Source organism: Actinomadura meyerae, from assembly GCF_900188445.1.
GTDB lineage: Bacteria > Actinomycetota > Actinomycetes > Streptosporangiales > Streptosporangiaceae > Spirillospora > Spirillospora meyerae.
Map to the genome: position 1 here is coordinate 1 of NZ_FZOR01000019.1, position 55283 is coordinate 55283.

Annotated in this window: 59 protein-coding genes and 1 tRNA gene (1 of these 60 running past the window's edge); 33 read left to right on the forward strand and 27 right to left on the reverse strand. The window is 71.6% G+C overall.

Annotated features, from left to right (window positions below):
* Positions 1–826: 826 nt before the first annotated feature.
* Positions 827–2074, reverse strand: coding sequence for an FG-GAP repeat domain-containing protein (locus tag CHF16_RS19930; RefSeq protein ID WP_179271607.1), 1248 nt, complete (start codon positions 2072–2074; stop codon positions 827–829).
* Positions 2075–2472: 398 nt separating this feature from the next.
* On the reverse strand, positions 2473–2607 hold the full coding sequence (locus CHF16_RS41890; protein ID WP_281259377.1) for a hypothetical protein: 135 nt from the start codon (positions 2605–2607) through the stop codon (positions 2473–2475).
* A gap of 358 nt (positions 2608–2965) precedes the next feature.
* On the opposite strand from CHF16_RS41890, the gene CHF16_RS19935 reads away from it, so the two are divergent.
* Both CHF16_RS19935 and CHF16_RS19940 read left to right on the forward strand, forming a co-directional pair.
* A complete protein-coding gene (locus tag CHF16_RS19935) occupies positions 2966–3283 on the forward strand; it encodes a hypothetical protein (RefSeq protein ID WP_218826744.1) in 318 nt (105 codons plus the stop codon).
* A 22-nt stretch (positions 3284–3305) separates the two neighbouring features.
* Complete coding sequence (locus tag CHF16_RS19940) at positions 3306–3785, forward strand: hypothetical protein (RefSeq protein WP_089327594.1); 480 nt, start codon at positions 3306–3308, stop codon at positions 3783–3785.
* Between the two features lie 43 nt (positions 3786–3828).
* Here CHF16_RS19940 and CHF16_RS19945 read toward each other — a convergent pair whose 3' ends face one another.
* From CHF16_RS19945 to CHF16_RS19955, 3 genes are read right to left on the reverse strand one after another with little or no spacing between them, the layout of a single operon-like run.
* A complete protein-coding gene (locus CHF16_RS19945) occupies positions 3829–4041 on the reverse strand; it encodes a DUF397 domain-containing protein (RefSeq protein WP_089327595.1) in 213 nt (70 codons plus the stop codon).
* 11 nt (positions 4042–4052) lie between these two features.
* Positions 4053–4289, reverse strand: coding sequence for a DUF397 domain-containing protein (locus tag CHF16_RS19950; RefSeq protein ID WP_089327596.1), 237 nt, complete (start codon positions 4287–4289; stop codon positions 4053–4055).
* Positions 4267–5142 carry a helix-turn-helix domain-containing protein gene (locus tag CHF16_RS19955; RefSeq protein ID WP_179271608.1) on the reverse strand — a complete coding sequence of 292 codons (876 nt, stop codon included), beginning with the start codon at positions 5140–5142 and terminating at the stop codon, positions 4267–4269. Before CHF16_RS19955 ends, CHF16_RS19950 begins: the two co-directional genes overlap by 23 nt.
* A 203-nt stretch (positions 5143–5345) precedes the next feature.
* Between CHF16_RS19955 and CHF16_RS19960 the strand changes: the two genes are divergently transcribed.
* Positions 5346–5756, forward strand: coding sequence for an ATP-binding protein (locus CHF16_RS19960; RefSeq protein WP_179271609.1), 411 nt, complete (start codon positions 5346–5348; stop codon positions 5754–5756).
* Here CHF16_RS19960 and CHF16_RS19965 read toward each other — a convergent pair.
* Positions 5743–6084: a winged helix-turn-helix transcriptional regulator gene (locus tag CHF16_RS19965; protein ID WP_089327599.1), complete on the reverse strand. Its 342-nt coding sequence runs from the start codon at positions 6082–6084 to the stop codon at positions 5743–5745. The genes CHF16_RS19960 and CHF16_RS19965 overlap by 14 nt on opposite strands.
* A 97-nt stretch (positions 6085–6181) precedes the next feature.
* Here CHF16_RS19965 and CHF16_RS19970 point away from each other — a divergent pair, with 97 nt between their 5' ends.
* Positions 6182–7051, forward strand: coding sequence for an NAD(P)-dependent oxidoreductase (locus tag CHF16_RS19970; RefSeq protein WP_089327600.1), 870 nt, complete (start codon positions 6182–6184; stop codon positions 7049–7051).
* Between the two features lie 42 nt (positions 7052–7093).
* On the opposite strand, the gene CHF16_RS19975 is transcribed toward CHF16_RS19970, so the two are convergent.
* Positions 7094–7672 (reverse strand): hemerythrin domain-containing protein, encoded by a 579-nt coding sequence (locus CHF16_RS19975; protein ID WP_089327601.1) that lies wholly within the window; start codon positions 7670–7672, stop codon positions 7094–7096.
* Positions 7673–7936: 264 nt separating this feature from the next.
* Here CHF16_RS19975 and CHF16_RS19980 point away from each other — a divergent pair, with 264 nt between their 5' ends.
* The 4 genes from CHF16_RS19980 to CHF16_RS19995 all read left to right on the forward strand — a co-directional run bounded on the left by CHF16_RS19980 (position 7937) and on the right by CHF16_RS19995 (position 10854).
* Complete coding sequence (locus CHF16_RS19980; RefSeq protein WP_089327602.1) at positions 7937–8509, forward strand: hemerythrin domain-containing protein; 573 nt, start codon at positions 7937–7939, stop codon at positions 8507–8509.
* Between the two features lie 11 nt (positions 8510–8520).
* A complete protein-coding gene (locus tag CHF16_RS19985) occupies positions 8521–8976 on the forward strand; it encodes a hypothetical protein (RefSeq protein ID WP_089327603.1) in 456 nt (151 codons plus the stop codon).
* Positions 8973–10157, forward strand: a complete 1185-nt coding sequence (locus CHF16_RS19990) for a zinc-dependent alcohol dehydrogenase (protein ID WP_089327604.1) — start codon at positions 8973–8975, stop codon at positions 10155–10157. The genes CHF16_RS19985 and CHF16_RS19990 overlap by 4 nt, the downstream gene beginning before the upstream one ends.
* Before the next feature lie 145 nt (positions 10158–10302).
* Entirely contained in the window at positions 10303–10854 is a 552-nt protein-coding gene (locus CHF16_RS19995; RefSeq protein ID WP_089327605.1) for a hypothetical protein, read from the forward strand.
* A 12-nt stretch (positions 10855–10866) separates the two neighbouring features.
* Here CHF16_RS19995 and CHF16_RS20000 read toward each other — a convergent pair whose 3' ends face one another.
* The 3 genes from CHF16_RS20000 to CHF16_RS20010 form a co-directional block, all read right to left on the reverse strand.
* Positions 10867–12252 carry an FAD-binding oxidoreductase gene (locus CHF16_RS20000; RefSeq protein WP_218826745.1) on the reverse strand — a complete coding sequence of 462 codons (1386 nt, stop codon included), beginning with the start codon at positions 12250–12252 and terminating at the stop codon, positions 10867–10869.
* A 106-nt stretch (positions 12253–12358) separates the two neighbouring features.
* Positions 12359–13165, reverse strand: a complete 807-nt coding sequence (locus CHF16_RS20005) for an SDR family NAD(P)-dependent oxidoreductase (protein ID WP_089327607.1) — start codon at positions 13163–13165, stop codon at positions 12359–12361.
* Between the two features lie 251 nt (positions 13166–13416).
* Positions 13417–13866, reverse strand: coding sequence for a hypothetical protein (locus CHF16_RS20010; protein ID WP_089327608.1), 450 nt, complete (start codon positions 13864–13866; stop codon positions 13417–13419).
* A 159-nt stretch (positions 13867–14025) separates the two neighbouring features.
* Between CHF16_RS20010 and CHF16_RS20015 the strand changes: the two genes are divergently transcribed.
* On the forward strand, positions 14026–15222 hold the full coding sequence (locus tag CHF16_RS20015; RefSeq protein WP_089327609.1) for a site-2 protease family protein: 1197 nt from the start codon (positions 14026–14028) through the stop codon (positions 15220–15222).
* A gap of 133 nt (positions 15223–15355) precedes the next feature.
* Here CHF16_RS20015 and CHF16_RS20020 read toward each other — a convergent pair whose 3' ends face one another.
* Positions 15356–16819, reverse strand: a complete 1464-nt coding sequence (locus tag CHF16_RS20020) for an MFS transporter (protein ID WP_089327610.1) — start codon at positions 16817–16819, stop codon at positions 15356–15358.
* A gap of 195 nt (positions 16820–17014) precedes the next feature.
* Here CHF16_RS20020 and CHF16_RS20025 point away from each other — a divergent pair, with 195 nt between their 5' ends.
* Positions 17015–17542 carry a MarR family winged helix-turn-helix transcriptional regulator gene (locus CHF16_RS20025; RefSeq protein WP_089327611.1) on the forward strand — a complete coding sequence of 176 codons (528 nt, stop codon included), beginning with the start codon at positions 17015–17017 and terminating at the stop codon, positions 17540–17542.
* A gap of 27 nt (positions 17543–17569) precedes the next feature.
* On the opposite strand, the gene CHF16_RS20030 is transcribed toward CHF16_RS20025, so the two are convergent.
* Positions 17570–17941, reverse strand: coding sequence for a MerR family transcriptional regulator (locus CHF16_RS20030; protein ID WP_218826746.1), 372 nt, complete (start codon positions 17939–17941; stop codon positions 17570–17572).
* Positions 17942–17988: 47 nt separating this feature from the next.
* On the opposite strand from CHF16_RS20030, the gene CHF16_RS20035 reads away from it, so the two are divergent.
* Positions 17989–18906 (forward strand): NAD(P)H-binding protein, encoded by a 918-nt coding sequence (locus CHF16_RS20035; protein WP_089327613.1) that lies wholly within the window; start codon positions 17989–17991, stop codon positions 18904–18906.
* A 16-nt stretch (positions 18907–18922) separates the two neighbouring features.
* Here the strand turns inward: CHF16_RS20035 and CHF16_RS20040 are convergent, their stop codons facing one another.
* Positions 18923–19672 carry a helix-turn-helix domain-containing protein gene (locus CHF16_RS20040; RefSeq protein ID WP_089327709.1) on the reverse strand — a complete coding sequence of 250 codons (750 nt, stop codon included), beginning with the start codon at positions 19670–19672 and terminating at the stop codon, positions 18923–18925.
* Positions 19673–19897: 225 nt separating this feature from the next.
* Between CHF16_RS20040 and CHF16_RS20045 the strand changes: the two genes are divergently transcribed.
* Genes CHF16_RS20045 through CHF16_RS20055 form a run of 3 tightly spaced genes read left to right on the forward strand, consistent with a single transcriptional unit; the run spans position 19898 to position 22378 of the window.
* A complete protein-coding gene (locus CHF16_RS20045; RefSeq protein WP_089327614.1) occupies positions 19898–20566 on the forward strand; it encodes a DUF4097 family beta strand repeat-containing protein in 669 nt (222 codons plus the stop codon).
* Positions 20567–20579: 13 nt separating this feature from the next.
* A complete protein-coding gene (locus tag CHF16_RS20050; protein ID WP_089327615.1) occupies positions 20580–21596 on the forward strand; it encodes an ATP-binding cassette domain-containing protein in 1017 nt (338 codons plus the stop codon).
* On the forward strand, positions 21593–22378 hold the full coding sequence (locus CHF16_RS20055; protein ID WP_089327616.1) for an ABC transporter permease: 786 nt from the start codon (positions 21593–21595) through the stop codon (positions 22376–22378). The genes CHF16_RS20050 and CHF16_RS20055 overlap by 4 nt, the downstream gene beginning before the upstream one ends.
* Before the next feature lie 93 nt (positions 22379–22471).
* On the opposite strand, the gene CHF16_RS20060 is transcribed toward CHF16_RS20055, so the two are convergent.
* Positions 22472–23212: an SDR family NAD(P)-dependent oxidoreductase gene (locus CHF16_RS20060; RefSeq protein ID WP_245868864.1), complete on the reverse strand. Its 741-nt coding sequence runs from the start codon at positions 23210–23212 to the stop codon at positions 22472–22474.
* Positions 23213–23404: 192 nt separating this feature from the next.
* On the reverse strand, positions 23405–26149 hold the full coding sequence (locus tag CHF16_RS20065; RefSeq protein ID WP_089327710.1) for an ATP-binding protein: 2745 nt from the start codon (positions 26147–26149) through the stop codon (positions 23405–23407).
* A gap of 172 nt (positions 26150–26321) precedes the next feature.
* Between CHF16_RS20065 and CHF16_RS20070 the strand changes: the two genes are divergently transcribed.
* Positions 26322–26804 carry a TIGR03618 family F420-dependent PPOX class oxidoreductase gene (locus tag CHF16_RS20070; RefSeq protein ID WP_089327618.1) on the forward strand — a complete coding sequence of 161 codons (483 nt, stop codon included), beginning with the start codon at positions 26322–26324 and terminating at the stop codon, positions 26802–26804.
* A 36-nt stretch (positions 26805–26840) separates the two neighbouring features.
* Positions 26841–27032: a hypothetical protein gene (locus tag CHF16_RS40355; RefSeq protein ID WP_089327619.1), complete on the forward strand. Its 192-nt coding sequence runs from the start codon at positions 26841–26843 to the stop codon at positions 27030–27032.
* A gap of 41 nt (positions 27033–27073) precedes the next feature.
* On the opposite strand, the gene CHF16_RS20080 is transcribed toward CHF16_RS40355, so the two are convergent.
* Positions 27074–27835, reverse strand: coding sequence for an SDR family oxidoreductase (locus CHF16_RS20080; protein WP_089327620.1), 762 nt, complete (start codon positions 27833–27835; stop codon positions 27074–27076).
* A 133-nt stretch (positions 27836–27968) separates the two neighbouring features.
* Between CHF16_RS20080 and CHF16_RS20085 the strand changes: the two genes are divergently transcribed.
* A complete protein-coding gene (locus CHF16_RS20085; protein WP_089327621.1) occupies positions 27969–28844 on the forward strand; it encodes a helix-turn-helix transcriptional regulator in 876 nt (291 codons plus the stop codon).
* Between the two features lies 1 nt (position 28845).
* Here CHF16_RS20085 and CHF16_RS20090 read toward each other — a convergent pair whose 3' ends face one another.
* From CHF16_RS20090 to CHF16_RS20100, 3 genes are all read right to left on the reverse strand, one after another.
* Positions 28846–30156 carry an FAD-binding oxidoreductase gene (locus tag CHF16_RS20090; protein ID WP_089327622.1) on the reverse strand — a complete coding sequence of 437 codons (1311 nt, stop codon included), beginning with the start codon at positions 30154–30156 and terminating at the stop codon, positions 28846–28848.
* A 21-nt stretch (positions 30157–30177) separates the two neighbouring features.
* Positions 30178–30417, reverse strand: coding sequence for a hypothetical protein (locus CHF16_RS40360; RefSeq protein ID WP_179271611.1), 240 nt, complete (start codon positions 30415–30417; stop codon positions 30178–30180).
* A 298-nt stretch (positions 30418–30715) separates the two neighbouring features.
* A tRNA-Leu gene (locus tag CHF16_RS20100) sits at positions 30716–30798 on the reverse strand.
* A gap of 128 nt (positions 30799–30926) precedes the next feature.
* On the opposite strand from CHF16_RS20100, the gene CHF16_RS20105 reads away from it, so the two are divergent.
* The 7 genes from CHF16_RS20105 to pknB are packed head-to-tail and all read left to right on the forward strand — an operon-like array spanning position 30927 to position 40168.
* On the forward strand, positions 30927–31682 hold the full coding sequence (locus CHF16_RS20105) for an FHA domain-containing protein (RefSeq protein ID WP_067627928.1): 756 nt from the start codon (positions 30927–30929) through the stop codon (positions 31680–31682).
* An 11-nt stretch (positions 31683–31693) separates the two neighbouring features.
* Positions 31694–32185 carry an FHA domain-containing protein FhaB/FipA gene (locus CHF16_RS20110; RefSeq protein WP_089327623.1) on the forward strand — a complete coding sequence of 164 codons (492 nt, stop codon included), beginning with the start codon at positions 31694–31696 and terminating at the stop codon, positions 32183–32185.
* The gene (locus CHF16_RS41895; RefSeq protein WP_089327624.1) at positions 32182–33762 is read left to right on the forward strand and encodes a Stp1/IreP family PP2C-type Ser/Thr phosphatase; all 1581 of its coding nucleotides are present in this window, start codon (positions 32182–32184) and stop codon (positions 33760–33762) included. Before CHF16_RS20110 ends, CHF16_RS41895 begins: the two co-directional genes overlap by 4 nt.
* Positions 33763–35349 carry an FtsW/RodA/SpoVE family cell cycle protein gene (locus CHF16_RS20120; RefSeq protein ID WP_089327625.1) on the forward strand — a complete coding sequence of 529 codons (1587 nt, stop codon included), beginning with the start codon at positions 33763–33765 and terminating at the stop codon, positions 35347–35349. It begins immediately after the preceding gene.
* Between the two features lie 16 nt (positions 35350–35365).
* Positions 35366–36841, forward strand: coding sequence for a peptidoglycan D,D-transpeptidase FtsI family protein (locus CHF16_RS20125; RefSeq protein WP_245868866.1), 1476 nt, complete (start codon positions 35366–35368; stop codon positions 36839–36841).
* Positions 36838–38319, forward strand: coding sequence for a serine/threonine-protein kinase (locus CHF16_RS20130; protein ID WP_089327627.1), 1482 nt, complete (start codon positions 36838–36840; stop codon positions 38317–38319). Before CHF16_RS20125 ends, CHF16_RS20130 begins: the two co-directional genes overlap by 4 nt.
* Before the next feature lie 22 nt (positions 38320–38341).
* A complete protein-coding gene (gene pknB, locus CHF16_RS20135) occupies positions 38342–40168 on the forward strand; it encodes a Stk1 family PASTA domain-containing Ser/Thr kinase (protein ID WP_089327628.1) in 1827 nt (608 codons plus the stop codon).
* Between the two features lie 326 nt (positions 40169–40494).
* On the opposite strand, the gene CHF16_RS20140 is transcribed toward pknB, so the two are convergent.
* Genes CHF16_RS20140 through CHF16_RS20150 form a run of 3 tightly spaced genes read right to left on the reverse strand, consistent with a single transcriptional unit; the run spans position 40495 to position 42167 of the window.
* Positions 40495–40704, reverse strand: coding sequence for a hypothetical protein (locus CHF16_RS20140; protein ID WP_089327629.1), 210 nt, complete (start codon positions 40702–40704; stop codon positions 40495–40497).
* An 8-nt stretch (positions 40705–40712) separates the two neighbouring features.
* A complete protein-coding gene (locus CHF16_RS20145; RefSeq protein ID WP_245868868.1) occupies positions 40713–41393 on the reverse strand; it encodes a class E sortase in 681 nt (226 codons plus the stop codon).
* A 24-nt stretch (positions 41394–41417) separates the two neighbouring features.
* Positions 41418–42167 (reverse strand): DUF881 domain-containing protein, encoded by a 750-nt coding sequence (locus CHF16_RS20150; protein ID WP_089327630.1) that lies wholly within the window; start codon positions 42165–42167, stop codon positions 41418–41420.
* 95 nt (positions 42168–42262) lie between these two features.
* On the opposite strand from CHF16_RS20150, the gene CHF16_RS20155 reads away from it, so the two are divergent.
* Positions 42263–42520: a cell division protein CrgA gene (locus tag CHF16_RS20155; RefSeq protein ID WP_089327631.1), complete on the forward strand. Its 258-nt coding sequence runs from the start codon at positions 42263–42265 to the stop codon at positions 42518–42520.
* 196 nt (positions 42521–42716) lie between these two features.
* Here CHF16_RS20155 and CHF16_RS20160 read toward each other — a convergent pair whose 3' ends face one another.
* Both CHF16_RS20160 and CHF16_RS20165 read right to left on the reverse strand, forming a co-directional pair.
* Entirely contained in the window at positions 42717–43613 is an 897-nt protein-coding gene (locus CHF16_RS20160; RefSeq protein WP_089327632.1) for a rhomboid family intramembrane serine protease, read from the reverse strand.
* Between the two features lie 58 nt (positions 43614–43671).
* The gene (locus CHF16_RS20165) at positions 43672–44196 is read right to left on the reverse strand and encodes a peptidylprolyl isomerase (protein WP_089327633.1); all 525 of its coding nucleotides are present in this window, start codon (positions 44194–44196) and stop codon (positions 43672–43674) included.
* 173 nt (positions 44197–44369) lie between these two features.
* Between CHF16_RS20165 and CHF16_RS20170 the strand changes: the two genes are divergently transcribed.
* Both CHF16_RS20170 and CHF16_RS20175 read left to right on the forward strand, forming a co-directional pair.
* Complete coding sequence (locus tag CHF16_RS20170; RefSeq protein WP_089327634.1) at positions 44370–44843, forward strand: hypothetical protein; 474 nt, start codon at positions 44370–44372, stop codon at positions 44841–44843.
* A gap of 89 nt (positions 44844–44932) precedes the next feature.
* Positions 44933–45739 carry an acyltransferase gene (locus tag CHF16_RS20175; RefSeq protein WP_089327635.1) on the forward strand — a complete coding sequence of 269 codons (807 nt, stop codon included), beginning with the start codon at positions 44933–44935 and terminating at the stop codon, positions 45737–45739.
* Between the two features lie 165 nt (positions 45740–45904).
* On the opposite strand, the gene CHF16_RS20180 is transcribed toward CHF16_RS20175, so the two are convergent.
* From CHF16_RS20180 to CHF16_RS20190, 3 genes are all read right to left on the reverse strand, one after another.
* Complete coding sequence (locus tag CHF16_RS20180) at positions 45905–47386, reverse strand: DEAD/DEAH box helicase (RefSeq protein ID WP_245868870.1); 1482 nt, start codon at positions 47384–47386, stop codon at positions 45905–45907.
* A 389-nt stretch (positions 47387–47775) separates the two neighbouring features.
* The gene (locus CHF16_RS20185; protein ID WP_089327637.1) at positions 47776–48300 is read right to left on the reverse strand and encodes a protein-tyrosine phosphatase family protein; all 525 of its coding nucleotides are present in this window, start codon (positions 48298–48300) and stop codon (positions 47776–47778) included.
* Between the two features lie 144 nt (positions 48301–48444).
* A complete protein-coding gene (locus CHF16_RS20190; protein WP_089327638.1) occupies positions 48445–48714 on the reverse strand; it encodes a hypothetical protein in 270 nt (89 codons plus the stop codon).
* Positions 48715–49020: 306 nt separating this feature from the next.
* Between CHF16_RS20190 and CHF16_RS20195 the strand changes: the two genes are divergently transcribed.
* The 6 genes from CHF16_RS20195 to CHF16_RS20220 form a co-directional block, all read left to right on the forward strand.
* The gene (locus CHF16_RS20195; RefSeq protein WP_089327639.1) at positions 49021–49872 is read left to right on the forward strand and encodes a S1 family peptidase; all 852 of its coding nucleotides are present in this window, start codon (positions 49021–49023) and stop codon (positions 49870–49872) included.
* A 663-nt stretch (positions 49873–50535) separates the two neighbouring features.
* The gene (locus tag CHF16_RS20200; RefSeq protein ID WP_089327640.1) at positions 50536–51870 is read left to right on the forward strand and encodes an iron-containing redox enzyme family protein; all 1335 of its coding nucleotides are present in this window, start codon (positions 50536–50538) and stop codon (positions 51868–51870) included.
* 182 nt (positions 51871–52052) lie between these two features.
* Entirely contained in the window at positions 52053–52487 is a 435-nt protein-coding gene (locus CHF16_RS20205; protein ID WP_179271612.1) for a Rieske 2Fe-2S domain-containing protein, read from the forward strand.
* A gap of 31 nt (positions 52488–52518) precedes the next feature.
* The gene (locus CHF16_RS20210; RefSeq protein WP_089327641.1) at positions 52519–53670 is read left to right on the forward strand and encodes a 50S ribosomal protein L11 methyltransferase; all 1152 of its coding nucleotides are present in this window, start codon (positions 52519–52521) and stop codon (positions 53668–53670) included.
* Entirely contained in the window at positions 53667–55079 is a 1413-nt protein-coding gene (locus CHF16_RS20215; protein WP_089327642.1) for an iron-containing redox enzyme family protein, read from the forward strand. Before CHF16_RS20210 ends, CHF16_RS20215 begins: the two co-directional genes overlap by 4 nt.
* Positions 55072–55283 carry the 5' portion of an amidinotransferase gene (locus CHF16_RS20220; protein ID WP_089327643.1) on the forward strand. 901 nt of this gene lie beyond the right edge of the window, so only the first 212 of its 1113 coding nucleotides appear in the window; it begins with the start codon at positions 55072–55074; the stop codon falls past the right edge of the window. Before CHF16_RS20215 ends, CHF16_RS20220 begins: the two co-directional genes overlap by 8 nt.

The window sequence follows — 55283 nt, forward strand, 5'->3', positions numbered from 1 at the left end:
ATACCGAGTTAAACGTGAGACGGACGAGAACATCACCCACGACTCGCCGGCCACGATCCGATTGATCTGCCCAGCAGCTTAATTTAACGGCATTGTTCCATGGTGGACGCGGCATCAGGATCACCCGCAATCAAACTCATGCATCCATGATATCCGGCCGGACGCTCCCTTGCGCTCTCGGACTGGAATTCGACCATGATTCTTTCGGAAAATTCTCGATCATCGTCGGACGTTTCACAAAAGCCTCATCTCGGGCATTCGAATTGTTGTGTCGTTCCTTTTTGGGGTGGGGGCGGCGCGTCGGGCAGAGGGCAGGCGGAGCCTGCCCGACGAAAGCTGCACTCAGGGGCCGCAGAGGCTCCAAAGTCAAGGGTGGGACGGAGTCCCATCGCGAAGCGACGCCGAAGGCGCCCTTGACTTTGGAGGGGCGGCCCCGTACGCAGCGCCGCCCCCACCACGATTCCACCAACACACCTGGGACGAACCACGTCCGCAGGCACCCGACAGACCCCTCAGGCAACCGCTGAGAACAGCATCCGGGTACCCCACCCCAAGACAGTGGCCCCCGCATCGAGAGTGGGCGGACAGGTCTGCTCACCATTCAGCGGTGGCGCCCCCGACTGCGCGGCATCAGCCGTCCGGGGATGACGTACGACTCGCGCTGTGCGGTCCGCATGGTTTGCCGCGGGTCGGAGCCAGTCCGGCGAGTAGGCCGATCACGCCGGTGACGTAGCGGTGAGCAGTCGCGGCACCAACGCAGAAAAGGCACCAACGCAGAAAAGCCAGAGCACGCTCCTGCCCCGGCGAGGACAAGGGACGGCGGGCCTCAGGGAAGGAGGACCGCGCCGAAGCCGCCGTTGGGTCGCTGGGTGAGACCCAACTGGGCGCCGCTAATGGTCGTGGCGTCCCGGACACGGCCGCCGGGGAGGGTGTAGAGGCGTCCCCCGGCTCGGCTCCACCACTCGGGGATCCCGATGACGAGGTCGGGTGTGCCGTCCCCGGTCACGTCGGCGACGGACAGGCCGCCGATGTCGCGCAGGTCGCTGCCGGCGGGCTTCGGCAAGCCGTCCTTGTCCAGGATCTGGAACCGGGCGGGCCGCACACCGCCGGGGGCGCCGGGCAGGAGGCCGACCTGGCCGTTCTCGGTGACGGCGACGTCCGCGATGCCGTCGCCGGTCAGGTCGCCCAGGGTGAGCCGGGCCATCTCGGCCGGGGTCAGGGGCGGTGCCGCGGGGCCGGGGTCGCGGGGCTCGGGGATGGGCGGAAGGGAGAAGCTGTGCGGGGCTCCCAGACCGGTGGAGGTCCCCGGTACCACCGACATCGCCTTGCCGCCGTCCCGCATGACCAGGTCGGGTCGGCCGTCGCCGGTGACGTCGCCGGCCATCGAGTCCAGCCCGATCCGGTTCCGGGCGAAAACGGTGGCCCGTTCGCTCAGGCCCCGCGGGCCGCCGAGTCGCAGTTCGCCCCAGCCGAGGGTCGGCTCGCCTTCGGTGATCCATTTGATCATCACGGCGAGGTCGGAGCGGCCGTCGGCGTTGAAGTCGGCGACCTGGAGGGAGTCGAGAGAATCCTCGGCGCCTCCATCATTCGGCGGTCTCCTGATCAGCCTGCTCCGCTCGACGGCGACGGGCCGGTCCACCACGTTGCGGAACAGATAGAGATCGCCAAATGCTCCCGGCACGGCGGCGATGTCGAGCTCGCCGTTGCCATCGAAGTCCCCGATCGCCACCTCATCGAAGAGCCGGCGCGTTCCTGATGCAATCAGTTCCACCGCGCGGCTGGTGAGCCCGTTCGCGCTGCCGTAGATAATCGTCACGGCGGCGTCTCCGGGCCCGTGGTAGCCCCCGTCCTGCCCGCCCACCACCAGGTCGTCGTAACCGTCGCGGTCGAAGTCGGCCGAGGCCAGCGATGTGCCGAACGTGTAGTTCGGCTTGCCGCAAGTCGGCAGGTCCAGGCAGTCATGGGTGATGATCTGCCGTCTGGCCGGATCCGGGCCGTGCGGGCCGCTGGGAACGATGGCGAGATAGGCGCCCGACATCTTTCCGGGAGGGGTCCTGTCGGTCGAGATCGTCACGCCGGGAGGAGCCGAGGCCGGGACGTCGGGCGGGCTCGTCAAGCGGAAAGGGACCGAGGCGGCGATGTCGCGATGACCGTCGCCGTTGAAGTCGCCGCCACGGTCGGTGGCTCCCCTGCCGGGGCGGCTCGCCTCACGCGACGCCACCGCATCGGGTGTGGGCGCTGCGGAGGCTCTACCGCTGGGCAGCGCAAAGGTGCAACCCGGCCGAGGTTCAGCGGTCCGCGTGGCGGTCACATCGGGGACGAGGTCACCGGCGGCAGCGAACAAGGCCACGACAGCGACGGCGGCCGTCGGCAGAGTGCTCCGCATCCACGGACTCGTGCTCTGAAAACACTTCACCCGAGAGCCCCCAGAAGCGATGTGTCGTGCGCATGATCATCCATCATCGGTCTGGATCAAGCAATGTGGTCGAACGCTGCGACGTCCCCAGCGGCATTCCGGCGACCGCGGCGTTCGAGGGTGCCGGACATCAGATCGCGGTCGGCCTGCTGAAGGCCGAGCACTTCGAATTTTTCATCGCCCCAGGTCACCGAACAGCGGTCCGGCTATGCCATCAACAGGTAACAGAACTTTTGCGCGGCCTTCCCGCTATCTACTGCGACCGGTTGGTGCATCGCACACTGCGGCGCATCACCGTCTCGGCAGCACACGGACGCTCCTACACGCCCCGGCATGCTGACCTGCCGCATCGACACACTGCCCGCACGGGCGCATGCCTACGGCGATCGGCCGTAGTTCCATCCGGTCGGAGCGTTCCGGGAGCCGCCGCGCCCGCTATCCGCCTGTGAGCCGGCCCGCGCGGACCGACCATCGGCCGCCTCCCGCTCGGTGGCGGCGCTCGCCGTGCCGTTGCAGGATCGGGCCGCTCGCCGGAACTAGGGTCGTGGTGTGCGCCAGATGCCGTCGTCGGACATGGTCAGCCTGATCTCTTTTCTCGCCGTTCTGCTGATCTTCTTCAGCATCGATGTGCGTTCGAGGACCTATGCGTCCCCGAAGCCGTGGCACGCCCACATGTTCGAATGGGCTTCTCGGATCGGCGGGATCGCGACCGCTCTGGCGCTGGCCCTGGGATGGGTTGACCTGTTCATCCCGGACCAGCGCGGTGTGATCCATGTGGCGTTCGTGGCCGTCCCGGGCTCGGTGGGCGTACTGTGCGCCATCGCGTTGGGCCTGGAAATGCTCTGGCAGCGGTGGGAATCGACGTAGCGACCGGTTCAGGAGCGGACACGTGAGCAGCCCCACCGATGGCCCGGCCGAGCCGGACGAGCACCGCCGCTACTTCCGCTACCTACGCGCCCTGGCCGCCGTGAGCGACGACGACGAGACCACGTTGGTGACCGGAATCCTGCAGGACCCCGACCAGGCGATGGCCGAGTCCGCGGTGGCTCGCCACATCGACGACCGCGCACGCCAACTGATGACCTACGAACGTTTCCCCGGCTGGGTCCACACCATGACCGGCGTCATCGGCGAGCGGGACTTCCTCATCCGTCGCCTGACCGAATGGACGCTGCTGGCCGCTATCGCCCAGGACAAACCATGGGCGGCCGCCCAACTGACCGCGGCGTCGGACTGGTTCCAGCGAAAGGCCGTCGAAGTCCTGACATCACCCGAAGTCCTCGGCCTCCTCGCCGGCCAAGGAAGGACACGACGGGTCCGCGCGGCAGCCAACCAACAGCTCCGTCAGCAAGGTCACCAACACGGCTGATGTGATCCACACATCCCGACCATTCCTCTCCTCCCACCCGGCCTCAGCCGTGCCGGACAGGACGTTCCAACGCCTCCGACTTGAGCTGGACGAGCAACGCGCTCCAACCCGCCCGGCTCAGGACGAGCCGCGGCCCGTTCGGATCCGTCGAATCACGCACGCCCACCAGGCCGCCTCTCCCGGACGGCAGACGCGCGCACTCCACGCAGTTCTGCGACTGGCTGCCGCTGTAACTGCTCTTCCGCCACCGAGACATCTATCGCCTCCTCAGCCGCCTCGGACAGGACGTTCCGACTCTTCCAACTTGAGCCGGACGAGCAACGCGCTCCAAGCCTGGTGCGTCATCGCGAGGTGAGGCCCGTGCGGGTTCGTCGAATCCCGAACGGCGACGACGTTTGCACCGACGGGGAGCAAGCCCAGCTCCACGCATTGACTTCCGCCCTGGCTTCCGCTGTGGCTGCTCTTACGCCAGACAACCTGTTCAAGCTTCTTCGGGGGGAGCATGAATCTCCTCTGCAGCTCGCTCGATGAGCCGATGGGATTCGGACGGAGAGAGCGCGAGGGCCTGCAGGCCTTGGAAGGCCAGTGCGTACGGCTCAACCTCGTCCTCGTCTTCTACGCAGATGCTACGCGTGAGGCTATCGATCACCACAGCGGTGAAGTCACCCGTCTCAACGTCCAACATGGTGAATCCACCGTCGAGGCCTGGGTTCTTGACGGCGCACAGCGGGAGAACCTGCAGGTTGACGTTCGGTTTCGCCAGGCATTCCAGCACATGGAGCAACTGGGCACGCAGGATCGCACGCCCTCCGAGCGTCTGTCGGATGGCTGCCTCCCCAATAACGACGTCCAGTTGAACGGGATCGCTCCGTGTCAGCGCGTCCTTCCGTGCCATCCTGAACGCAAGCGACTCATCGACGTTCGTCCCCGGACGGCGGGGGACGGACTCCATCGCGGCACGGGCATAGTCCGGCGTTTGAAGCAGCCCGGGAATGAGATGGGGCTCGTAAGACCGGATCGCACGCGAATCCTGCTCAAGCCGCACGAAGTCTTTGACGATCGGCTCAAGGTCCATCGTCGCGTGGCGCTTCATCCAATCGCGCGAACGGCCTGCCTTCGCGAGGCCGACGAGCGCGGATCTCCGATCGTCGTCCTGCTCGATGCCGTACGCCATCAGGATGTAGTCGACCTCGTGTGCGCGGGCGACCACCTGGGCGTTCTCCATCCGGCTGAGAGCACTCTTGGACATCATCACGAGCGCGGCGGCCTCGTCGAGGGTGAGGCCGCGGTCTTCGCGGATCTTGCGTAGCTGGACGCCGAGTCGCCTGCGGCGAACGGTCGGGGGTCGTGTCGCCATAGCACTGATTGTCATCGGCTCGCCACAGACTGTCACGCGCTTTCCAAGAAGAGGGAAATCCCGCTTTGCGTGTCTCCCGCACGACCGCCCTCCCTCTCTCGATGAAGACGGTTGTGGGCCCCCACCTGGGCATTCATAGTTGCGGGCGTCGATTACCGGAGGGGAGTGAGGCAATGACGCCTTGCGAGGCTGAGCCTGGAGACATGCGGTTCCTCGGGACGATCACGATGCCCGGCGAGCCGAGGTCCGCGCGGGTCGCGCGGGACTTCGTGAGCGGGGTCGCGACCCATGTGGACGGCGAGGCGCTGGCCGACGTCGCCCTCTGCGTGGACGAGCTGGTCGCCAACGCGTGCGAGCACACCGCGTCCGGCGCGGGCGGGCACGTCACCGTCGTGGTGAGCGCCCGTGAGGACCTGCTGCGCGTCACCGTCCTCGACCAAGGAGGTGGTCAGAAGCAACCGCGCGTCCGCAGCGACCCCTATGCGGAGGACGGCCGTGGGCTGTTCCTCGTCGAGGCGCTGTCCAAAAGCTGGGGGTCGCATCCGTCGTTGAACGGCACGGCCGTGTGGGCGGAGTTCCGCGCGGTGCCGGCCGAGGACGTCAGCGGTGGGTGATGTGCCCGATGACGTTCTCCCGGCCCCAAGCGCCGAGCGGGGCCAGGGCCTCGTTGAGCGAGACGCCGAGCGCTGTCAGCGAGTACTCAACGCGGGGCGGCACCTCGTCGTACGCCTCGCGGTGGACGATGCCGTCCTGCTCCAGCTCGCGCAACTGCGCGGCGAGCACCTTCTCGGTCACGCCCGGCAGCTCCCTGCGCAGCTCCCCGAAGCGGTGGGGCCGCTCGTTCAGCGCCCAGAGGATCAGCACCTTCCACTTGCCGCCGATCACGTCCATCGCCGCGTCGATCCCGCAGATGTACGACCCCGGTCGCTGTGCCGTCCGCATCGTCCCGCCCCCTGACCTCGTCACTGAGGTCAGGGTAACCACGCACCTGAAAGTGCGTACTTGATCATGTGTGCGGCCGGGGCCGAGCCTGGACGGCATGGGACATGACTTCACGCAGATCAGCGTGCTGGGCCTCGGCGCGATGGGCGGCGCGATCGCCCGCGCCTGGCTGGCCGCCGGATACGAGACGACCGTGTGGAACCGCACGTCGAGCCGCGCCGAGCCGCTCGTCGCCGAGGGCGCGAGGGCGGCGGCGACGGCCGCCGAGGCCGTCGCCGCAAGCGGCCTCGTGGTCGTCTGCCTGCTCGATGACGCGTCCGTCGGCGAGGCCCTCGCGGACGCCGACCTGGCGGGCAAGGACCTGGTCAACATCACCACCGGCACCCCGGGCGAGGCCTGCGACCGCGCCGCATGGGCGACCGGACGGGGAGCCCGGTACCTGGACGGCGGGATCATGGCCGTGCCGCCGATGATCGGCGTCCCCGGCTCGGGCGCCTACGTCTTCTACAGCGGGTCCGAGGAGTTGTTCACCGAGCGCCGCGCAGCACTCGGCGTCCCGGCGGCCGCCAGGTACGTCGGCGACGACGCCGGTTCGGCCGCGCTGCACGATGTGGCGCTGCTCAGCGCGATGACCGGTATGTTCGCCGGGATGGCGCACGCGTTCGCCCTGATGCGCGACGCGGCCTCGCCGGGCGAGTTCGCCCCGCTGCTCATCGAATGGCTGACCGCCATGGTCGCGTCGGCGGACGGCATGGCTGCGCATCTGGAGAGCGGCGACTACACCTCGGGCGTGACGTCCAACCTGGCGATGATGGTGCAGGGCAACAGGACCTTGCTGCGCACGGCCGAGGAGCAGGGTGTCAGCCCCGAACTCCTCACCCCGTTCATGTCGCTGATGGAGCGCCGCCTCGCCGACGGGCACCCCGACGAGGGCACCACCGGCGTGGTCGACCTGCTCACCAAGTAGAGACCGTTCGTCCGGTAGGGACCGTTCGTCAGGCAGAGATCGTCAGCCCTTCTGCCTGCCGACCGCCTTCTTGATGGCGTCCCGCGTCCGGTCCACGATGGACGCGAACGGTCCGGCGAGCATGTTGGCGGGAGCCGTTTCGAACCCGACGTGCGGATGGGTGGGGGCCACGGCCTCGGCCGCCTTGACCGCGGTGGCCATCCGGCGCCGTTCCTGGTCACTGGCCAGCTCGCGGATGCGCGGGAACTCCTCTTCCTCCTCCCGCCGGGCATGGGCCATGACCGCGAGACGGAGATCGCTGAGCCCCTGCTGGAACCCGACGTTTCCGGGACCGAGGTATTCGAGGTCCGAAAGAAGCTGCTTGGCCTGGTTCTCCTCGCTCAGGCGGGCATCGACCACCTCCTGGCCCCCGTCGAGGTGCCGGCGGGCATAGGGGTGGACGATCTCCTCCTCCGCGGTCTCGTGCACGGCCAGCAGCCGGCGCAGCCGATCGAACGCGGCGGTCCGCTCGTCACCGGTGGCGGCCTCGACCTGGTCGAACAGGAGCCGGATCTCGGTGTGCTGCCGGAGCAGGAGATCGACGACGTCCTCATCGGGCTTGTCCCCCGGCCGCTCACTCACTTGGACCCCCCGGAGCGTCGGTTGTGGTGGCACATGAGTTCCCCCCGCTGCGGTCCTCCCCCCGCTACGGAACCGAAACATCCCGGCGCACCTCGGGGGCGAAGGCCAGCGGGAGCGCCGGAAGGTGCTCGCTTAACCCGTCCGGCCTCGGGTACGGGCCGCTTCGTCCACTGTCGGGCACTGTCCGGCACTGTTCAGCACTGTTCAGCACTGTCCGGCACCAAGGAAGGGGCCCGGCGGACCAGGGCCCGAGCGAGGGAGCTCATGCAGACCACGCCCGCCAACACCGGGAAGACCGAGGACGTCATCGACCTCCTGCGCGCCCAGCACGGCCGCATCCGCGACCTGTTCGACCAGGTCATGCACTCCTCGGGCGACGAGCGCAAGCACGCCTTCCACGACCTGATGAAGCTGCTCGCGATCCACGAGACCGCCGAGGAGGAGATCATCCACCCCGTGGCGCGGCGCCTGCCCGGCGGGGACGGGATCGTCGACGACCGGCTCGCCGAGGAGCGCGCGGCGAAGGAACTGCTGTCCGAGCTGGACGGCATGGACACCGACGACCCGCGCTTCCTCAAGACGGTCGACAGGCTCCGAATGGACGTCCTCACCCACGCCCGCGCCGAGGAGCGCTACGAGTTCGACCGGCTCAAGGACCAGTTCAGCCCCACCCAGCTCAAGGGCTTCGCCGCCGCCGTCCGCGCCGCCGAGGCCATCGCCCCGACCCGCCCGCACCCCGGCGTCGAGAGCGCGAAGAAGAACATGGTGATGGGCCCGATGGCCTCGGTGATCGACCATGTCCGCGACATGATCCGCGACGCCCGCGGCAAGTCCTGATCGGAGGCACCATGAAACGCGCTGTGGCCGTGGCCGCCGCGGCGGCCGGTGCCGGTGCGGGCGCCGGTGTCGCCGTCCGGCGGCTGAAGGCCCGGTCCACCCGGCTGGACGAGCAGGACCGGTGGCTCACGGTCACCGTCAACTGCCTGCCCGAACGGCTCCGCGAGCTCCCCGCCCCGCTGGCCGGGCTCGCCGACCACATCGAGGTCAGGACCGCGCCCGCGCCCGGAGGCAAGGGCACCGAGCTGGCCGCCCGGCCGCGGTTCGACTCCGCCGCCGGGCCGCTGAAGCGGATGACCGGCGACGACCCCCGGCAGCGGGTCCGGCGGGCGCTGCGGGAGGCCAAGTCGCTGGTCGAGACCGGCGAGATCCTGCGGGCGGACGCGCCGCCCACCACCCGTTCCACCCCGGGCGGGAAGCTGGTGGAGATCGCGACCCGCCGCGCGGGCGGAGAGGGGCGGCTGTGAAGGCACTGTGCTGGGAGGGCGTCAACAAGCTGCGGGTCGAGGACGTCCCCGATCCGGAGATCCGCAACGACCAGGACGTCATCGTCAAGGTCACCGCGGGCACCACCTGCGGCTCGGACCTGCACCTGATCGGCGGCTACATCCCCGCCATGCGCGCCGGCGACGTCATCGGCCACGAGTTCCTCGGCGAGGTCGTCGAGACGGGCCCGGCCGTCCAGCGCCACCGGGTCGGCGACAGGGTCGTGGTGTGCTCGTTCGTCGGCTGCGGACGCTGCTGGTACTGCGAGAACGACCTGTGGTCGCTGTGCGACAACACCAACACCAACCCCGGCATCACCCAGGCGCTTTGGGGTTACGACCCCGCAGGCATCTTCGGCTACTCCCACGCCATGGGCGGCCTGCGCGGCAGCCACGCCGAGTACGTGCGCGTGCCGTTCGCGGACTACGGCGCGTTCACCGTCCCCGAAGGCGTGGACGACGTCAGCGCGCTCTTCGCCTCCGACTCTGCGCCCACCGGCTGGATGGGCGCCGACCTGGGCGGGGTGGAGCCCGGTGACGTGGTGGCGGTGTGGGGTTGCGGCGCCGTGGGGCAGATGGCGGCGCGCGCCGCGATGCTGCTCGGCGCCGAACGCGTCATCTCCATCGACCGGTTCCCCGAGCGGCTCGCGATGACCCGCGAGCACATCGGCTCCGAGACCATCGACTACACCGCCACCGACGTCGGCGCCGAACTGCGCGAGCGGACCGGCGGGCGCGGCCCGGACGTGTGCATCGAAGCGGTCGGCATGGAGGCCCACAGCACCGGCCCCGACTACGCCTACGACCAGGTCAAGCAGCAGCTCCGGCTGCACACCGACCGGCCCACCGCCGTCCGCGAGGCCATCTACGCCTGCCGCAAGGGCGGGTCGGTGTTCGTCCTCGGCGTGTTCGGCGGCGTCGTCGACAAGTTCCCGCTCGGCGCGGTGATGAACAAGGGCCTCACCCTGCGCGGCGCCCAGATGCACGGCCAGCGCTACATCCCGATGCTCCTGGACCGCATCGCCGCCGGCGAGCTGAGCACCCGCCACCTCGCCACGCACGAGGTGCCGCTGGACGACGCGCCGCACGCCTACGACATGTTCAAGCACAAGAAGGACAACTGCGTCCGCGCCGTCATCCGCCCCGACGGCAGTCCGTCGTGACGCCCCGACGGCAGTCCGTCGTGACGCCCCGACGGCAGTCCGTCGTGACGCCCCGGCGACAGGCCGTCGTGACGTCCCGGCGGCAGTCCGTCATGACGTTCCGGCGGCCTGCTTGCGGCACGGCACTCCGGGTAGGAGGCGAGCCATGATGAGGCGTGCCCTATGGGAGGGTCTGATCGCCGGGACGGCCGGGACCGTGATGATGACGCTGGGCGAAAAGGCCGAGCAGCTCCTGACCGGACGGCCCGGCTCCTACGTCCCGGCCCGCGTCCTCAAGCGCCTGACCGGAAGGGCCGAACGGGACGAACGGCACGGACGGCACGGACGGGAATCGGACCCGGCGAACTGGGCCATGCACTACGGCCAGGGCGCACTGCTGGGCGTCCTGCGTTCGGTCATGGCGCATGCCGGGCTTCGCGGGCCATGGGCGTCGGCGAAGTTCACCGTCGTCCGGATCACCAGCGACCAGATCCTGGAGAACGCGACGGGCGTCGGGGCACCGCCCCAGACGTGGCCGCGCCTGGAACTGGGCGTGGACGTCCTCCACAAGGGTGTCTATGCCTTCGCCACCGGCGTCGTCGCCGACGCCCTGGCCTCCCGATCCGGGCCCGGGCCCGGACAGCGCCACGCGGCGATGCGTCCAGGGCGGCACACCGACGTGGGGCCGCTGCCCCGCGTGCGAGCCCACGGGAACTGAGCGGCCCATCCCTCAGGGACGCCGATGCACCCTCGCTTCGTTCACGCGGCGGGTGGACTCGCCTCGTTCACGATCGGCGGGTGGAATGTTGTGGTTCAGGCTGAAGAGGTTGGACGGGTCGTAGGTCGCCTTCAGCTCGGCCAGTCGCCGGTAGGTCTCCGGCGCGTAGGCCAGGCGCACCTGGTCGGACGTGGCGCTCTGGCCGAAGAGGAAGTTCAGGATCGTGCCGGACGTCCTGCCCGCCAGAGCGTCCCCGACCCGCGCGTGCAGCGGCTCCACATCGGTGCCGGGCTCCAGCTTCGACAGGACACCGGTCAGGTATCGCGCGCCGCGGTTGCCGACCGCGTTCGGGACGGACGGCGGCCGCGCCATCGCACCGCCCAGGTGGCGGATCTCCAGGATCGCGCGGTCGGGCGCTCCCGGACCCACCAGGTCGAGCAGGCCGCGGACGGTTCCCGCGTCCAGGTCGTCCAGGGCGGCGTTCGTCGCGCGGTACGCCACCGGGATCGGCGGCTCGTTGTGGATCGTTCCCGACTCGGTGTACGGCATGTCGTCCACCGTGTCGATCAGGCGTGGGGCGATGGCGCGGAGGGGTGCGATGAGCCGGTCCCCGTCGCCGCCCAGGTACGCGATGCGGACATGCGCGACGTGGCGCCCGCGTAGCGGTTCCGGGAAGACCGGGACGTCGGGGACGGGCATCAGCGCGACCGACGACGTCATCTCGTCCGGCACGGTCGCGGTCCAGGTGCGCCATGCCTCCAGGACGTCCGGGACGTGCCCGGTGTCGAAGTACAGCCCGCCCCCGTACAGCCGCGTGACGGGAAGCAGCCCGATCTCCAGGGCGGTCACGACGCCGAAGTTCGCCCGGCCGCCGAGCAGCGCCCAGAACAGGTCATCGCCGGGGGTGACGTGCCGTGCCCGGCCGTCCGCCGTGACGACGTCGATCGACCGGACATGGTCGGCCGCGAACCCGTACATCCGCGACATCAGGCCGATGCCGCCACCCAGCGTGTAGGACACGGCGCCGACGCCCGGCGACGAGCCGGACAGCGGCGCCAGCCCGTGCTTCGCCGCCTCCTCGACGACCTGCGCCCACCGCACCCCGGCCTCGATGCGGGCGGTGCGGGCCCCGGCGTCGACGCGCAGGCCCGTCATCCGCCGCGTGCTGATCAGGAGGCCGCCGTCGGCGCCGAGCGGCAGCCCGTGGCCGGTGTTCTGCACGGCCACGGGCAGCCCCTGCTCGGCCGCGTACCGGACGGCGGCGCGCACGTCGTCCGCGTCCGCCGCGGCGACGATCACGGCGGGACGGTGCGGGCCGGCCGTCTGGAAGCCGGTCCGCTCACCGTCGTAGCCCTCGTCGCCGGGTGCGAAGACCTGCCCCTTGATCGTGTCGAGCATGGTGACCCCTCTTGGACGTTTCCCCTGTTCACCTCCCATCCTGAGGAACCGCCTGCCAGAAGTCCAAGAGATAGATCTGATAGCACCCAGCAGGTTCGGTTATGACTCAGAGTTCCTTGAGGAAGCCGGAGTCGACCGCGTAGTCGGCGCCGGTCGTGCTCGCCGAACGCGGCGACGCGAGCTGGACGATCACGTCCGCGACCTCCTGCGGGTGGGCGAGGCGGCCGGTCGTGAGGGCCATCATCTCGGCGGCGCCGCCGTCCAGCACCGCGTCGCGGTCGGAGCCGGTCGCCCCGGCGATGATGTCGGCCGCGCCGCCCTCGTCCGTCCACCACGGCGTGAGGACCGGGCCCGGCGACACCGCGTTGACCCGCACGCCCTGCGGCGCGTACTCCTCCGACAGCCCCAGCGTCAGGTTGGTCAGCGCCGCCTTCGCCGCGTTGTAGTCGTAGTTCATCGGCCCCGGACGCCTCCCGTTGCCCGACGACACGTTCACGATGGACGCCGCGTCGCTCCGTAGCAGGTGCGGGAGCGCCGCCCGCACCGTCCGGACCACCGCGAACAGGTTGAACTCGAACATGTCGCGCCAGTCGTCGTCCGACGGGGTCAGGAAGCCGAACCGCGGCAGCGCCGCCCCGGGCGGCGGGCCTCCCGCGTTGTTGACCAGCACGTCGAGCGCGCCGAACTCCGCCACGGCCCGCTCCACGGCCATCGCCGGGGCTGCGGGATCCATGAGGTCGGCGGGGACGTGCAGCAGGTTCGGCCCGGCGAGCGCGTCCAACTCCGGCCCGGACTTGCGCGACACCGCCGCCACGCGGGCGCCCTCGTCCAGCAGCGTCCGCACGACCGCGAGTCCGATGCCCTTCGATGCCCCGGTGACGACGGCGACACGTCCGGCAAGCCGCAGATCCATGAGTTTCCCTTCAGAGAGCGAGCACACCCGATCGGGCGTGAACCCTCTGAACCCCGCGGCGGCCGGTCAGGTTGCAGCCCGGCTTGAAAACGGGCAGCGCGCCACCACGTCAGCGCGGCGCCAATTCAGGGCGGCGGCATCAGTTCAGCACGGCGCCAGTTCAGCACGGCGCCAGTTCAGCACGGCGCCAGTTCAGCACGGCGCCAGTTCAGCACGGCGCCAGTTCAGCACGGCGTCAGTTCAGCACGGCGTCAGTTGAGGGCGTCGTACACCCCGGCGGCGACGGCGCCGTAGGCGAGGTGGGGGACGGCGTCCATCAGCCAGTCGGTCGCCGACCACTCGCGGGGATCGCTCAGGCCGAGCGCGGTGATCGGCGCAGTCGAACCGATCATGGCGAGCACCGCCAGGGCCGCGGTCGCGACCGGCTTCGGGACACCGCGGCCGCCGGCGATCGCGCCGTACAGGGCACCCGCGCCGAGGCCGGTGCCGAAGCCCAGCATCGGGCCGAGCCCCGCCTTCCGGTTCTCCGCCTTCTCCTCGTCGCCGAGGTCGACTCCGGCGACCTCGGCCAGCTTCTCCACGCTCTGCTCGGGAGTGGTGCTGGCCGGACGCCCCCGGACCGCCATGTCCAGATAGGTCACCGCGTTCAGGGCGGTGGTCCCGGCGGCACCGGCGATCAGTCCACGCGTCATCTTGTCCATGCCCTCGCGCTACCCGCACAATTCGCGAACCCACCCGTAGTCACCCAAAAGCCCCCGGCCGCGCACGGCAAGGCATGGACGTCCGGGCAGCGGGTAACCCAGCGTGCGCAGACCTAGGACTAACAGGCCACAGGGACGCACCGACGACGGGAGACGCCGATGAGGGAGTCGATCCGCCTCGGCCGTATCGCCGGCGTCAGGGTCGGCGTCAACTACAGCGTGCTGCTGATCGTGGTGATCCTGGTCTTCGGGCTGGCGTTCGGCCGGTTCCCGCAGGTGCACCCGGGCCTGTCCACATGGGCGTACGTCGTGGCGGGCGTGGTCAGCGCGGTCCTGCTGATGGCGTCGCTGCTCGTCCACGAACTGGCGCACGCGGTCGTCGCCCACCGCAACGGGATCGAGGTCTCCGGCATCACGCTGTGGCTGCTCGGCGGCGTCGCCGAGCTGCGCGGGGAACCGCGTTCGGCTGGCGCGGACCTGCGCATCGCCGTCGTCGGCCCGCTCGCCAGCCTCGCCGTGGGCGGGATCTTCGCGATCGCCGCCGTGGTGGCGCACGCCGCGACCGGTCCCGGCCTCGGCGTGGAGACGCTCGCCTACCTGGCCGGGATCAACGGGATCCTCGCCGCGTTCAACCTGGTCCCGGCCGCGCCGCTGGACGGCGGCCGGGTGCTGCGGGCGTTCCTGTGGTGGCGCCGCGGCGACCGGACCGCCGCCGCCGTCACCGCCGCCCGCGCCGGGCGGGTCTTCGGCTACGTCCTGATCGCCGCCGGACTGCTGCAGTTCGTGGTCGGGCTCGGCTTCGGCGGGCTGTGGCTGGCCCTCATCGGGCTCTTCCTCGTCGGCGCCGCCAGCTCCGAGGAGCAGCAGGCGCGGGTCAACTCGGCGCTGCACGGCATCCGCGTCGGCGAGGTCATGACCCGCGACCCCGTCGTGGCGGACGCCGAGCAGCCCGTGCAGAGCCTGATCGACGAGATCGTCATGACCCACCGCTTCTCGACGTACCCGCTGGTGGAGGACGGGCGGCTGGCGGGCCTCGTGACGCTGAACCGCGTCCGCGCGACCCAGCCCGCCGAACGCTCGACGCTGCGCCTGGCCGACATCGCCTGCCCGCCCGACCAGATCCCGACCGCGCACCCGGACGACCCGCTGACCGACCTGCTGCCCCGCATGGCGGGCTGCACCGACGGCCGCGCCGTCGTGCTCGGCGGCGGCGACCAGGTCGTGGGCCTGGTCAGCCCGAGCGACATCAGCCGGGCGATGCAGACCAGCGACCTGCGCGGCAGCCACCCCTACGGGCCCCCGCGCGGCGCCGACGTGATGGTCCCGCACGGCAGGCGCGGCCCCTGGTCGTCCTGAAGGCCCCTGCCCGTCCTGAAGGCCCTGCCCGTCCTGAAGGCCCTGCCCGTCCTGAACGCGGGTCCGCCCGCCGAGAGCGGGGTGCGGTCACTTCGGCGGGCGGAGTTCCGGTGCGGCGGCGGCCGCGGGACGGTCAGGTGTCGCTGGTGACCTGCTTGGACAGCGCGGCGGGCGCGGCCTGCGCGCGGTGGGCGCCGGCGGCCTCGCGGCGTCCGGCGGGGATGGTGGAGGCGATGAGCGCGGCCAGCACCGCCACGCCGGCGCCGATCAGCAGCCCGACACGGAACCCGTTCTCGGACGCGAGCTCGTGCCCGCCGAGGTTGATGGTCATCTCGGCCAGCACCACGCCCACCACGGCGCTGCCGATCGAGGTGCCGAGCGAGCGCATGAGGGTGTTGAAGCCGTTGGCGGCGGCGGTCTCGCTGAGCGGCACCGAGCTCATGATCAGCGCGGGCATCGCACCGTAGGCGAGCCCGACCCCGCAGTTGATGATCATCAGGCCGACCATCAGGCCCCAGGCCGCGCCCATCAGCCCGAGCGACGCGCCGTACCCCGCGGCCACCACCAGGATGCCGATGACCAGTGTGAACTTCGGCCCGCGGACGTTGGTGATCTTTCCGCCGATCGGCGAGACGAGCATCATCACGATGCCGGCCGGCGCCATCCACAGGCCGGCGGCGAGCATCGACTGGCCGAGGCCGTAGCCGGTCTGCTCGGGGTACTGGAGCAGCTGCGGGACGATCAGCATCGACGCGTACATGCCGACCCCGACGAAGATCGACGCGAGGTTGGTCAGCAGCACCCGGGGACGGGCCGTGGTGCGCAGGTCGACGATCGGCTGCGCGGTGCGGATCTCCCAGGCGCCCCAGCCCAGCAGCACCACGACGGCCGCGGCGAACAGGCCGAGCGTGGTGGCCGACGCCCAGCCCCAGTCGGCGCCCTTCGACACCGCCAGCAGCAGGCAGACCAGCCCGATGCCGAGGCCGACCGCGCCGGGCGCGTCGAACCGCTCGCCCCTGGCACCGGCCGGCACGTTCGGGATCAGCCGCCAGATCAGCACCGCGATGACCACGGCGAGGGCGGTCGCCCCCCAGAACAGCACGCGCCAGCTCGTGTACTCGGCGATCGCCGCGGCGATCGGCAGGCCGAGGCCGCCGCCGATGCCCATGGACGCGCTGACGATCGCGATGGAGGAGCTGAGCTTCTCCTGCGGCACCACGTCCCGCAGCAGGGCGATGCCGAGCGGCACCATGCCCATCCCCATGCCCTGCAGCCCGCGTCCGATGATCATGGGGACGACCGAGGACGACAGCGCGCACACCACCGAGCCCGCGATCAGCGGCCCCGCGCAGACCAGGAGCATCGGGCGCTTGCCGACGAGGTCCCCCAGGCGGCCGAAGACCGGCACGCAGACGGCCCCCACCAGCAGGGTGACCGTGATGACCCACGCCGAGTTGGAGGGCGAGGTGTACAGGATCTTGGGCAGGTCCGCGATGAGCGGCGTGACCAGCGTCTGCATGATCGCCGCGGTGATGCCGGCGAGCGCCAGCGTGGCGACCACACCGCCCGATCGGGCGGCGGGCTGGGGGGCGTCCATGACGCGACTCCTTGCTTGTCGTCGTATCCGTCCGGCCCTCGGCCGGCACAAGCATGCACGATACACTTGATATGTATCAGGCACACGATGTGTGTGATGCACACCTCCCGGCGGATCCGCGGGGCTCTCTGCGAGGATGGAGGCGGGGGCGTCCACGAACGGGCGGGCAGTCCCGGCAAGAGGAGGGCAACGGCCATGGTCAGGCCCACGCACGAGGTCGAGTACGAGCAGATGCTGCTCAGCCGCCACGAGGTCATGCGCCACCGGGCCGGGAGACTGGAGCGCAGCGCCTACGTGCTGCTCAGCCGGATCCGCCTCCAGGGGCCGATGTCCATCGGCGAGCTGAGCGAGGCGTTCGGGCTCGACGCCTCGACCCTCAACCGGCAGACCGCCGCGGCGATGCGCGCCGGCCTGCTGGAGCGCATCCCCGACCCCGAGGGCGGCATCGCCCGCAAGTTCCGCATCACCGCCGAGGGCGCCCGCCTCCTCGACGAGGAGCGCGCGATCATCATCAACGGCCTCGACCGCGTCATGGCCGACTGGTCGGACGAGGACATCGCCACCTTCGCCGCCTACCTGCGCCGCTTCAACACCGACATCGAACGCCTCAGCGGCCGCACCTGGCCGCGCCCTGCGAACACGAAGAGCGGGGCGAACACGAAGAACGGGGCGGACACGAAGAACGGCTCGTCCACCGGACACGAGACCAGGCTGCACGCCTGACGGGAGCCCCCGCCCCCGCGCCCGCTCTCAGTCCTCGCGGACGAATGCCGCGCAGTCCGGGCATTCGTCGAGGTAACGGTGCCGGCACTCGGCGGTGTGCGCCAGGAAGGTGACGGCCTCCCGGCGCCGCGCGATCTCGGCCTCCAGCGCGGCGATCTTCGCCCGCACGACCGCCTGCGCCGCCGCCTTCGTCGGCGCCATGGCGGCGATGACCTCGGGCAGCGACAGGCCGACGCGGCGGAGCTTCAGCACGGTGCGGGCCTGCTCCACGGCCGCGTCGTCGTAGCGCCGGTGGCCGTTGCCGTCGCGGGGCACGGTGAGGGCCCCGACGTCCTCCCAATGCCGCAGGACATGCGCCGCGACGCCCAGCTCAGCCGCCACCTCACCGATCGTCCTCACTGCCCGACCTTGCCTTCATGTCGACCTGAACCCCTACCGTCCCGAGCATGCCCGACGACATCCGTCCCTCGATCCCCCGGCCCCGTCCGACCATCCTGGTCACTGGGGCGACCGGCAACCTCGGCCGCGAGCTCACCGGCCGCCTCCGCGCGCGCGGCGCACGGGTGCGGAGCCTGTCGCGGCGGCCGGACGGAGCGCGGTCCGCGACCGAGACAGTGGTCGGCGACCTCACCGACCCCGCCACCGCGCGCGCGGCACTCGACGGCGTCGACGCGGTGTTCCTCATCTGGCCACTGCTCGATGCCACGCCCGCTCACGGAGTGGTCGCGGAACTCGCAGCGGCGGCGCCCCGCGTCGTCTACGTGTCATCTACGGCCATAACCGACCAGAACGCCCGCCAGAGCGACCCCATCGTCCAGGTGCACGCGGACATGGAGGCCCTGCTGCACGGCGCCGGGCTGCGGCCGGTGATCCTGCGCAGCGACACGCTGGCCTCCAACGCCCGTGGCTGGGCGGCGCAGGTGCGCGCGGGCGACATCGTTTCAGGGCCGGACGTCGCACCCACGGCCGTCGTCGACGAGCGCGATGTCGCCGACGCGGCCGCGGCCGCCCTGCTCAACGACGACGGCTCGTTCAAGCAGGGCCCGTCCGAGCAGGGCCCGTCCGGGCACAGCCCGTACCTGCTGACGGGGCCGGAGGTGCTCAGCCGCGCCGAGCAGGTCGCCCGCCTCGGCGCGGCGCTCGGGCGCCCGCTGCGCTTCGAGGCCGTCCCCGCCGACGCGGCGCGGGCGCGGATGCTCGCGGACGGGCGTCCCGCACCGCTGGTCGAGGCGCTGATCGCCGCCTCGGTGCGCAGGCCGGCGTCCGACCTCACGACCGACCATGTGGAGCGCCTCACCGGCCGCCCGCCGCGGTCGTTCACCGAGTGGGCCGCCGACCACGCCGCCGAGTTCGCCGCCGCGTGACGGCCGGGGCCGTCGCCTACCGGTTGTCGTCCGCCGAGCGGGGCCCGGCGGACGGGGTGCCGCTGTAGAGGATCTCGCGGGCCTGCTCGGCGGCGCGGCTCAGGCTCTCGCCGACGAAGTCGAGGAACCGCGCGACGTTCTCCAGCCGGACGGCGGCCGGGGTGCCCGGGCCGAGGATGCCGACGCCCTGCCGGAGGACCTCGACCTGCTGCTCCAGCGACCGGACGCTGCCGACCATGGACTGGTAGTAGAGGTCCTCGTCCACGACGTAGCGCTCGCGGCGGCGCTCGTCGCGCTCCCGGCGGACGAGGTCCTGGCTCTCCAGGAACTTGATCGCCTTGGAGATGGACGCCGGGCTGACCTCCAGCCGCCGGACGAGTTCGGCGGCGGTGAGGCTGCCGGAGTCGCTGGTACAGAGGGCGACCAGCACCCGCGCCATCATCCGGTTGGACAGGCCCGACTGCATGAGGACGGTCGTGAAGACCTCCTCGTACTCGCGCAGCGCCTCGGGGTCGCGCCCATCGGCCTGCGGGGACGCCCCCGGCCCGCGGGGGGCCGCCGTCCGGCGCCGGACGGCGCGGCGCTCGGCGGCGCGCTGGGCCAGGTCGGCGCGGTAGCCGCCGGGGCCGCCGTTGCGCATCACCTCGCGCGTGACCGTGGACGTGGGGCGGTCGAGCCGTCTGGCGATCTCCGCGTAGGCGAGGCCGTCGGCCAGGCCCAGCGCGATCTGCCGGCGTTCCTGCTGGGTGAGCCGGCCTCCCGGCATCGCCACCTCCTCCATCGTCCCCGCGTTCGCCGCCCACCATAGCGTTCACCTCAAGTCATTGCAACGCAATGGACGCCTCGCCATTGCATTCAAGCTCACACCGTTGCAACGATTTAGCACGGTTAACCTGCAATAACACGAGCTCAATGCAACAAGTTCGTTGCCAGAATGCGAAATGCAACGTAGCGTTTCCGACATCAGAAATGACGAGCCAAGGAGCACGCCATGCAGCACTTCGACACCCCGGCCCCGATCACCGCCGTCCTCGACATCCCCGCCGGCCGCGTCCAGCTCATCGGCGCCGACCCGGCCCGGACGGCGGTCGAGGTCCGCCCCGCGAACCCCGCGAAGTCCCGCGACGTGCAGGCCGCCGAGCAGACCTCCGTCGAGTACGCCGACGGCGTCCTGCGGATCTCGGGGGCCGCGGCGCGCCACCAGCTCTTCGGCCCGTCCGGGTCCGTGGAGGTGACGGTGCGGCTGCCCGCCGGATCCCGGGTCGAGGCGACGGCCGCGAGTGCCGACTTCCGCGGCGTCGGACGGCTCGGCGAGGTCGTCTACGCGGGCTCCCACGGCTCCATCAAGATCGACGAGGCGGCGGGCGCCCGGCTCGCCACCGCCGCCGGGGACGTCTCGGTCGGCCGCCTCACCGGCCCCGCGGAGATCAGCACCCAGAAGGGCGACATCAGCGTGGCCGAGGCGGTGCGCGGCACGGTCGTGCTGCGCACGCAGGCCGGCGAGGTGTCGGTCGGCGCCGCCGCCGGGGTCTCCGCCTCGCTGGACGCCGGCACGTCCCACGGCCGGATCCGCAACTCGCTCAGGAACACCGGCGGCGTCGCCGACCTGGCCGTCCACGCCACGACCGGCTACGGCGACATCGTCGCGCGCAGCCTCTAAGGAGCAGGCACCCATGACCCCCCTGGCCATCGCCGCGAACGGGCTCCGCAAGTCCTACGGCGACACGACCGTGCTCGACGGCGTCGACCTCGCCGTCCCCGAAGGGACGATCTTCGCCCTGCTCGGCCCGAACGGCGCCGGCAAGACGACCACCGTCCAGATCCTGTCCACCCTGATCCGGGCCGACGGCGGCACCGTCCGGGTCGCCGGCCACGACCTGGCCCGCGAGCCGGACGAGGTGCGCGGCGCGATCGGCGTCACCGGCCAGTACTCGGCCGTCGACAAGCTGCTCACCGGTGAGGAGAACCTGCTGCTCATGGCCGACCTCCGGCACCTGTCCCGCCGGGACGGCCGGCGCCGGGCCGCCGAGCTGCTGGAGCGGTTCGACCTGGCCGAGGCGGCGCGCAGGCCCGCCGGGACCTACTCCGGCGGCATGCAGCGCCGGCTCGACCTCGCGATGACGCTGGTCGGCGACCCGCGGCTGATCTTCCTGGACGAGCCCACCACCGGTCTCGACCCGCGCAGCCGCCGCGCCATGTGGCAGATCGTCCGGGAGCTCGTCGCGGGCGGCGTCACGATCTTCCTGACCACCCAGTACCTGGAGGAGGCCGACGAGCTCGCCGGCCGGATCGCCCTGCTCGACGGCGGGCGGCTGATCGCCGAGGGGACCGCCGAGGAGCTCAAGCGCCTCATCCCCGGCGGCCACATCGAGCTCACCTTCGCCGACGCGGCCATGCTCGGCGCGGCCCGCGACGCCGTCCCCACCGGCGTCGCCGACGCCGACGCGCTCACCCTGCGGGTACCGAGCGACGGCGGCGTGGACGCGGTCCGCGAACTGCTCGTCCTGCTGGACGCGCGCTCGATCGACGTCGCCGAGATGAGCGTCCGCACCCCCGACCTCGACGACGTCTTCCTCACCCTCACCGGCACCGGCACCAGCACCAGCACCGGCACCGGCACCGGCACCGGCACCGGCACCGGCACCGGCACCGACAACGTCACCGGCACCGAGAAGGAGCCCGTCCGATGAGCGCCCTCACCCTCGCCATGCGCGACTCCTCCACCATGGTCCGGCGGCAGCTGAAGCGGCTGGTGCGCTACCCGGCCATGACCGTGCAGCTGATCATCACGCCCGTCATCCTGCTGCTGCTGTTCGTCTACGTCCTCGGGGGCGCGCTCGGCAGCGGCCTCGGGGGCGGCCTCGGCGGCGGCCGGGACGCCTACGTCGACTACGTCCTGCCGGGCATCCTGCTGATGGCGGCGGCCACCGCCGCGACGGGGACCGCCGTCATGGCCGCCACCGACATGACCGAGGGCATCATCGCCCGGTTCCGGACCATGCGGATCTCGCGGGCGTCGGTGCTCACCGGCCATGTCGTCGGCAGCGTCGTCCAGCAGCTCCTCGGCATGGCGGTCCTCATCGGCATCGCGTTCGCGATCGGCTTCCGCCCGAACGCGACGGCCGTCGAGTGGCTCGCCGCGGCCGGGCTGCTCCTGCTGTTCATCGTGGCGATCACCTGGCTGGCGGTTGCGCTCGGCCTGAAGGCCGCGACCCCGGAGGCCGCCAGCAACGCCCCGATGCCGCTGGTCATCCTGCCCTTCCTCGGCAGCGGCTTCGTCCCCACCGACTCGATGCCCACCGCCCTGCGCTGGTTCGCCGACTACCAGCCGTTCACACCGATCATGGAGACCGTCCGCGGGCTGCTCCTCGGCACCGCGATCGGCGACAACGCCGCGATCGCCACCGCCTGGTGCGCCGGCATCGGCGTCCTCTCCTACCTCTGGGCCAAGCGGACCTTCAACAAGGTCTGACCCCGCATGCCCGCCCCCGGACAGGGCCGCCCGACTCCCAGGTCGGACGGCCCTGACCCCGCTGAACCGGCCCGGGATCCGCTCCGTGCGGCGTCACCACACCTGGTCGGCGGCGCGCACCAGCATCTGGTTGACGGCGACCCGCCGGTCCCGGGTGACGATGTAGCCGATGGCGTCCGCGACGTCGTCCGCCAGCCCGGCCTCGGCGAAGCCGGGCTCGACCACGCCGACCCGGACCTGCTCGCGGATCAGCTCCTGGCGCAGCGATTCGGTGAAGGCGCTCAGGCCGGACGCGCCCAGCGCGTAGACGCTGCTCCCCGGCCGGGGGGCGCGCCCGGCCGCGGATCCGACGTTCACCAGGTCCGCGACCTGCCGCGGCGACGTCGACGCCGCGTAGATCAGGTGCGGGACGGCGGCGTGCGTGACGTGCAGCAGCGCCTCGACGTTGAGCGCGACCATCCGGTCCCAGTCCTCGACGGTGGTGTGCAGCGCCGAGTTGAGCAGCCTGACCCCGGGGCCGTTGACCAGGACGTCCAGCCGCCCGAACCGGTCGAGTACCTGCTGCACCGCGTCTTCAGCCCCGGCGGGGCCGGTGGCGTCGGCCTCCACCGCGACGGCGTGCCCGCCGAACCCCGCGATGTCGTCCGCGACCCGCGCCAAGCCGTGCCCTGGAGAGGGGACGCCCGGAGAGCCGCCGGGAGAGCGGTCGCCGGGGGAGCCGAGCAGGGCGACGACCGCGCCCTCGCGGGCGAGGCGGCGCGCGGTCGCGGCGCCGATCCCGCCGCCCGCTCCGGTGACGAGCGCGACGGCTCCGTCCAACGGCTGATCCGGCAAGGCGGCCTCATTCTCTCCGTGGCCACGGGGGAACATGGTGACCGATGGATGGGGGGACGCCCGGAAGCCGGTCGCTGGACCCGCGCCTCCGGACGCTCGGCGGAAGGCCGACACTCCAAACCTCGTCCAGGCGGGCACCGGTCGCACCAGTGTGTGTCCCTGGTCGACTCCCGCCGAGGTCGCCGGACGGGCCTACGCCGGGGGTGCGGAGACGGACTCGTCGCGCGGGAGGACGTCGGGAAGCTGCTTGCGCGAGCTGATCCCGAGCTTGGTGAAGACCTGGCGGAGGTGCCACTCGACGGTGCGGGGGCTCACGAAGAGGCGGGCCGCGACCTCCGGGTTGGACAGGCCGTCCCGGACGAGCAGGGCGATCTGCTGCTCCTGCGGCGTCAGCCGCGCGTCCGCCGCGGCCTTGTCCCGGCGTTTGCGGACGGTCTCACCGGTGGCGAGCAGCTCTCGCCGCGCGCGCTCCGCGAACGCTTCCATCCCGATCGACGTGAACATCTCGTAGGCGGTGCGCAGGTGGGTCCGCGCCTCGACCCGGCGGCGGTCGCGGCGCAGCCACTCGCCGTACAGCAGGTGGGCGCGCGCCAGCTCGGGACGCAGGACCGTCCGTTCCAACCGCTCGATCGCCTCACGGTAGAGGTCCGCGGCCGCGTCGTCGTCGCTCAGCAGCGCCCGGCAGCGGGTCAGGATGCCCTGGGCCCAGTCGGTGTCGCAGGGTTCGGCCGTGTCCGCCAGGTCGTCCAGCGCCCCGTGCGCGGCCATGGCGTTCCCCGCGCGCGTCGCCGCCTCCACGAGCTCTGGAAGCGCCCATTGCGAGACCAGCGCGTTCCCGCTCTCGATGGTGGCCTGCGCCGCGGACAGCGCGCGCTCGTAGTCGGCCAGGCCGTTGCAGAGGATCGCCCGCGCCCACTGCGCGGTCGCGACGCCCGCCATCTGGCCGCCCGCGCCGGCCTCCTCGATCGCGGCGGCGAGCAGCGGCGACGCGTCCGCCTCCCGGCCCCGCAGCGCGGCCAGCAGGAGCTTGGTGTGCTGCGTCATCGGCACGCCGGTCGCCGCGGCGACCGCCTCGGACTCGGCGGCGATCTCCGCACCGGCGTCGAGATCGCCGCCGAGCAGAACCGGGATGCCCAGCGCGTGCAGGTAGACGGGCAGGTCGGCCAGCGCGCCGGCCGCGCGGACCTCCGCCAGCACCCGGGCCGGCGTCTGCGTCATGATCCGGTCCTCCCAGGCCAGCGCGACCAGGCCGTTCGCGGCCCAGCTCCACTTCAGGAGGTCCTCCGCGGGCGCCTCGACGAGCGCCCGCACCGCCTCGCGCATCACCGGGAGCGCGGTGCCTCGCCCGGCGGTGACGAGCAGCGCGCAGCTCTCCAGCACCAGGTCGCGGACGATCGGCGGCCCGTCCGGCGCGGGCAGCCGCCTGATCGCCTCGGAGATCGCGGTGAGGCTCTCCCGGTTCACGGCCCCGTAGGAGGCGCTGCCCCAGGCGATGAGGTAGGTCTCCCGCGCCGCGTCCATGTCGAACGGCTCCAGCCGCCGCGCGGCCTCCAGCAGCATCGGCGGCGCCTCGTCGCCGAAGCCCGCCGCGAACGTGATGTGGCTGTGCACGAGGTGGGCGCGGACCCGCTGCACCTCGCTCCGCGCGTTCCGGTCGGCGATGGCGGCCAGCTGCCGCGCGGCCTCCAGGTCGCCCGCCCGCAGCGCGGCGTCGGCGGCGGCCAGCGCGCGGTCGGCGCGCCGCGAGGGGTCGACGCTGAGCACCGCCGACCGTTGCAGGAACGCCGCCGCGGCGGCGAGCCCGCCGCGCGCCTGCGCCCGCCCCGCGGACCGTTCCAGCTCGGCGGCCACCTCCTCGTCCGGCCCGGTCGTCGCGGACGCCCGATGCCAGGCGCGGCGATCGGGGTCGGCCTCCGCGTCCGTCGCCTCGGCCAGGGCCAGATGCACCGCCCGGCGGTCCTGGTGCCGCGCCGACCCGTACACGGCCGACCGCACCAGCGGATGGCGGAAGAGCACCCGGGTGCCGAGCTGGAGCAGGCCGTCCATCCCGGCCGCCAGGGCCGCCGCCGGCGTGATGCCGAGCCGTTCGGCGGCCGCCCAGATCAGCGCGGGATGGCCGGTGGGCTCGGCGGCGGCGACCAGCAGCAGCATCCGGGTCCGCTCGCCCAGCGCCTCGATGCGGGCGCTGAAGCTCTGCTCGATCCGGCTCCGGAGCGCGACGGCGTGCGGCAGCCCGAACCCGCCCGCGAGCTGCGTCGCCGAGAGCCCGCGCGGCAGTTCGAGCAGGGCCAGGGGGTTGCCCCTGGTCTCGGCCACGAGCCGGTCGCGGATGTGCCCGTCGAGCCGGCCCCGCGTCACCGAGTCCAGCAGGGCCCGCGCCTCCGCCTCGTCCAGCCCCGTGATCTCCAGCTCCGGCAACCCGATGAGGTCCCGCGGACGCTCCCGGGACCCGAACAGCAGCGCGACCGACTCGGCCAGCAGCCGGCGCGCGACGAAACCGAGGATCTGCGCGGACGCGCGGTCCAGCCACTGCGCGTCGTCCACCACGCACAGCAAGGGTCCCTTCTCGGACGCGTCCGAGAGGAGCCCCAGCACCGCCAGCCCGACCAGGAAGCGCTCCGGCGGAGGCCCGGCGCGCAGCGCGAACACCGTCTCCAGCGCCTCGCGCTGCGGCTCCGGGAGGCCGCCCAGGCCGTCCATCAGCGGCGCGCACAACTGGTGCAGGGCGGCGAAGGCCAGCTCCATCTCCGACTCGACGCCCACCACCCGCAGGACCCGGACGTCCGCCGCCGCGCGCTCCGCGTAGTCCAGGAGCGCCGACTTGCCGACCCCCGGTTCCCCCAGCAGCACGAGCACGCGGCTCTCCCCGGCGCGCACCGCCTCGATGGCCCGATCCAGCAGGGCGCGCTCCGAGGCCCGCCCGAGCAGTTGGTCCACGGCCACCAGCCTTAATTGCGGACGATGCCGCAGCACCGTCGATTATGTCCGACCGCCGGCCCCGACCCTCACCACACGTGCGCGGAGGAACTAAATCCGCATCAGATCATCTATAACAAAACTATCTGCTAGAGTCCCCCCTGTTGGACCCACCAGGAGGAGATGACCGCACATGAGCGACGACACCGCCTACGGCCCCGGCCAGGGCCCCGCCCCCCGCGCACTCACCGAGGAGGAGGCGGTCCGGGTCCTCGGCGGGCAGACCTTCGGTTCGCTGGCGACCCTGAAGCACGGCGGCCAGCCGCATCTGGCCTCGATGGTCTACTCCTGGGATCCGGACGAGCGGATCATCCGGATCCCGTCCGTCGCCGACCGCATCAAGGTCCGCCACCTGCTCAGGGACCCGCGCGCGACGTTCCAGGTCCAGGGCGAGACCGTCCTCTCCTACGCCGTCGCCGAGGGCGAGGCCGAGGTCTCGGAGGTCACCGCGGAGCCGGGCGACGCGATCGGCCGCGAACTGCTCCCCCTCTTCGGCCACATCGACCCGGCCGACGAGCGGGAGTTCTTCGAGCGGATGGTGCGCGACCGGCGCCTGGTCATCAGGCTCCGGGTCAAGCACCTGTACGGCGTGGCCCTGGACGGCCCGGTGACATGACGAGAACCGATCACGGCGCCGCGACGTCAGAAGATCTTGGTCGGCCCCCCGGACCTCGCGTGGCTCGCCGCGGACATGCAGCCCAGCGGCATGTTCAGGGTCACCGGCCACACCGACGCCGACCTGTCCGGCGTCGACCGCGCGACCGGGAAGCTCTGGCTCTACCCCGGCCCGGCGATCGCCGCCGCGGACCGCCGCCTGATCGGCACCACCGGCTGGAACGGCTGACCAAGAGGCCCCGCGCCGGACATCCGGCGCGGGGCCCGAGCTCAGCCCTGACGGCCGGGAAGCATCGCCAGCGCCTGCGACCGCTGCGCGACGAGCTTGTCGTAAGTACCGTCCCGCTCAGCCCAACGGTGCATGCGAACCCCCTTAACGAGAATCTCATCCGGAGTCGGGTTCTGCCCGAGCAGTTGCATGACCTCCGTGGCGAAGTCATCGAGCGGCAGGGCGTGCGGATTCACCTTCTCCTGCCCCGCCGTGGCGACGGCCGGGGGCACGAGTTCGACGACACCCACCCCGGTACCGTCCAACTGCGCGCGCAGCGCCTCCGAGTACGCGTGGACCGCTGCCTTCGACGCGGCGTAGGTCGGCATGGGCGGGAACGGCAGGAACGCGATCCCGGACGTGACGGTGACGAACGTGCCGGCACCCCGTCCGACCAGATGCGGCGTGAAGGCGTCGATGACCCGGATGGTGCCGACGAGGTTGGTGTCGATGGTCGTCCACGCGGCCTCGAAGTGCGCGGGATCGCGCAGGTCCTCCAAGAGCATGACGCCCGACATGGTCACCACGGTGTCCAACTCGGGGTACTGGACGAGCACGGCATCGCGGGCCTGTGCGACGGAGCCGGCATCCGTGACATCGATGCTGAAGGCGCCGAAGCCCTCATCGGCGAGTTCACCGAGCGCCTCCGCGTTGCGACCGGCGACGGCCACGGTGCTGCCCGCCGCGGCGAACCGCCGGGCCAGCTCCCGTCCGATGCCGGAAGTGCCGCCGACGATGAGAACAGTACGGCTGGAGAGATCCACGAGTTCTTCCCTTCACTCAAAGCAGTGCCGACTCAAGCCTCAACGGTCTCCGCCCCATGTGGCAGGGCCCCCGTTTTCCCTGGTCCTGACAGGGCCCCCTCTAGGGATCGCGTACCCCTCGTACGGTGGAGTCATGAGGGACGACAACCGGCTCGGCGACTACCTGCGCGCCCGGCGCGACCTCGTCTCCCCGGAGCAGGCGGGCATCCCGCCCGGGGCGAAGCGCCGCGTCCCCGGCCTCCGCCGGGAGGAAGTGGCCCTGCTCGCCGGCATCAGCCCCGACTACTACGTCCGCCTGGAGCGAGGCAAGGACAAGAACCCGTCACCGCAGGTCCTGGAGGCACTAGCCCGCGTCCTGCACCTGGACGACGTCGAAAGGGAGTACCTCCTCGGCCTGGCCTCGCCACGCCCGAGAACCCGGCGCCGCAAGCGACCGGAGCACGTCCCCGCACGGGTGCACCAGCTCCTGGCCCACCTGCAGATCCCCGCGTTCGTCGAAGGCCGCGCGTTCGACGTCCTGGCGTCCAACCCCATGGCCGTGGCGCTCTCCCCGCGGCTGCGGCCCGGCAACAACCGGCTCCGCTCCTTCTTCCTGGATCCCGAGGAGCAGGCTTTCCACCACGACTGGACGAAGGCCGCCGCCGGTTTCGTCGCCGCTCTCCGCACCGCCATCGGGGACGACACCGACGACCCGAGGTTCGTCGAACTCGTCGGCGAACTCTCCCTGTCCAGCGAACGCTTCCGCACGCTGTGGGCCCGGCACGACGTCCGCCCCCTGGACGGAGGCACCACGACCGTCCACCACCCGGTAGTGGGCGACCTACGCCTGCACCGCGACAAGCTCCCGATAGAAGACGTCATCCTCGTCCTCTACTACCCGGACAAGAACGACGACAGCGACGAGAAGCTGCAACTCCTAGCCGCCCTGACCACCCCCGCCGACCCCACCATCAAGCTACAAACCCCACAACGGCCCCCAGCAGGCGACACGGGACCGGCCGTAACCTGATCTATTCGAGCACCGGGTAGTTCGCGCGGAACACGTTGTGCGGGTCACGGGCCCGCTTGATCTGCCGCAGCCGCTCGAGCACGCCGCCGGAGAAGGACTGCGCCGCCGTCTCACCGGGGGACAGCAGGGTGTACGGCTTGTGGCCGCCGATGTAGGCCTCCAGGTCGGCCACGACCTCGGCCTGCTTGGCGCGCGTCACTTCGGCCGCGTGCGGCAGGCCGAGACCCACCATGCCGAGCAGGTACGGCTCGGCCACCGCGCCGCTCGCACCGGCCCCGGCGCCCGGTTCGGCGAGCGCCCCGCCCAGATGCCTGACCTGGACGTTGATCAGCGGTTCGACCGGCTTGGCCAGCAGGATCTCCACCGCGCCGGCGTCCAGGCCGGTGAGCAGCTCCGCGCGGCTGATGGAGGGGGTCGGGTCGGTGGGCTCGGGAGAGATGGCGCTCAGGCCGGCGACCGGGACGACGCCACGGCCATCGGAGATCGCGCCCTCGATCTTGTCGATGGGCCTCAGCAGATCTTTCCCCCGAGCCGCCTCACCCAGGTAGGCCAGATCCAGCGTCACCATCGGCGACGCGCCGGGGGGCTGGAGACAGTTGACCCAGACACTGAGTTCACGCGGCGCCTCGGCGGTGATCTCCAGGAACGCGTCGAACACCTCCCTGGCCCGGTGCTCCGGCCAGGTCACGCGCCCGCCGTACAGGACCGGCGCGGGATACAACTCGAGTTCGAGGGCGGTCACCACCGCGAAGTCCCCGCCACCGCCGCGCAGCGCCCAGAACAGCTCGGGATCGGACTCGGCGGTCACCCGGGCCGGCTCGCCCTCGGCGTCCACGATGTCGATGGCGCGAACGCTGTCGGAGGCGAAGCCGTACTTGCGGCTGAACCAGCCGACCCCGCCGCCCAGGGTGTAGCCGGTCACGCTGACCCCCGGCGCGCTGCCGGACAGGCCCGTCAGCCCCAGCGGCCCGGCCGCCGCCAGCAACTGCCCCCACGTCACGCCCGCACCGACCCGGACGACGCGCTCATCTACGCGCACCTCCACTTCGTTCAGCAAACCGGTGCGCAACAGAATCAGGCCCTCCACCTCACCCGAGGCGCCATGCCCGCTCGGCTGTGCGGTCACCGTCAGACCCGCCCGCCCCGCGTAACGGACGAGCGCCGCCACGTCATCGGCATCCGCGGCCTCCGCCACGGCTGCCACGGGCTGCCCGACGGTCAGGTTCCACGCCATGGCCGCCTGTTCGAAGCCGTCGTCACCGGGCAGGACCACGCGCCCCTTGAGGACACCGCGCAAATCGTTGATCGTCATCGCCGTCTCCCTTGCCGAGCTTCAGAAGATTCGAGTTGCCGCAAAATGCGAGGGAGGCTGCACGGCGGGCGCCTCCTGGGTCGCGCCCGCCTTGCCGGCGCCGAACGGGGCGACGGCCGTCACCAGCAGGACGCCCATACCCAGGCCCATCGCGATTTCACGGCTGCCCTTCACGCCAGGGAAGCCGCTGCCGTCAGACGGCCAGCCCAGCAGCCCCGGAAAGGACGTCCCGAGGAGCCGGACGACTGCACGCGCGGACACGGCGAAGGGTCCCGCGATCAGCGCGCGAAGCCGAGCCAAGCGGACGCGACGCGAACCCGGACAGGGGGCAAGGGGCGAAGCCCCACCCCAAAGGCGAAGCCGAGGAAGCGAAACCCCCACACGCGGGGGTCGCCGGACAGGGGGGCAAGGGGCGAAGCCCCACCCCAAAGGCGAAGCCGAGGAAGGGGGCGTGGGGGCGGAGCCCCCACACGGGGGGTCCGGGGGTCGCCCCCGGGGCAAACACAACGAAGGAGTGGCGGCCCGCGCTCTCCGCGGGCACACCACTCCCAACTCCGAGTGGGCGAGGAGGGATTTGAACCCTCACATCCTTTCGGACACACGGACCTGAACCGTGCGCGTCTGCCGTTCCGCCACCCGCCCGTGGGTGCCGCCCCGTTTCCGGGTGCCTGAAAAGGCTAGCACGTGCCGGGCAGTGGTTAGGTATCCAGATACTCCGAGCGAACCTTCGCACCGATACGATCGTCTACCAGTGGGGAAGGGAGGTGCCCGTGGGCGTCATTCAGCGCTTCGAGCGACGGCTGGAGGGCATGGTCGAAGGGGCCTTCGCCCGTGCGTTCAAGTCGGAGCTGCAGCCGGTCGAGGTGGCCAGTGCTGTGCAGCGCGAGATGGACGACAGGGCTGCGATCGTGGCGCAGGGCCGCACCCTCGTGCCGAACGACTTCGTCGTGGAGATCTCTCAGCAGGACGGCCAGCGCCTGCAGGTGTACGCCGACAGCCTGAGCCAGGAGCTGGCGAACCTCGCGCGGGAGTACGCGAAGGAGCAGGGGTACTCCTTCGTGGGGCCGGTGCGGGTGCGGTTCGAGAATGCGGGCGATCTCGCCACGGGAATGTTCCGGATCCGTTCGGGGGTCATCCGGGGCTCGACGGTGGAGGGCGGGGAGATCCGCCGGCCGGTGAGCGATGTGCCGCAGGGCGGCCGGGGCGGTGTCTTCGGCGGCCATCCGCGGCTGCTGGTGACGACGGCCGTGGAGGGCTCGGACACGACGCAGCGCACCTATGAGATCAATACGCCTGTCACTCTGCTCGGTCGCGGTACGGACTGCGACCTGCGACTCGTCGATCCGGGCGTATCCCGGCACCATGCCGAGATCCGCGTAGAAGGTCCCGAAATCGCTCTCGTGGATCTAGGGTCGACCAACGGCTCGTTCGTGAACGGGCAGCCGATCCGGCGGGTCACGCTGGTCGACGGCTCCCGGGTGACGATGGGCCGGACAACCCTTGTGTTCCGCCGCGATAGGGAGTAACCCCGACTCCGATGTCCCCATTCACCCTCACGCTGATCAAGCTGGCGTTCCTCGCGGTGCTGTGGCTGTTCGTCATCGCGGCCGTCGGTGTGATCAGGGCCGACCTGTTCGGCTCGAAGGCCGCGTCGAAGGCGGCCGCGCGCCCGTCCCAGCCCCCGAGGTCCGCCCGGCCGCCGAAGCCGCCGCGGCAGCAGCGCAGCGCCCAGCACGGCGCCCCGACGAAGCTGGTGGTGGTCCAGGGGGAGCGGGCCGGCACCGTCATCGACCTCACCGGGGTGCCCATCACCATCGGCCGGGCCAATGACGCCACTCTGGTCGTGACCGACGACTACGCTTCGAGCCGGCATGCCCGACTTTTCGCGCAGGACGGTCAGTGGATCGTGGAAGATCTCGGCTCGACCAATGGGACGTATCTCGGACGCACGAAGGTGAGCCGGCCGATGCCGGTACCGCCCGGCGTTCCGGTCCGTATCGGCAAGACCGTGATCGAGCTGCGCAAATGACTCTGGGAATCCGCTACGCCGCGCGCTCCGACGTCGGCATGCTGCGTGAGGGCAACGAGGACTCGGCGTACGCGGGCGCGCACCTGCTGGCGGTGGCCGACGGCATGGGCGGGCACGTCGGCGGTGAGATCGCGAGCGCCGCGGCGATCGAGGCGCTCCGCGCTCTCGACAAGAACCTGCCGGCGACCGAGCTGCTGGCCGCGCTCGAGCACACGGTCAAGACGGCCAACGACAACCTGCACCGCATCGTCGAGTCCGATCCGGCCCTGCAGGGCATGGGGACGACGCTGACGGCGATGCTGTGGGCGGGCAACCAGGTCGCGCTGGTGCACATCGGGGACTCCCGCGCCTACCTGCTGCGCGACGGCAGCCTGTTCCAGATCACGCACGACCACACGCTCGTCCAGTCGCTGGTGGACGAGGGGCGCATCAGCCCGGACGAGGCGGCGTCGCACCCGCAGCGGTCGCTGCTGCTGCGCGCGCTGGACGGGCGCGGCGAGGTCGATCCCGACCTGTCGCTGCGCGAGGCCGTGGTCGGCGACCGGTACCTGCTGTGCTCGGACGGCCTGTCGGGCGTCGTCACGGCGGAGACGATCTTCCAGGTCCTGACGGACGTGGACGACCCGGAGCAGTGCGTCCGGCAGCTGATCGACCTGGCGAACCGGGGCGGCGGGCCCGACAACATCACCTGCGTCGTCGCCGACGTGGTGGACCTGGATCGCCATCCGCCGACGGGCGGGCCCGGCCAGGCGGTGGGCGCGGCGGCGAACGCGGCGCCGCCGGAGCCGCCGGGCGGCGGCCCGGGCGCGAACACGACGGTGGCCGACACTCCGGCGGGGCGCGCGGCGCAGCTGCGCGACACGCGGCCGCAGCCGCCGGTGGCGGTGGACGAGCGGCCTCCCCCGCCGGCGCCCGCGCCGATGGGCGACCCGATGGGCGGCCCGCCCGCGCCGGGCACGGTCCAGCAGGCGCCGATGGAGCGGCCGCGGCGCGGCGGCGCCCGCCGCTGGACGTGGCTGATCGTCGTCGCCGGGGTGGTCGTGGTGGGCGTGGTGGCGGGCGGTTTCGTGCTGCTGCAGAACGTCCGGAACGGCTACTACATCGGCGCGAGCGGCGACAACGTCGTCCTGTACCGGGGCACGCCGCAGAAGGTGCCGGGGCTCGACCTGTCGCGCCCGGCCGACAAGCAGCCCGAGCCCCGGGTCCAGGTGAGCGACCTGCCCGAGGACATCGGCGAGCAGGTCAAGTCGACCTACACCGTGGACGGCCCGCAGGACTGGTCGAAGCTGACCGCGGCCGTCTGCAAGTACTCCCTCGTCCAGCTCGAGGGCAAGGTCGCGATCGTGCGGGGCAAGAACCAGCGGAACTGCAAGGAGACGAAGATCGTCACCAGCGACGTGCCACTGAGCGAGCTGCCCCGGTCGGACGCGACGGAGATCGCCAAGGGCACCGCGCCGATGATCGGCCGGACCGCGGCGCAGAACGCGCTGCAAGATGTGCAGAAGCGGCACAAGGCGTGCGTCGACGACGCGGCGGGCAAGCCGAAGGACTGCCCCTCCAGCGGAGGGAGCTCGTAGATGCACCAGCTCGGGGAGCAGATCCGGTCGCGGTTGCCGTACCAGCAGCGCAACGGGGCCTCGCTGGCCCTGCTGATCTTCGCGATGGTGCTGACGCTGTCGGCGTTCGCCGAGGTCGGCCTGGCCCGTGACCGCACGATCCCCGCGGGGCTGTTCGTCTACGGCGGCGGCCTCGCGGTGCTGGCGTTCATCGCCTACTTCGTCCAGGCGAAGTTCACCCCGTACGCCGACCCGCTGCTGCTGCCGCTCGCGGTCGCGCTGAACGGCATCGGGCTGACGATGATCTACCGGCTCGACCTGGACACCAGCGCCGACCGCAAGGCCGCGGCGCTGGCCGGCAAGAAGCTCATCGAGGACGCCGCGGACGCGCCCAGCCAGCTGATGTGGACGTTCGTCGGCATCGTGCTGTTCGTCGCCGCCGTCCTGATCATGCGGGACACCGACAAGACGGACGCGCCGCTGTCGTTCACCCCGAAGACGGCGCAGCGCTACACGTACCTGATCGGCCTCACCGCCGTGATCCTGCTGCTGCTGCCGATCGTCCCGGGCATCGGCGCGGAGATCAACGGCGCCCGGGTGTGGATCCACCTCGGGCCGTTCTCGGTGCAGCCGGGCGAGTTCGCGAAGCTGCTGCTGGTCGTGTTCTTCGCCGGGTACCTGGTGAACAAGCGGCAGGCGATGTCGCTGATCGGCAAGAAGGTCGGCCCGGTCAGCCTGCCGCGGGGCCGCGACCTCGGCCCGATCATGGTGATCTGGTTCTTCTGCCTGGGCGTGCTGTTCCTGCAGAAGGACCTCGGTACCGCGCTGCTGTTCTTCGGCCTGTTCGTGTCGATGCTCTACATCGCCACGCAGCGGGTCTCCTGGGTGGTGATCGGCGTCGGGCTGCTCACCGTGGGCGTGTTCGTCGCGACGCTGCTGCCGTTCATGGGCCACGTGAACCAGCGCATCGACATCTGGCAGAACCCGAAGCCGTACTTCGACGGCGGCTGCCTGCTGGAGAACGGCAAGGTCGTCCCCGTCAACCCCGACACCGAGATCTACAAGCAGAACGACGTCGAGGGCGTGATCTCGCCGGGCTTCACGGCCTGCGCGAAGCTCGGCGGCGAGTACTCCGACAGCGCGCAGCTCATGAAGGGGCTGTTCGCGCTGGGGCAGGGCGGCGTCCTCGGCACGGGGCTCGGCCAGGGCGAGCCGTGGCGGACGCCGCTGTCGTTCAGCGACTTCATCTTCGACTCGCTCGGCGAGGAGCTCGGGCTGACCGGGCTGATGGTGATCCTGTTGATCTACGCGTTGATCGTGCAGCGCGGGATGAAGACGGCCGTGGCGGCGCGGGACCCGTTCCTGAAGCTGTTCGCGGGCGGTGTGTCGTTCGTGCTGGCCCTCCAGGTCTTCGTGATCGTCGGCGGGGTCACCCGGCTCATCCCGCTCACCGGTCTCACGACGCCGTTCCTGTCGCAGGGCGGTTCGTCGCTGATGGCCAACTGGATCCTGATCGCGATCCTGGTGCGGATGAGCCATGACGCGCGCAAGCCCGCCCCCCAGGCGATCCAGGACGAGGGCATGACCCAGATCGTGAGCACGAGGTGACTTCCCCCCTATGAACATGGACAAGCCGGTTCGGCGGGTGGCCATCTTCGCGATGCTGCTGTTCTTCGGGCTGATGGTGCAGGTCAACTACGTCCAGGGCAGCCAGGCCGAGGACCTGCGCACCGACGCCCGCAACAGCCGGCAGTACGCGGACGTGTTCAACGCGCCGCGCGGCCAGATCTCCGCGGGCGGCGAGATCCTGGTGACGTCCAAGGAGACCGGGAAGGACAACCCGAAGTACGGCCGGTCCTACAAGGACGGGCCGGTCTTCGCGCCGATCACCGGGTACTTCAACGGCGGCGCCACGCAGGTGGAGCGGGCCTACAACTCGCTGCTCGGCGGCAAGGACAAGCGCATCACGCAGCAGCACTGGTTCGACGTGTTCATCGGCAAGAAGGCCGAGGGCGCGAACGTCGAGCTGACGATCGACCCGGAGGCGCAGCGCACCGCGTACGCGCAGCTGAAGGCGCGGACCCAGCAGGGCCGCCGTGGCGGCGCCGTGGTGATCGACGTGAAGTCGGGCGCGGTGAAGGTGGCCGCCTCGTGGCCGTCGTTCGACCCGAACGAGGTGGCGCCGCAGACCGGTGAGAAGGGCGGCAAGCGGCTGGAGCAGCTCGACAAGGGCGAGGGCGTCATCAAGCCCCTGGTCGACAACGCGCTCAGCCAGACGTTCCCGCCGGGGTCGTCGTTCAAGACGCTGGTGGCGGCGCTGGCGATGCAGAAGCTCGGCGTCAGCAGCTCCACGACCGTCGACACCGGCCAGCTGCTCCTGCCGGAGTCGGGGCAGCCGCTGCCGAACTCGCACGACAGCGGCAGCTGCGGCGGCGCGGCCTCGCTGCGCGGCGCGTTCGCCGAGTCCTGCAACACGACGTTCGGCAAGATGGCGCTGGACATGGGCATCCAGGAGCTGCACGACGGAGCCTCGAAGTTCGGGTTCGGCCGGCGGGTGAAGCTGGAGCCCGACTTCCCGGCGGCCGAGAGCGACGTGCCGGTGGCGTTCACGGACGCGAGCGGCAAGAAGATCCCGACGGGCGCGGACGGGACGGCCCGGTCCGGTATCGGCCAGGAGAACGTGCGCGCCACCCCGCTGCAGATGGCGATGGTCGCCGCCGCGGTCGCCAACGGGGGCAAGATCATGAACCCGTACGTGGTGCAGACCGTCCGGGCCAAGGACCAGAGCGAGCTGTACGGCGCGTCCCCGAAGGAGTTCGGGAAGGCGATGACCGGTGACCAGGCCGGGCAGCTGGAGGACATGATGCGCGCGGTGGTCTCCGAGGGCACCGCGAAGAACCTGGCCGGGCGGCGCATCGCCGGCAAGACCGGCACGGCCGAGCAGGGGCCGGGCAACCCGAACGCCAACTGGTTCGTCGGCTTCAGCCCGACCAAGGACCCGCGGTACGCGTTCGCCGTGATGGTCGAGGCGCCGGGCTCGGGCGCCGAGATCGCGGGCCCGGTCGCGGCCGCGATCATGGCCAAGGTCCTGCAGAAGTGAACCCGGGCCTCGTCCTGAACGACCGGTACCGGCTGCTGGAGCGGCTGGCCATCGGCGGGATGGGCGAGGTCTGGCGCGCGTCGGACGCGGTGACGGGCCTGCAGGTCGCGGTGAAGCTGCTGCGGCTGGAGCTCGGCTCGGACGTGCGGGCGCGCACCCGGTTCGAGTCGGAGGCGCGGTTCGCGGCGGAGCTGAGACATCCGGGGATCGCGCGGGCGTTCGACTTCGGTGAGCACGGCGGCCGGTCGTTCCTGGTGATGGAGCTGGTGTCGGGCGAGCCGCTCGACGAGATCATCGCCCGCGACGGGGGGCTGCCGCTGGAGGCCGTCCTCGACCTGCTGGTGCAGGCGGGACGGGCGCTGACGGTGGCGCACGAAGCGGGGATCGTGCACCGGGACGTCAAGCCGGCGAACCTGATGGTGTCCCCGGACGGCACCGTGAAGATCACCGACTTCGGGATCGCGCGGCGGCTGGCGGCGGCGTCGCAGACCCAGACCGGGATGGTCATGGGGACGGCGCACTACATCTCGCCGGAGCAGGCGCAGGGCAAGGAGCTGTCGCCGAAGGCCGACCTGTACTCGCTGGGCGTGGTGGCCTACGAGTGCCTGACGGGCGCGCCGCCGTTCGACGGGTCGACGCCGGTGGAGGTGGCGCTCAAGCACGTCCGGGACGCGCCCGCGGAGCTGCCGGCCCGGGTGCCGCCGGAGGCCCGCGAGCTGATCATGGAGATGCTGGCGAAGGATCCGCTGGACCGCCCGCCGGACGCGGGGCGTGTCGCGGCGCGGGCGCTGGCGATCCGGGCGTCGCTGTCGCGGGCCCGGCCGGTGCGGCCCGCCTCCGGGGCGGCCGCCGCACCCTCCGCCGGGCCCCCTGCCAGGCCCTCCGGCGGTCCCGCGCGGCGCGGCCGGCACGCCGCCCGGGGCAGAGACCCCATCGTTACCCAATCGGCTGCTTTGTCGGGATTTGACGCCGACCGGGCGGCGGATAACCTCTCGCGTGGGACAGTGCAACGACGCACGACGCTGACGTACGCGTCCGTAGCGGCCGTCCTCGTGCTGGTCTTCGTGATCGTCGTCGGTTCGCTGTGGAAGGGGCTGGCCTTCGCGGGGTCCGGCGGGGACGAGCGGGATCCGCCCGCCGCCCCGGCGACCAGCCCGGTCGGCGAGGGACTCGTGGGCGACCCCGCCGATCGTCCGAGCGCCTCGCCCACCCGCCGGGCGCGCAGTACCCCCGGGCGGCCGGCTGTCATCCCGCCGCAGCGGACGCATAGGATCCGTCCGTCAACGCGAGTGACGCCCAAGACGTCCCCTTCACAGCAGACCCCTTCACAGAAGACATCGATGAAATCGCCCCGGGCGACTGCCACCGCCCCCAAGCCAACACCCACACCGACGGAGAGCACCACGACTCCGTCAACTTCGAGCCCGGCGCCCTCGCCGACGGAGAGCGGGAAGCTAGGTTCGGAACACAAGGTGTAGACGTACGAGGGAAAGTGCACATATGAGTCAACCTCGGCTGCTCGGCGGCCGCTACGAGCTCGATTCGGTGATCGGGCGGGGCGGCATGGCCGAGGTCTACCGTGCCCGAGACCTGCGCCTCGATCGCGTCGTCGCGGTCAAGACGCTGCGGTCCGACCTGGCCCGTGACCCCACGTTCCAGGCCCGGTTCCGGCGCGAGGCCCAGTCGGCCGCGTCGCTGAACCATCCCTCGGTCATCGCCGTGTACGACACCGGCGAGGACATGATCGGCGACACCCCCATCCCGTACATCGTGATGGAGTACGTGGACGGGAGCACGCTGCGCGACCTGCTCCGGGAGAACCGCGCGCTGCTGCCCGAGAAGGCGCTGGAGATCACCGACGGGATCCTGCGCGCGCTGGACTACAGCCACCGCGGCGGGATCGTGCACCGCGACATCAAGCCGGCCAACGTGATGCTGACCCGCCAGCACGAGGTCAAGGTCATGGACTTCGGCATCGCCCGCGCGATGGCCGACTCGGCGTCCACGATGACGCAGACCGCGCAGGTGATCGGCACCGCGCAGTACCTGTCCCCGGAGCAGGCGCGCGGCGAGCGGGTGGACGCCCGCAGCGACATCTACTCGACCGGGTGCGTCCTGTACGAGCTGCTCACCGGCAAGCCGCCGTTCACCGGCGACTCCCCGGTCGCGATCGCCTACCAGCACGTCCGGGAGGAGCCGGTCCCGCCGTCGCAGGTCGACCCGCAGATCCCGCAGTGGGCGGACGCGATCGTGCTGAAGGCGATGGCGAAGGACGCCGACCACCGCTACCAGAACGCGACGGAGTTCCGGCAGGAGATCCAGCGGGTGCTGCAGGGGCAGCCGGTGGCGTCGACGGCGGCGTCCACGATGCTGATGGGCGGGGCGCAGGTGCCGCAGGGCACCCAGATGATGGGCGCCTACCAGCCGCACGGCGCGTCCCGGACGCAGGTGCACCGCCCGCAGGACGACGGGTACGGGCTGCCGCCGGCCCGCTACGACGACGAGCTGCCCGAGCGCGGCGGGGGCGGCAAGAAGGCCGCGCTGTGGGTGGGGCTGGCCGTGCTGTTCATCGGCGGCGCCGCGCTGATCGGCTGGTTGCTGAGCTCCGGTGGCGAAAAGAACGCGCCGGTCGCGATCCCGCAGAGCATCGTCAACGTCTCGGAGAGCGAGGCGACGGCGCAGCTGACCAAGCTCGGCTTCCAGGTCGGCGAGCCGAAGAAGGAGTACAGCGACGACATCGACGCGGGCAACGTCATCAGCTCCGACCCGAAGCCCGGCACGAACGCCGCCAAGGGCGCCACGGTGACGCTGCTGGTCTCCCGGGGCAAGAAGCCGCCGACGGAGATCGAGGTCCCGAACGTGGCCGGGCAGCCGTACGCGACGGCGAAGAAGCTGCTGGAGGCCAAGGGCTTCGAGGTGCAGCGGCGGGCCGAGTCGAGCGACACCGTCCCGCGCCTCAACGTGATCCGCACCGACCCGGCGGGTGGCACGAAGGCGCCGAAGAACGCGACCATCACGGTGGTGTTCTCCAACGGGCCGTCGAACCTCCAGATGCCGAACCTGTTCAACAACAGCCAGCGCGCCGCCTGCGGGAAGCTGGAGGCCGTCGGGCTGAAGTGCAAGGTGGAGAAGGGCGCGCCGCCGCCGGACAAGCAGGTCGCGCCGGGCTTCGTCTTCGACCAGCAGCCGGGCGAGGGCGCCACGGTCGCCCCCGGCGACACGGTGACGATCTTCGTCGCGGAGAAGCCGCAGCAGACGCCGACCCAGCCGGGCGGACCGTCGACGCCGGGCCTGCCGGGCTTCCCGCCGGGCGACGGCGAGGGCTGAGACGCCCGCTGAACGCGCGAAGGGCCCCGGCTCCTCCCTCGGAGGGGAGCCGGGGCCCGTCGCTTGCACGGGACGTTCGCTCGCACGGGACGTGGGACGGTGACCGTCGTGGGGGACGGTGAGCGTCGTGGTCCGGGCATGAAGTAGGGCTTCCGCCACTCGGGGGCAATGGCGGAAGCCCTCGATATGGTCTTCGTCACGCGCCCCTGGGACGTTACGGGTTTCAACCGAATTATTTTCATGCTTCTTGCGGGCGCTCCGCGTCCCGGCGTCTTCGCAGGTGGGAGCGGGGTGCGAGGGAGAGCGGGGCGCAGGTGGTGGCGGGGTCAGCCGCGGGGCGCGGAGCCGGACGGTGACGGGGTCTGGACGACGCCCGGCCCGTCCTGGACGACGCCGTGGTCGAACTGGAGTTTCGCCTCCACCCGGGGGAAGGCCGCGTACCAGAGGACGGCGGCGACCGCGAGGACGATGCCGAGCGCGATGGCGGTCTTGGTGGGCCACTCGCCGGGGAGCCGGCGCCAGATCCAGGCGTACACGGGACCTCCTACTCGCCTGCGGGACGGGCCGCGCCGGCGCCGGTGGCGGCCTGCGCGCGGGGCCGCGCGGTGGACAGCCGACCGAAGATGATCATTCGTTCGGCGGCGGAGTACTTGGGGTGGCAGGTGGTGAGCGTGATCAGCCGCTCGGTCGGCCGCCGCTTCGGGTGGAACGGGACGGGCGCGGTCACCTCCACCGCCGACGGCTTGACGATCTTCCGGTCGGTGACCGTGTAGACGTACTGGCGGTCGCGGGTGTCGATGAGGATCTGGTCGCCCCGGTCGAGCTCGCCGAGCCGGTTGAAGGGGGCGGAGTACGTCGTCCGGTGCCCGGAGACCACGAAGTTGCCGATCTGGCCGGGCAGCGCGGTGCCCGGGTAGTGGCCGGGCCCCTTGCGGAGGTCGGCGCGGGTGACGCCCTCGACCACGACGAAGCGGTAGCCGGAGCCGAACCGCGGGATGCGGATCACCGCGACGCCCTTGCCGAGCTTCACCTTCTCCGTGGTGACCTTGCCCGTCGCGGGCGCAGACGAGGTGGCGCGCCAGCTGCGCTCCATCTCGTCCTGCAACCGGTTCTGCTGGCCCTGCGTGTACTGCCCGGTGCCCCACAGCTCATAGGTCACGAACAGCATGAGAATCACGCCGGCGGTGATGCACAGCTCGCCCATGCCCCGGATCACCGTCCGCACCGCGTGCCTCCTCGTCCGCCGGGATCAGCCGCCCGGCCCCGCCGGAACCGTAGCGTGCTTCAAGGTCACGTTGCCGGTGAAGGGCGGCAGGGTGGCCCGTCCCACGGTCCGCACCGCGTACCCGAGCCCGTACGCGCGGACGTACTTGCGGTAGACGGCGACCTCGGGGGACGCGGCGAGTGCCGCGCGCAGCCGGCCGGGATCGCCGACGGCGGTGATCCGGAACGGCGGGGAGTACACGACCCCCTGGAGGATCAGCGTGTTGCCGACGCACCGGACCGCGCTCGTCGCGATGATCCGCTGGTCCATGATCTGCATGCCCCGGGCGCCGCCCGCCCACAGCGCGTTGACGACGGCCTGGACGTCGGCCTGGTGGACGACGAGGTCGTCCGGGCCCACGCCGTGCGGCAGGCCGCCGGACTCGGGCAGCGGCGCGTCGTCCAGCACGACGCGGACGGCGGCCCCGGTGAGCGGGGTGAAACCGGCGCCCGCCGCGCGCCCCTCGGCCTCGGCGCGCGCGTCGCGCACGCGCGCGTCGTGACGTCCGGCCTCCCGGGAGATACGGTCTACCTGGTCGCGCAGCCGCCGGTACTCGGCGCGCTCCGCGCGGCCGCGACGCTGTTCGGCGGTGATGAGCTCGGTGATCCGGGTGCGGCCCTGCTCGCGCAGGCTCGTGCCGCGGGCCGTGCTCGCGCTCGCCGCGAACAAGGTGCCCGCGAGGAGCGTGAGAACTGGGATGATGCTTCCCCACGCGGAACGCCGTACATTGCTCATCAGACAGTGGTCACCAGCGACTACGCTAACCGACAAAACACCCATGCGCGGTCCGGCGCTCCGGCCGCCGGACGCCCGAGGAGAACGATCCCACCGTGGCCAAGTCGAAAGTGCGTAAGAAGGCCGTCTACACCCCGCCCCAGAAGTCGAAGGCGCCCGAGGTCAGCCCGCGCTGGCTGGTGCCCACGATGGTCGGGCTGTGGCTCATCGGCCTGATCTGGATCGCCGTCTTCTACGTGACGGCCAGCACCGGCACCGACGTGCCGTTCATGACCGACCTGCACAACTGGAACCTGGGCATCGGCTTCGCGGCGATCATCCTCGGCGTGATCCTCTCGACCCGCTGGCGCTGACGGCGAGTTATCCACAGGTTGGGGATCTCCCACCCCGGCTTTCCCCAGGTTTTCCACAGCTACTTTCCACAGGCCCCGGTCATGCGGTCCGGCCGCGCGGACGCCGCCGCGCTGGACGGCGTCCGCGCCGCCGGACCTGACGAGTTCGACCCGTCGCGCCGGGCCTGACGCACCGGGCGTGTCGCGCCGCGCCGGGTCACATGGCCGGGTTGAGTTCGGCCGTCCGCACCAGCACCAGCGCCGCGAGCAGCGCCAGCGCGAGCACCGGCGCCCCGACGTGGAACAGCGTGCGCCGGGCCGCGGGAGCGTAGGCGTAGGCGGCGGCGAGCGCCGCGCCCACGACGAGGCCGCCGACGTGGCCCTGCCAGGAGATGCCCGGCACCGAGAACGTGATCACCAGGTTGATCACCAGCAGCACCACGATGGGCCCGACCGGCCCGCCCAGCCTGCGGCCGATGACGAAGTAGGCCCCGAACAGTCCGAAGATCGCGCCGGACGCGCCGACCGCCGAGGCCCCCGGGGCGCCGACCAGGTACAGCAGCACCGATCCGCCGAGGCCGGACAGCAGGTAGAGCGCCAGGTAGCGCCAGCGCCCGAGCACCTGCTCCAGCGCGGGGCCGACCGCGTACAGCGCCCACATGTTGAACAGGATGTGGGTGATGCCGAACGACCCGCCGCGCTGGTGCAGGAACATCGTGGTGAAGAGCCGGTACCACTCGCCCTGCGCGACACCGCCGACATGGCCGTCCGGCAGGACGCCCTGGCCGAGCATCATGAAATCCCACACGACCGCCCACGACGACAGCTCGGCGACGTAGGCCGCCAGGCACGCGCCGATGAGCGTGTACGTGACGACCGGCACCGCCGACGCCGGGGCCCGCCCGCCGAGGACCGTCCGGGGCACCGCCCTGCGGACGCCCTGGTTGCCCTCGGCGACGCACTCCACGCACTGGTGCCCGACCGCCGCGTCCCGCATGCAGTCGGGGCAGATGTAGCGGTCGCACCTGGTGCAGCGCACATACGTCTCCCGCCCCGGATGCCGGTAGCAGGTCGGCACCGAGGTCTCGGGGGCGGGACTGTGGTCTGTGCTCATCTGGGCTCCGTGGCAGGTGCGGGTGCCCGCGTCGCGGGGTCTCTACCTCTAGAGACGATTAACGGCGTTCGATCGTCACCGATTCCAGCACGACGTCGGTGAGCGGGCGGTCCCCGCGGTCGGTCGGCACCTTGCCGATCCGGTCGACGACGTCCGTCCCCTCGATGACCTTGCCGAAGATGGTGTGCCGGCCGGTCAGGTGCTGGGTCTGCGCGACGCTCAGCGTGATGAAGAACTGGGAGCCGTTGGTGCCGGGCCCGGCGTTCGCCATCGCCAGCAGGTACGGGCGGTTGAACTTCAGGTCGGGGTGGAACTCGTCCTTGAACTGGTAGCCGGGACCGCCGGTGCCGGTGCCGAGCGGGTCGCCGCCCTGCAGCATGAACTGGTCGATGACGCGGTGGAACTTCGTCCCGTTGTAGAGCGGCTGCTGCGTCTGCTGCCCCGTCCGCGGGTCGGTCCACGTACGGGTGCCCTCCGCCAGCTCGACGAAGTTCGCCACGGTCTCGGGCGCGTGCTCCGGGTAGAGCTGGATCACGATCTTGCCGAGCGACGTGTTGAGCGTCGCGAAGATCTCGTTGGCCACGCTGGCCGCCTCCTCGTTGGATGGATGTCATGTGCGAGACGTCGAGCGGTCCCGGTCGCCCCCGTTCCGGCTACCCGGGGTGAGCTTCCGGTCACGCGTTCGGGGTTTACCCTCCGAACGCTGGGAAGGCTGCACGACAGGACCTCGCAAACAGGGAGGTTAGCGTGTCCCTAATGATCAGTCTCCGCCGGAAGCCGCAGGAGGAAGTCCTCTCGCGGCTCGGCCGTGTCCAGGAGGCGGCCCGGCAGGGCGCCGAGATGTGTCGGCAGAGTGCCTCCGGCACGGCGGAGCGGATCGCGCCCGCCGCGCAGGAGCGTGTCATGCTCGTCCGCGGCTGGAGCGCACCGAGGCTCCGGCAGGCGGCCCGGTACGTTGAGTCCGGGCTCGCACCGCGGGTGAGCACGTTCTTGAGCGATGTCGCCGGACGGGTGGAGCCGCCGCGGCGGTCCGGTCCCGGCCGCGGCATGCTCATGGCGATGATGGGCGCCGTCGCCGTCGTCGGCGCGGCCGGTGTGGTCGCGACGCGGCGCGGCGTCATCCGCGACATGACCAAGGGTTCCGGAGAGCACGCGGAGGACGCCACATCGGCCGACTCCATGACGGTCTCCGGCGCCGATGTCGACGGTCAGGTGCATTCGCCGCACTAGCACGAGCGCGCACGGGAGGGCCCGGCGGCCACCGGCCGCCGGGCCCTCCGCCGTGCACAGCGGTGGCTACCACCCGGTACGGTACCGCCATGTCGCCGAAAGAATCCGCCCGGCGGGCGCTGGCGGCCCGCGCGCGGCTGCGGGCGCGCCAGGGCGTGCACGTGGCCGTGCACCGCGCCTGGGAATGGGTGCAGCGGCACGGTGAGATCACCCCGCACACCCCCGGCCGGCGCAAGTTCGCCTACCTCGGCGAGGGCGCCTGCATCGGCTTCCCCGTCGGCTCGATCTACGGCGAGCCGTGGATCTCGATCGGCGACCACACCCTCGTCGGGACGCACGTCACGATCTCCGCGGGGTTCGTCCCGGGGCTCGACCTCGGCCCGGACGTGATCGTCCGGATCGGCGCGAGCTGCTCCCTCGGCCGCGGCACCCACATCGTCGGGCACCAGTCCATCGAGATCGGCGACGACGTCTTCACCGGGCCGAACGTCTACATCACCGACCAGAACCACACCTACGGCGACCTGCACACGCCGATCGGCCGGCAGTGGCCGGAGAACAACCCGGTGGTCATCGGCGACGGCTGCTGGATCGGCACCGGCGCGATCATCCTGCCCGGCACCCGCCTCGGCCGGAACGTCGCCGTCGCGGGCGGCGCCGTCGTCCGCGGCGAGTTCCCCGACCACTCGGTCATCGGCGGCGTCCCCGCGAAGGTCCTGCGCAGCCACGACAAGGAGAACGGCTGGCAGCCGCCGCTGCGCAACGACCCGCTGATGTCGCTGGACGAGCTGGCCGCCCTCTCCGTGGACGGCCTGGAGGGCCTGCAGATCCTCCAGGACAGGCTCCGCGAGGAGGCCGCCGCCCGGACCGACCCCCTCCAGGAGGAGGCGGGCTGACCCCGGCGCACCGTTCGATGCGGCCGCGCCGCGCGAGAGGTGCCCGGACACGGCGAACGGTGCTTGGAAACGGCGACCGGTGCCGTACGACTGCGAAGGCCCCGCCCGGAATGGGCGGGGCCTTCTTTGTCACGTCAGTTCCGCGTCACGCCGGTTCCGCGTGGGTCAGTTGTAGCGGGCCGGGCGGCGGTCCTGGCCGCCGCGCCGGTTGCCGTGCGAGCCGCCTCCGGTGCGGGGGCCGCCGCCCCGGCGGTCGCCGCCGGAGTAGGCGCGGTGCTCGCCGCGGCCGGGCTCGCCGTCGCGGCGGCGCCCGCCGTCCTGGCGGTCGAAGGAGCGCGGGCCGCGGCGGCGCCCGCCGCCGCCCTGCCGGCCGCGGCCGCCCTCGCGGCGCGGACGCTCCGGAATGATCGGCTCCTCGATCGGGATGCCGGACGGCGGCCGCGCGCCGGTCAGCTTGACCAGCTCGGCGTCGCCGCTCGCCACCCGGACGCGGGGCGCGTTGATACCGGCCCGGCGCGTCATCGCCGACGTGGAGCGCACCTGGTGCGGCAGGACGAGCGTGACGACGGTGCCGCGCTCCCCGGCCCGCGCGGTGCGCCCGGCGCGGTGCATGTAGTCCTTGTGGTCGGCCGGCGGGTCGACGTGCATGACCAGCGACACGTCGTCGACGTGGATGCCGCGCGCGGCGACGTCGGTGGCGACCAGCACGCTGATCGAGCCCTCGCGGAACTCGGCGAGCGTGCGGGTGCGCAGCCCCTGGCTCTTGCCGCCGTGCAGGCCCGCCGCGCGGACGCCGACCTGGACGAGCTGCTTGGCGAGCCGGTCGACGCCGTGCTTGGTGCGGGCGAACAGGATCGTCCGGCCCTCGCGGTTGGCGATCTCGGCGGTGATGGCGCTCTTCTCCTTCGGCGCCACGAGCAGCAGGTGGTGGTCCATCGTGGCGACGGGCTCGTCCACCGGGCCGATCGCGTGCGTGACCGGGTCGTGCAGGTACCGCTTGACCAGGACGTCCACGTCCTTGTCGAGGGTGGCGGAGAAGAGCAGGCGCTGGCCGTCGCGCTTGGCGGCGTCCAGGATGTCGGTGACGTCGGGCAGGAAGCCCATGTCGGCCATGTGGTCGGCCTCGTCCAGCACGGCGATCTCGATGTCGGACAGGTCGCAGGCGCCCTGCCGCATCAGGTCCTTCAGCCGGCCGGGCGTGGCGACGAGGACCTCGACGCCGCGGCGCAGCGCGTCGATCTGCTTGAACATCGACGTCTGGCCGATGACGGTCTTGAAGCGGAGCCCGAGGCCGCGGCCGAGCGGCTCCAGGTTGTTCTGGACCTGCTGGGCCAGCTCGCGGGTCGGCACGAGGATCAGCGCCAGCGGGCGCTTCGGGGCGGCCTTGCGGCCGGACAGGCGGGACAGGAGCGGCAGGCCGAAGGCCAGGGTCTTGCCGGAGCCGGTCTTGCCGCGGCCGAGGACGTCGCGTCCGGCCATGATGTCGGGGATCGCGGCGGCCTGGATCGGGAAGGGCGCCTCGATGCCCTGGCGCTCCAGGGAGCTCACCAGCACCGGCGGGATGCCGAGCTCGGCGAAGGTGGGAACCCTCTCCTCGTCCGCGGTGGCGGGCATGGTCGGGTTCTGTTCAGCGGCAGCTGTGGTCACGCATTACCTTCCGAGAGGGGGGCACGTCTCGGGAGGCACCACGATGTTGCGCGGCCTGCAAGGACGAGCCTGACGCCGGGGGCGCCGAAGAGTGATTCGTAGAGTCTAACGTCGCCGGAGGACATCCTTATGCCCCGTCCCGGCGGGAACATGCGGCGGCGCCGCCTCAGCAGGCGCAGGCGGGACCCGTCACGGGCCCCGTCGCGGGGCCGGTCGAGGGGCCGGTCGCGGGGCCTGTGGAGGGGCCCGTCGAGGGGTTTGCCACGGGGGCCGTCAGCGGGTCGGCCGAGCTTCGCGAACTCCAGCGCCGCCTTCTGCGGGCCGTTGCAGCCGGGCCCCAGCAGTGGACGACGACGGTGGCGGCCAGGTGAGGCGGCTATGTGAGGCGGCTAGGTGAGGTCGCCGTCTTCGGTGAGGCTGCCGAGGCCGGTCAGGAGCCGCGCCACGTCCAGTCCGGTCGTCAGGTAGTCGACGAACGTCTGGTTGTTGAGCGCCCACTTCGACCTGCGGTAGCGGACGAGGAAGATCGCGTCGTCCGCCGGGTACCCCATCTCGATGAGGGTCTGCGCGACGACGAGCCCGGACCGGTTGTAGCCGGAATGGCACCGGACGAGCACCCGCCGGCCGCGCCGCACCGCGCGCACCGCCACCTCGGCGAGGCGGGAGACCGCCTCCAGCTGCGCGGCGGTCAGCAGCCCGTCCGGCATCGCCTCGTAGTGGTGCTCGACGTGGGCGGGCGGCCCGTGCCCGTCCTTGCGGTACAGGCTGATGACGACGTCGAACTCGTCCGACACGACCGCGGGGGCCCGCTCACCGGTGGGCTCGGTGGAGAAGTGCCCGCCCATCCACAGCCCGGGGACGATCTCGTTCCACGGCTGCCCCGCGTCCGGCGTCCTACCGCCCTTGATGCGCATGGTCCCGCCTCAGGCCGAAGTACGCGCCCTCCGGCCGAAGGTGCGCGTCGCGCCCGGACAGGAGTCTAGGCGCGACACCGGACGCCGTCAGCGATTTCGGGTGGTGTCGGCGGTTTCGGGTGGCGTCAGCGGTTTCGGGTGGCGTCAGCGCGACCGGGCGGGGACGGGGGCCTGGACGTCGATCTCCCGCCCCATGACGACGACCATCTCGTTGAAGGCGGTGACGCCGTAGCGGCTGCGCAGGGCGGGGTAGACGTTCTTGCGGGCGGCCTCCTTGAGCATCCAGGTGAGGTCCGTGTGCGCCACCCGCTCGCCGCGGGCGAGCCGGTCGTGCGCCTCCCGGGTCACCCGGAGCAGTTCCGGATGGCCCGCCGACTCGGAAAGGATCATGCGCGTCGCGTCGCTGAGGTCCATGCCGCGAAGTCCATGCCGCGCAGTCTAGGCGGCGCAGTCTAGGCGGCGCCGGCGCGCGGACGGGGCGTCCGGCGGGATTTCCAGGCGGCCGGTTCGGCGTTTCGGACGCCCGGCGGAATGGAGCCTTTGGCAATGCCTGCCTAATTCTCCGAATACCCGCACGTCGGCGGAATCGGGGCCTTCCAGAGCCGGTCGAGCGTGGTTACGATCACGCTGCGCGTCCGGCGCCGAGTGCCGTGTGCTCCCGGGTGCTCGCAGGTGCCGGCGCGGCTCCCCGCCGCTCTCACCCCGAGAGGACCCCCCGCCGTGCCAAGACGCATTCTGGGCGTGCTCACCGCCGCCCTCATCGGGACCGGAACGCTCACCGCCGCGGCGTCCGCCGCGTCCGCCGCCGCGCCCGCGGCCCCGGCGCCGCCGAGGGCCGCCGTCGACTTCACCGGGATCGTCGCGCTCAGCAACTGCTCCGGCTCGCTGGTGCGCACGCCGAACGCCGCCGACGGCGACCCGGCGCTCGTGCTCACGAACGGCCACTGCTACGAGGGCGGCATGCCGTCCGCCGGGCAGGTCATCACGAACCGGTCGTCCAGCCGGACGTTCACGCTGCTGAACTCCAGCGGGACGGGCTCGCTCGGCACCCTGCGCGCGTCCAGGGTGCTGTACGCGACCATGACGGACACGGACGTGACCCTGTACCGGCTCAACCGGAGCTACGCCAGCATCCGGCAGACGTACGGCACGCCCGCTCTGGAGCTGTCGCTCCAGCACCCTGCCGCCGGCACCGACCTGCGCGTGGTCTCCGGCTACTGGAGGCGCATGTACTCGTGCAGCCTCGACGGGTTCGCCTACCGCCTCCGTGAGAGCCAGTGGACGTGGAAGGACTCCGTCCGCTACACGTCCGAGTGCAACGTGATCGGCGGGACCTCGGGGTCGCCCGTCATCGACGCGGCGTCCGGTGACGTCATCGCGGTGAACAACACCATCAACGAGGACGGCGGCCGCTGCACGCTGAACAACCCGTGCGAGGTCGACCAGTCCGGCACCATCACGGTGCGCCCGCACATCGGGTACGCGCAGCAGACCTACACCCTGGCCGCCTGCATCGCCCCCGGCAGCATCATCGACTTCAACCGGCCCGGGTGCCTGGTGCCCCGCGGCTGACCCCCGGCACGGGCCGCCGCAGGCCCGCGCGCTCTCCCACCTCTCGCCGCCGCCTTCTCCGCGAGCCCGCGGCCGTCCACCGGCCGCGGGCTCACCGCGCGGGTAGGCGTCCGGTTACGGACAACGAAGCGGGGATATCCCCCGAATATCGCTGACTCGGCGCCTTCACCCCGAGTCAGGTCGACGAGGGCCGTCCTCGCCCTCGGCTCCGGCATGCCCGCGACGGGCCCCGGAAGCGTGCGAACCCCCAGGTAAGGGCACGGTTACACCGGCGCGCGCCGGCGACCGGGCGACCGGATGGGTGCTGTCCACAGCCCCGAGTTTCGGACATGACCGAAACTCGGGGCCCCGTCGCGCCCCAGCTCACGGGCGTACTCAAAGTCTCTGGCAGTCATTGATCATCCCGATGACCTTTGTTAACGTGCCGACCGCGCAGGGCAAACAGCACTCTCACTTATCGTGAGAATACGTTTTCACTGCGTTATCCCGCCACTCCACCGACCCCTCGCCAACCTAACTACCACCGTTCTTCTAGGTTTCGGCCCGACACAATCGGGCCAGCACTCCCTCCTACACCACGACATCAACCAGTCAGGTGAACGGTCTAACTAAATGACAGTCCAGTCTCAGTCACATCCTGCCAAAGAGCTCCCCGGCGGCACCTTGGGCGAGCGGGTCCGCGCGTTCGCGGGCAGCCCGCTGTTCGGCGGAGACGCCGACGTGCTGCACGGGCCCAACCCCTACCGCCGGATGCTCTTCCCCGCCGCGCTGGCCGAGGCGGACTTCGAGCGCCCGCCGGGCGCCGGCGAGTGGCCGGCGCACCGCTCCCTCGCCGCGCACCGGATGCTCGGTACCTGGTACGAGGCCGAGACGGTGCTGCTGCCCGAGCAGGGCCTGGCCGGCCTGCACGACGACTTCGACCTCTTCTACGGCCGCGACCTGCGCGAACTCCGCGAGGGCACGGTCTCGGAGCTGGAACGGTTCGCGTTCGGCTGCCTGGACGAGGCGGTGGACGTCAGCGGCGCCGCCACCCCCGAGGTGCTGGAGACCTACTTCCGGCACGTGGTGGCCGAGGCCGAGAACGGGTCGTCGCCGGCCCTCACCGCCGTCGCGAACGCCCGCGACCGGGAGAGCGCCGCGGACCTGTACCTGGTGCAGCTCGCCCTCGACGGGCTCACCGAGGCGTCCGCGATGTCGCGCAACCTCGCCGGCGCCTACGGCCCCGAGCAGTCCGCCCTGTTCAAGATCTTCATCGATGAATTCGGCTACGGGGTCTACGACGCCAAACACACCACGATCTTCGCCAAAATGCTGCGCAGCCGGTCCATGGCGACACATGTGCACGCCTACTGGAACTTCTACCTGACCGGCCCGCTGGCGACGAACAACTACTATTACTACCTGTCCCGTGATCATGCCAAGTTCTTCCGGTACGCGGGTGCGGTCACCTATGCCGAAGCGGTTTTCGCGCCCGCGTTCGTAGAAATGGTGCAGGTTTTCCGCGGCATATTCGGCGACGCCGTCGATCTGCATTACTGCGATGAGCACGCGCACATCGACGAGCACCACGGGCGCATCACCCGGGACCAGGTGCTGCTGGCCCTGGCCGAGCGGCACGGCCCGCGCGTCGTCCCGGAGCTGATGCGCGGCATCGCCGAGGCCCGCCTCATCGGCGGCTGGTTCGAGGACGACACCGCGGCGCAGATCCGCTGGGCCGACGACCTCCCCCGCCACCGCGACCTCGCGAGGCAGGCCCAGATCACCGGGACGCGCCGGGTCGCGCCGGCGCCCGGGGCCCCGTTCGGCACGCGCGTCCACGACGACGACACGGTGCTGGAGATCGAGCGGGGCGAGGCCGAACTGATCACCACGCCGACCGGGCCTCCGGAGCGGCTGGAACGCGGTGACGCCGTCCTGATCCCGGCCGGCCGGCTCTACGGGGTGAAGCCCGTCGCGGCCGAGACCGCCTGGCTGCTGCACACCGCCGCTCCCGGCTGATCGTCCCCCCGCCGCGCATGGCGAGGGCGGTCCCCGCCGTCCCCGCCATGGCTCCCTGCCCGCATGCCTCCCCGCACGCATGCCTCCCCGCCTTCATGTCCCCCTGCCTTCATGTCCCCCTGCCCGCACGCCCGCGCACGCCCCGTCCGTCCCCGGCGGCGGCCGATCGACACGAGGAGCCCATGGGCCGCGTCATCGTCATGGATCTGAGCCGACACAACACCCTGCTGGTCGGCCATGACCGCTACTTCGTCCTCCAGTCGGACGGGCGGCCGCTGCTCGTCCACGACTACTGCCCGCACCGGGGAGGGCCGCTGAGCCTGGCCCGCCTCACCCCGGACGGGCGGCGGCTGAGCTGCCCCTGGCACGGCACGAAGGTCGGGGTCGCCGCGGTCCGGCGCACCTGCCTGCCGATGGTGCGCAGCGGGGACGAGGCCGTCGTCGTGCTCCCCGACGACGGCGACGACACACCGGTCTCGGTCATCCACCGCGAGATCCTCGCCAACCTGCCACCGGACACGCCCCCCGCCGAAACCGCGCCCTGCGCCGCAGGCCCCGCCGAACCCGTACCGGCCGAACCCGTACCGGCCGAACCCGTACTGGACGCGGGCCGATGAACACACCCGTGAGAACCGAGGAGGCACCGTCGTGACGAGGACGCACGATTCGGACCCGGCCGCTCGCGGCCCGGAGGAGCGCACCGGGCTGGAGCTCGGCGCGTTCCTCGACTGGGGCCGCGACCTGCACCACCAGGGACGCTACGAGGACGCCGTCAAGGCGTTCGAGCTGATCCTCGGCGTGGACGGCGGCAACGAGGAGGCCCTCATCGGCCGGAACCGGGCGGTGCGCCGCGCCGTCCCGCGCTGGCACTGGGAGATGCTGCACGACGAGGAGCGCGCCGAGCTGTACGACCGGGCGATCCGGCAGGCGGTCGCGGCCGACCCCGACGCGCTGGTGCTGGACATCGGCGCCGGGTCCGGGCTGCTCGCCATGATGGCGGCGCGCGCCGGCGCCCGCGAGGTCGTGGCGTGCGAGGGGCAGCCGTCCGTCGCCGAGACCGCGGCGCGGGTGGTCAGCGCGGCCGGGTACGACGACGCGGTCACCGTCGTGTCGAAGATGTCGACCCGGATGAGCGTGCCCGAGGACCTGCCCCGGCGGGCCGGCCTGCTCGTCACCGAGATCGTCGACTGCGGGCTGCTCGGCGAGGGCATCCTCGGCACGATCGAGCACGCCCGCGAGCACCTGCTCGCCCCGGACGCGGTGATCATGCCGTCGCGGGGCCGGATCATCGCGCAGCTCGTCGAGAGCCAGGCCCTGCACCGCAAGAACCACGTGGGCAAGCTGTACGGCTTCGACCTGGCGCCGTTCAACCGGCTGTCGTCGCTGGAGTACTTCGACTCGCGGCTGCACCGGCACGAGCACCGCGTCCTGTCCGAGCCGGTGACGGTGTTCGAGTTCGACTTCCGCACCGCCGACGCCCGCCCGCGCCGCACCGAGCTGCGGATCGAGCCGACGGCGGCGGGGACGCTGCACGCGGTCGTGTTCTGGTTCGAGATGGAGCTGCTGCCGGGGATCACGGTCGGGAACCCGCCCGGCCGCGACTCGCACTGGAAGCAGGCGATCCAGTGCCTGCCCGCACCGCGGCGCGTCCAGCCGGGCGAGCCCGTGGTGCTGGACGCGGCGCACGACGGCGAGTGCGTCCGCTTCGAGGTCGCCGCTGGCGCCGCGCCCGCCGGGGAGCCCGCCCGCGAGCCCGCCGCCCGTCCCGCCGCCCACGCCGAGTTCGAGGTGGTGTCATGACCACGGCCACGACCGACGCCCTCGCGGCGTACTGCGGGCAGCGCCTCTTCCGGCCCGGCCCGGAGGTCTACATCGAGGGCAACCCGTACCGGCGGCCGGTGGGCCCGCCGGACGTCGCCGGCCTCGACTTCTCCGTCCCCGCGACCGAGGCCGGGTTCCTCGGCCGCGGCCAGCTCGTCGCCGGGCGCCTGCTGTGCAACGCCTACGAGAGCGACATGATCCTGCTGCCCGCCGCCGGGCTGGCCTCCGCCAAGGACGACTTCGACCTCTTCTACAGCGACGAGGTGCGGCGGCTGCGCGACAGCGTCCGCCCGGGACTGGAGCGGTACGCCTTCTCCTTCCTGGACGACGCCGTGAAGGTCCCGCCCGTCCGGACGTTCGACGAGCTCCAGGAGTACTTCCTCGCCGAGGTCGGCGGAGCGGGCGCGCCCGCGGACGACTCCGGGGTGAACCCGGCGGTGGACCTCTCCGCGCCGGTGACCGGCACCATGCGCGCCATCACCGAGTGCCGCCACCCCGAGGAGGCGGCGGCGCTGCACCTGATCCAGCTCGCGCTGGACGCGCTGACCGAGGCGTCCGCGATGGCGCGCAACCTCGGCGGCTCCTACGGGGTCGAGCAGTCCGAGCTCTTCAAGATCTTCAACGACGAGTTCGGGTACGGCCTGTACGGCGCGAAGCACAGCACGATCTTCAAGGAGATGCTGGCCAGTGTCGGGCTGCGCACCGACCTGCACGCGTACTGGAACTTCTACCTCACCAGCTCGCTGGTCGGGGTGAACTACTTCAACTGGCTCACCGAGGACCACCGCGGCCTGTTCCGCTACATGGCCGCCGTGACCTACCTGGAGTGGCTGTTCGCGCAGGGGTTCGCCGACACCGGCAGGATGCTCCGCGCCGTCTACGGCGACCGGGTGGACGCCAAGTACTGCGACGAGCACGCGCACATCGACGTCCACCACGGGCGGATGACCTACGAGAACCTGCTGCTCGGGCTGGCCCGCACGCACGGCGAGCTGGTGATCCCCGAGCTGGTGCGCGGCATCGAGGACACCAAGCTCCTGCTGCGCCTCGGCGACGAGGACTTCCGCGCCCAGATCGCCTGGGCCGACACCCTCGACGAGCACACCGAGGCCGGCGGGTCGCTGGCGACCGCCGCGCAGGACGACGCCGTGACCACCACCCTGCGCCCGGACAGCCCGTTCTGTACCGACGTGTACGAGTCCGACCGCCTCATCGAGATCACCAGCGGCGACGTGGACGTGTACGCGTGGGCGACCGACCGCCCGCACCGGCTCGGGGCGGGCGACGTCCTGCTGGTGCCGCGGAGCCGGCTGCACGGCCTGAAGGCCGCCTCCCCCGAGGCGCGCGTGACCGTACGGACCATCGAAAGGACCTCCCGCGATGACTGAGAGCCCCACGGCCCCCGCGAGCCCGGTCGGCTCGTACAACGAGTGGGACCCGCTGGAGGAGGTGATCGTCGGCGTCATCGACGGCGCCGCCGTCCCGCCGTGGCATCCGGCGATCGAGGCGACCGTGCCGCCCGAGGCGTGGGACTTCTACCGGCGCAACGGGGGCGGCGGGTTCCCGCCCGAGCAGGTCGAGGCGGCCCGGGA

What these genes read in the sequence shown, in the direction of transcription:
- CHF16_RS19995 (WP_089327605.1), top strand. Translation starts at nt 10,303, where the DNA reads ATGATGAGGCGTGCCCTATGGGAGGGTCTGATCGCCGGGACGGCCGGG.
- CHF16_RS20185 (WP_089327637.1), bottom strand. Translation starts at nt 48,300, where the DNA reads ATGCGCATCAAGGGCGGTAGGACGCCGGACGCGGGGCAGCCGTGGAAC.
- CHF16_RS20055 (WP_089327616.1), top strand. Translation starts at nt 21,593, where the DNA reads ATGAGCGCCCTCACCCTCGCCATGCGCGACTCCTCCACCATGGTCCGG.
- CHF16_RS20015 (WP_089327609.1), top strand. Translation starts at nt 14,026, where the DNA reads ATGAGGGAGTCGATCCGCCTCGGCCGTATCGCCGGCGTCAGGGTCGGC.
- CHF16_RS19945 (WP_089327595.1), bottom strand. Translation starts at nt 4,041, where the DNA reads ATGTCTCGGTGGCGGAAGAGCAGTTACAGCGGCAGCCAGTCGCAGAAC.
- CHF16_RS19955 (WP_179271608.1), bottom strand. Translation starts at nt 5,142, where the DNA reads ATGGCGACACGACCCCCGACCGTTCGCCGCAGGCGACTCGGCGTCCAG.
- CHF16_RS20010 (WP_089327608.1), bottom strand. Translation starts at nt 13,866, where the DNA reads ATGGACAAGATGACGCGTGGACTGATCGCCGGTGCCGCCGGGACCACC.
- CHF16_RS20020 (WP_089327610.1), bottom strand. Translation starts at nt 16,819, where the DNA reads ATGGACGCCCCCCAGCCCGCCGCCCGATCGGGCGGTGTGGTCGCCACG.
- CHF16_RS20070 (WP_089327618.1), top strand. Translation starts at nt 26,322, where the DNA reads ATGAGCGACGACACCGCCTACGGCCCCGGCCAGGGCCCCGCCCCCCGC.
- CHF16_RS20050 (WP_089327615.1), top strand. Translation starts at nt 20,580, where the DNA reads ATGACCCCCCTGGCCATCGCCGCGAACGGGCTCCGCAAGTCCTACGGC.
- CHF16_RS19950 (WP_089327596.1), bottom strand. Translation starts at nt 4,289, where the DNA reads ATGCTCCCCCCGAAGAAGCTTGAACAGGTTGTCTGGCGTAAGAGCAGC.
- CHF16_RS20025 (WP_089327611.1), top strand. Translation starts at nt 17,015, where the DNA reads ATGGTCAGGCCCACGCACGAGGTCGAGTACGAGCAGATGCTGCTCAGC.
- CHF16_RS20045 (WP_089327614.1), top strand. Translation starts at nt 19,898, where the DNA reads ATGCAGCACTTCGACACCCCGGCCCCGATCACCGCCGTCCTCGACATC.
- CHF16_RS41895 (WP_089327624.1), top strand. Translation starts at nt 32,182, where the DNA reads ATGACTCTGGGAATCCGCTACGCCGCGCGCTCCGACGTCGGCATGCTG.
- CHF16_RS20170 (WP_089327634.1), top strand. Translation starts at nt 44,370, where the DNA reads ATGATCAGTCTCCGCCGGAAGCCGCAGGAGGAAGTCCTCTCGCGGCTC.
- CHF16_RS20150 (WP_089327630.1), bottom strand. Translation starts at nt 42,167, where the DNA reads ATGAGCAATGTACGGCGTTCCGCGTGGGGAAGCATCATCCCAGTTCTC.
- CHF16_RS19985 (WP_089327603.1), top strand. Translation starts at nt 8,521, where the DNA reads ATGAAACGCGCTGTGGCCGTGGCCGCCGCGGCGGCCGGTGCCGGTGCG.
- CHF16_RS20000 (WP_218826745.1), bottom strand. Translation starts at nt 12,252, where the DNA reads ATGCTCGACACGATCAAGGGGCAGGTCTTCGCACCCGGCGACGAGGGC.
- CHF16_RS20215 (WP_089327642.1), top strand. Translation starts at nt 53,667, where the DNA reads ATGACCACGGCCACGACCGACGCCCTCGCGGCGTACTGCGGGCAGCGC.
- CHF16_RS20205 (WP_179271612.1), top strand. Translation starts at nt 52,053, where the DNA reads ATGGGCCGCGTCATCGTCATGGATCTGAGCCGACACAACACCCTGCTG.
- CHF16_RS19980 (WP_089327602.1), top strand. Translation starts at nt 7,937, where the DNA reads ATGCAGACCACGCCCGCCAACACCGGGAAGACCGAGGACGTCATCGAC.
- CHF16_RS20120 (WP_089327625.1), top strand. Translation starts at nt 33,763, where the DNA reads ATGCACCAGCTCGGGGAGCAGATCCGGTCGCGGTTGCCGTACCAGCAG.
- CHF16_RS20175 (WP_089327635.1), top strand. Translation starts at nt 44,933, where the DNA reads ATGTCGCCGAAAGAATCCGCCCGGCGGGCGCTGGCGGCCCGCGCGCGG.
- CHF16_RS20160 (WP_089327632.1), bottom strand. Translation starts at nt 43,613, where the DNA reads ATGAGCACAGACCACAGTCCCGCCCCCGAGACCTCGGTGCCGACCTGC.
- CHF16_RS20190 (WP_089327638.1), bottom strand. Translation starts at nt 48,714, where the DNA reads ATGGACCTCAGCGACGCGACGCGCATGATCCTTTCCGAGTCGGCGGGC.
- CHF16_RS19965 (WP_089327599.1), bottom strand. Translation starts at nt 6,084, where the DNA reads ATGCGGACGGCACAGCGACCGGGGTCGTACATCTGCGGGATCGACGCG.
- CHF16_RS20040 (WP_089327709.1), bottom strand. Translation starts at nt 19,672, where the DNA reads ATGCCGGGAGGCCGGCTCACCCAGCAGGAACGCCGGCAGATCGCGCTG.
- CHF16_RS20090 (WP_089327622.1), bottom strand. Translation starts at nt 30,156, where the DNA reads ATGACGATCAACGATTTGCGCGGTGTCCTCAAGGGGCGCGTGGTCCTG.
- CHF16_RS20035 (WP_089327613.1), top strand. Translation starts at nt 17,989, where the DNA reads ATGCCCGACGACATCCGTCCCTCGATCCCCCGGCCCCGTCCGACCATC.
- CHF16_RS19970 (WP_089327600.1), top strand. Translation starts at nt 6,182, where the DNA reads ATGGGACATGACTTCACGCAGATCAGCGTGCTGGGCCTCGGCGCGATG.
- CHF16_RS19960 (WP_179271609.1), top strand. Translation starts at nt 5,346, where the DNA reads ATGCGGTTCCTCGGGACGATCACGATGCCCGGCGAGCCGAGGTCCGCG.
- CHF16_RS20125 (WP_245868866.1), top strand. Translation starts at nt 35,366, where the DNA reads ATGGACAAGCCGGTTCGGCGGGTGGCCATCTTCGCGATGCTGCTGTTC.
- CHF16_RS20085 (WP_089327621.1), top strand. Translation starts at nt 27,969, where the DNA reads ATGAGGGACGACAACCGGCTCGGCGACTACCTGCGCGCCCGGCGCGAC.
- CHF16_RS20110 (WP_089327623.1), top strand. Translation starts at nt 31,694, where the DNA reads ATGTCCCCATTCACCCTCACGCTGATCAAGCTGGCGTTCCTCGCGGTG.
- CHF16_RS20005 (WP_089327607.1), bottom strand. Translation starts at nt 13,165, where the DNA reads ATGGATCTGCGGCTTGCCGGACGTGTCGCCGTCGTCACCGGGGCATCG.
- pknB (WP_089327628.1), top strand. Translation starts at nt 38,342, where the DNA reads ATGAGTCAACCTCGGCTGCTCGGCGGCCGCTACGAGCTCGATTCGGTG.